Below are 52,507 nucleotides of genomic sequence, written 5' to 3'. Positions count from 1 at the left end.
TTCCAAAAACGACTAAACCATCGTGCTCCGATTGAGTATCGAATCACGATGGCTGCATAGTCTTTTTTAGAGCTGTCTACTTGACGGGGTTAAGTCCAAAATTAGGTCTTATTAAATATATCATGGGTAATTCCTCCAATATTACAAGTAAATATTCCCAATAGATTAGCACAGAAAGACCGGCAATGAATTGCGGCCCATTACCAGTCTTATTCCTTTTTATTTATTTTTCTCCATTAAAAAATTACATGTATTTATTGACACTATATCTTCCAGGACCTTTAAACACTTCTTTAACATGCCAATTTACAAAAGAAATTTCTGGATAGTAGGTAGGATTAATAGGCTTTCGAATAAATTGACCATGGTACCTCATAAGCCATTCATCAAAACCCCTGTTTCCGTTTGCAGCTTCAGCTACAATAAATTCTAAATTATCGGTTAGTGTGAACACACCTCTATCAAATAATTTATGGTGCAGGGAGCAAAGGGCTATCCCGTTTTCCTCATTGTCAGGTCCACCTGCTTGATGCCATTTAATATGAGCTGCTTCTATACCAACAGGATTGTTGTCAAGCCTGACATTAAAACCACAAACCGCACAACTATACTCATATGCTCTTAAAATCTTTTCCCTGAATTTCGGATCTCTTGATTTTGATTTTTTACTCTCAATATCTAATCCAACTGCAGATAGTAGATCCTCATGCAAAGTATCTGGAAAATGCTCTTCTAATAGTATTTGTGCTACTTCTTTAATTAGAAGATTGTTATCCTTTAGCATATTGTATACTTCGTAAGTGAAACCTCCATGAACATTATTGTCACGTAAGGCCTTTTCCTTCACTGGTGATTCTTTATCTAAAACCCAAATGCCATCTTTAGTTAACCGAATAAATGGGTCAACGGTTGTGTGGCTTTTTCTTGAAGGTCCAAATTCCTGAAGAAGTTTTCTAAGATGTTCTCTAATCATTTCATAAGGAATCATATGAAGATGAGATTGCTGGAGTTGTCCCAAGGCATATAGAATTAACAAAGGTTTATGAGGTGCACGCTGATCCCCTTTTTTCCAAATGCTTAGGTTGTGAATTTTAGATTTTAACTCCTTCTCATTCATATTTGATCCCCCCGAATTTAAATATTATCGAAAACTTCTTCCAAAAAAATTCTCTTTTGGAAACCTCCACGTGTTTCAGCTTTCATTTTTCGAACCTCTTCTAAATCAGTAATCGATGCACCATGACAAGCTGCTAAGGAGTTAATAATCTCTAGTAAATCTGCAAGCTCTTCCAATGCATCTTTATCATTTTCAGTAGATGTGTACTCTTTTATTTCCTCGTAACATTTAGCTTTGAGTTCCTTTACATATTCTACTTCATTAAGAACCTTGAAGCTGAATTGTTTACCTGATGAAGCAATAATCTCAGGAATTAAATCTCGTACTAATTTATTGTAGATTGGCATGAATCCCCATCCTACTTTCATACTTATTATAGTAAACTTAACATTCCAAGTATCTCCGTATTTTTTTCCTCATTAAAAAGCTTCTGCATTGTTTCTAAAACTTCTATTTCATTGTTCCAGTTAACTATCACTTTCGATTTTGAATACACTCTTGTATATCTAGCTGAAGGAAGTTTTGATTTAGATGAAACATTTAAACCAAGAGATTCTAAATCTTCTAGTATTTTCAATCGATTTTCGATTTCCAATGGTCCTAACTCCAATGTTAGTTTTAAGCGATCATCAGCTAACCGTTCGAACCAATATATGAATACACCGTTATGCCACCACCATTTTTCTCTAGTTTTACCATACTTCTGTTCAAGATCGTTAAATAAAGGTAAAACAAATGAATAGTCTCGATTTCGAAGTTGGAAGTCATCTGATTTTATATGATTTTTTTCAACGAACTTTAAGAATGCATCTTTAGGAATTCTATCCACACTTTGAATTGACTTGTATTCCACTTGGCTATCTTCTTCCAATTCAGCTTCATGTAATTGCATAGATTCAATTGCAGAAGCAATGTTTTTGATGGTGTCCTTAAAGCTTGTATCGTAATAAAGTCTTTCCATCCCTGCTACTATACCATCTTTATTGGCCCAATCACTTATATCGATCGTTTTCACATATATTTTTGTATATTTTTTCCCTTCTTCTTTTGCAGAGGGACGAATTGAAATACCCTGTTTTTCAAGAGCCTTTAATAAGGACACTCTGTTCTCAAATGGAATCGGGCCTACCTCAATGTTAAGCTTTAACCTTTCATCCCAGGTTCTTTCAAACCATATAATTAATCCATGCCCTAGCCAGTACCCCTTTTCTGGTTCTCCAATAGTTTCAATGAAGTCTATCCAATCTGGCAAAATAAAGTTGGGTACACGTACATGCGCTTGATAGACTTCTTCGGGAAACTCCACTTTCTGCACAAATGATAAAAATGCCTCTCGCAATACATTGCTCCCTACACGATAGATATAATCAAGGGTTTGTTTCTTTTTTTGGTAAATTCGACTAATTAACTGCTTTTCACTACTAGTCAATGTATCAATTTGTTGAAAGGCTAGCTTATTTCTGTGCTGATTGCGAAACTCATCATGTTGACTTAAGTACAGTAAATCTACGGCAGCACGATTTGATTGATACACATTTAAAGCAAGCTGTATCATTTCATCATCAGGTACAAGTTCTTCCTGCAATATAGCAGTATAATGTTTTAAAAATTCATACACGCTGTCAGGAATAGATTCATAGTGTAACTCTAAATGTAAAGTGATGATTTCTAGCACATCACTGTAATCAAGAATCCAATAATCTATATGAGTAGGAGTATCACTGTTAAGCGTTAGGAAAACTGGGACTATTGTATAATCCTTGTATTTACTCCTAGCAAAAGTTATGTAATTATCTAGCTGCCCAACTGATTCGGAAGAATGGAATTTATTTTCAATCACTAACACTAACTTATGTCTCGGTGCAACAAGTAATAAATCAATAAATCTTCCTGTCTCAGTTTTTACCTCACGATATACTTCCACATCCGAGAACGATGTGTAAATATATTGAAGGAAGTCAAATTGTGCTAATTTCTCTTCATTCTCGCTCCTTGTTAATAACCTTGAAAGCAATTTTTTAATAAAGAAATCCCCTAATTGATGATTCTCACCGGAATCCAACAACCAAGCCAATACATTGGAATGACGAATCTCGAAATGGTCCACTCTTAGTACTTTTAAAGGATTAAACCTATTAAACTTTTGATGTAGTTTTGCAAAATCTATGGCATGATCTAGAAATGCGATAGATTCTAGTGAATAGGTCATAAATATCTCCAATCTCTATTAATACTTTTTTTATTTCATTAAGCTCATACTTAATACAGTTTTCTATATTTTATCAACATATTTCTGAATACACTATCAATGTCCATTCAAAACAATTCCATCATATACTCGTCAATAAAATAAGCACCAATTCCTTGGATAAGAATTGGTGCTATAGTTAACTTTTTTGTCTGATACAGTATATACTAGGAATCAAATGAATATTGTGGTACAAACTATTTTCCTATTCAAGGCTGCATTACTCTTTCAAATAAAATTTTTTTCATCAAAATTTATTTTCTAAAAACGTAGATTTACGATTTAATATAGATTCTAGTTCTTCAAAATTAGAATTTTAAGTATTCCTCATCCTTATTAAATGCTAAAAATTGATTTATGTTTGGACGAGCGTGGAATTCTACTAAATTTTCTTCAATATCTATCTTTCTGTACAATAATCAAGATTCAAAAGGAAGCTGTTCTATTAAACAGCTACTTTACCAAAATTTAACCATCAGAAACGGCTCCAGTCATTCAAGACACAGGGGCTCCAACATGATAGAGTAATAGTAAGAATAGTCGTTTAGGTGGTGGATCATCATGAAGCATCTGCTTCCTCTTTTAAAGACCTTAATTCAAACGGATTTTGTATTGCTTTCCGAATTAGATAAAAGAATAGAATGTGAAGCTGCATTTGTGTTTAAACAGCATCGAAATACTGTATGGATGTTAAGGAAAAGCGAATACCTTTCTCATAAAAGCGAAAATATCGAGAATTTTCATTGGAAGGAAGCGATTGTTTTTAAGAGCAATGCTTCTATCCAGGACGTGATTCAGCGATTGCAAACGTCCGATATAATAGTCATTACGGATGATGAAGGTTCAATCATGGGCTATGTAGATGCCCCTAATTTACTTAATAGAGTTTTTGATTCTTATCAGTATTTACATGCTTATTTTAATACGATGATAGATACAATGGATGGATCTGTCACGATTGTGGATGAAGCCGGGAAAACGGTGGTGTGGACTCCTGGGGCAGAACGGATTTTTTCTATTGCAAAAGAGGAGATTATTGGAAAAGAGATGGAACAGTTTTTTCCTAGGGAGATGCTGTTAAATAAAGTTACGATGGAAACTGGAGAATCGTTTCGGCACAAGCAGCATAAGCCACGCGAAGACCTATTTGTTATGATTAATAGTAGTCCTATCATTATCGAAGATCGAATTGTTGGTGCAGTAGCTGCAGAAACGGATATTACAAGTCAAGTGTTAATGAATCAAGAGCTTATGTATGCTTCCTCCAAAATCCTTCAACTTCAGAAGGAGGTTTCAAGGCTTCAATCGTCACAGGACTCCTTTCAACAAATTAGAGGTTCGAGCCAACTTATTAAAGAAACGATTTTGTTATCCAAGAAAATGTCTGAGACTAGTGCAAACATTTTATTGCTTGGTGAAACAGGAGTTGGAAAAGAAGTCTTTGCAAAAGCAATTCATTATTACAAAGAATCAGACTCTCCATTTATCGCTGTAAACTGTGGTGCGATCACTCCGTCGTTGTTTGAGAGTGAATTTTTCGGCTATGAAAAAGGAGCATTTTCAGGGGCAGATGCTAAGGGTAAGCCAGGAAAACTTGAGTTAGCAAATGGCGGTACCCTTTTTCTCGATGAAATTGGTGACTTACCATTGGATATGCAAGTAAAGCTACTTCGTGTGCTTCAAGATAAAACGTATTATCGTGTCGGGGGTACAGAGCAACTATTAGCCAACTGTAGAATCATCGCTGCTACAAATAAGGATTTAGAAAGAATGGTAGAAGCGAACGCCTTCCGAGAAGACCTATATTATCGACTGAACATTTTATCCATAACGATTCCTCCATTGAGAGAACGAAAAGAAGACATCATGGAGCTCATTCATCTTTTTATCAATGAATTTTCAATACTGTACCATCGGAACATAGAAGTCGTAGATCCCCAGGTCACTTCCATCATATTAAAATACGATTGGCCTGGAAATGTTAGAGAACTTCGAAATGTCATTGAACGATTGGTGTTATTATCAGGAGACGGTAGCATCTCGGTCGGTGCTTTACCACATAAACTGATGCAGGCTACCTCTTCGTCTTTATATACTGATGATTCTTTGCAGATAGATCTAAATGAATTTGAGAGAAATAAAATTATGGAAGCCATTCAAATGGAGAATGGAAATAAACTCTCCGCCGCTAAAAAACTAGGAATTTCTCGAGCTACTTTATACAATAAAATGAAAAAATTAAATATTAAGCATTAATGCTAGAAAACAGTGCCTCTCATTTGCTGATGCACTGTTTTTTTATTGTCTAAAAACCTAGACAGTATACACCTATTATTGTCTATTAATCTTTACACTCCATTTGACATTTACTTTAGGTATTAAGCTTTCTTGATGGCACAATACTTGCATCAATTCTTCAAGAGCAGATTTATCATTATATTAAAGGAGAATGGGGCATGAATGACCGATTGCAAGCATTGCAAAATTATTTGAAAGAAGAAAGCATTTCAGGCGGCTTAGTAACATCGCGCCATAATATTTTTTATTTATCGAATTTCGATTACAATCCACACGAACGGTTTGTTGGAATTTTCGTCTTTGAAAATGGAGAACCCATCTTTGTTACACCTGCTATGGAAGTTCCCATGCTGAAGGATGCAGGATGGAACTATCCGATTATCAGTTATACAGACTCAGATCATCCGTGGGTACTTGTTCGCAATGTTATTGAATCTAGACAAGAATTAACGAGATTTGCAGTTGAGAAGCATGAAATTTCTTATTCTTATATCGAAAACCTGCAACAAATTTTGGGTGATATAGAATTTAGATCCCTAGATCGAAAGCTAACGGAGATGCGACTAGTAAAAGATGACAATGAACTTGAAATTTTACGAGAAGCAGCCTCTTTTGCTGATTTAGGAGTATACGTGGGGATAGAAGCCTTAACAGAAGGAATCACTGAACTTGAAGTACTAGGAAAGATTGAATATGAATTAAAGAAAAAAGGAATAAGAGAAATGTCGTTCCCTCCAATCGTTTTGTTTGGGGAAAATGCAAGTAACCCGCATGGCGTGTCAGGTGATAATACATTAAAAAAAGGAGATACTGTCCTTTTTGATTTAGGTGTGAAATATAAAGGATATTGTTCAGATATTACAAGAACCGTCCTGTTTGGTAATATCACTCATGAACTACAGGCGATTTATAATACGGTTTTGCAATCAAATGTAGCTGGAATAAATGCATGTAAGTCAGGGACTAGAATTGGTAATGTTGACCTAGCTGCAAGAGAAGTAATTCAAACGGCTGGCTATGGTGATTATTTCCCGCATCGAATCGGACATGGCTTAGGAATTGATGTTCATGAGGCACCTTCTATGAACGAAGCGAATGATGACGTTTTAAAACGAGGCATGGTGGTTACCATTGAACCAGGTATATATGTCCCTGGGCTTGGTGGTGTTCGAATTGAAGACGATGTTGTCATTACGGACAGTGGCTATGAAGTATTAACAAAATTCCCGAAAAACATGATGATTGTACAAGGAGAGAAAAAATGATGAACAGAATCGAAAAAATACAGAAGCAGCTTATTGAAAATGAAGTTGATGCAATCTTAATAACTAAAAGTGAAAATCGTCGATATGCAACAGGTTTTACAGGGTCAGCTGGAATGGTTCTGGTTTCAAAGAATAGCGCAACGTTTATCACAGACTTCCGCTATGGTGAACAGGCTCAAGACGAAGTGAAACATGCAAATACTATCATTCATGATGGAAATATTGAAAAAGAGGTTGCAAATGAAATCGAGCGTCAAGGCATTCAAATAGTCGCTGTTGAAGCAAATGCTATGACATTAAAAACTTTCTCCTCACTTCAAAAATATACAAATGTACAATTTATCCAATTGGAAAATATTATTGAAAAGGTTCGCGAAATCAAGGATGAAGTAGAATTAGAGACTATGAGAACGGCAGCCACAATTGCCGATAAAGCATTTGATAATGTTTTGAATATGATTAAACCTGGCGTAACGGAAATTGATATTCGTGATGAACTCGAATTTTTCATGCGCAGACAAGGTGCTTCTTCTTCGTCCTTTAATATCATTGTTGCTTCCGGGAAGAGGGCTGCCTTACCTCATGGAGTAGCTTCTGAAAAAGTGATTGAGCACGGAGACATGGTGACTCTTGATTTTGGTGCTTTGTATAGGGGATATTGCTCCGACATCACGAGAACAATAGCTGTTGGGAAGTGTTCAGATGAGTTTCGCAATATTTATCATACCGTTTTAGAAGCGTTAAAACGTGGGACTGAGGCGATTCGATCAGGTGAAAAAGCGAAAAGGATTGACGATTTCACGAGAGACTATATTACTGAAAAAGGCTATGGTCAACGTTTTGGGCATTCAACAGGTCACGGGCTAGGATTAGAAGTGCATGAACCGCTCCGTCTTTCTGACAAAAGTGAAGAAGTTCTTAAATCAGGTATGGTAGTTACCGTCGAGCCTGGAATTTATATCCCAGGATGGGGTGGGTGCAGAATTGAGGATGATGTGGTCGTAACAGACAAAGGCTATGAAATCATTACCCATTCAACCAAGGATTTGCTGATTTTGTAAGCATTTAAAAAAGAAAGGTCATACTAAATCTAAGCTGACCTTTTACATGAATGGTGGTCGTGTTCGAGTGAATGAAATCATAATTATTATCATGACAGGATTTATGGTCTTAGGGGCAGTGGATTATCTGCTAGGCAATCGGTTTGGAGTCGGTCAAAAATTCAAAGACGCCTTTCAAGCTATGGGGCCTTTAGCGCTTTCAATGGTCGGGATGATTTCATTATCACCTGTATTAGCTCAATTATTGACCCCGATTGTATCACCAGTCTACCAATTTCTTGGGGCTGATCCAGCGATGTTTTCATCCACGTTTTTAGCACTAGATATGGGTGGATACTCTTTAGCAAATGAAATGGCACTGTCCAGTGATGCTGCATTATTTTCTTGGGTGTTTTTAGGTACGATGATGGGTCCTACCATTGTATTTACCATTCCAGTCGCCCTAAGTATCGTTCAAAAAAAGGATCACCCCTTCTTTGCTAAAGGGATTTTGATTGGACTAATGACGGTTCCATTCGGCTGTTTAGCAGGAGGATTTGTAGCAGGATTTGAATTTGTATGGATGTTAAAAAATTTGCTGCCTTCCATACTCATTTCCGTCTTAATCGCCATCGGTATGTTAAGCTTTCAAACCATGATGATTCGTGGATTTACATGGTTTGGAAAAGGAATTGAAGTGATCATTATTATTGGCCTTGTTTCAATTATCATTGAAACTTTAACAGGATTTGTTTTAATCCCAGGGATGATGCCGCTATCAGAAGGATTTGTAACGGTCGGTAAAATTACCATGATGCTTGCCGGCGCCTTTCCGTTTGTATTTGTTTTAGTTAAAGTTTTACAGAAGCCTTTTGTATTACTTGGTAAAAAGCTAGGCATGAATCAACAAGCATTAGGTGGTTTTATTGCATCCTTCGCACATCACATTCCGATGTTTGCCACTTTACACGAAATGGATCAACGCGGTAAAGTCGTTAACACTGCATTTGCCGTCAGTGGCGCATTTGTATTTGGCAGTCATTTAGGATTTGTAGCTGGCTTGGAGAAAACCTTTGTCATTCCACTAATTGTCGGTAAACTAACCGCGGGATTTTTAGCAGTAGTATTGGCCTTGATTGCAACAAAAAGAAGTGAAAAAATCTAACTAGAAAAAGCCGATTCCCCGTGCTAGGAAGAATCGGCTTTTCATTTTCCATGTTAAATAAACATCATGGATTTTGAATCCTTTCGGATGAAGCTTCAACTACATTCATAATATGAGATGTAAGAATAGCCCGGTAGAATCCAGGCTGTATTATTTTCTACATGATAAATTATTTTATTTTCCCAACCACTTATATTTTAAAACTTTTTATTAACAGGTTAATAAAATATTCGAGGCGTATTAAAAAGCAAATCAGAAGTTAAAAAGGCACCAACTGGAGGGACGGAAGTGCTGTTTATAGGTGTTCCAGTAAGTATGGTATTCGTTGTAGCAATCCAATTTCCATACTGCCCTGCCTGTAAAGAAGGAGGCTTCATTACAAAACGTCCACTTAAAATCAAATGACGAATTCTGATGGTTACATCATCAAAAATTTGTAATTGACCTGAATAGGATGCATAAGGTGTATCAAACCTTATCTGTTTAGTATTTTCATCCCAATATCCACTGATTGGGATCGGTGAACCTCGAAAATTGGCAGTTCCTATTACCATATTCCCAGAGACAGAGTTGATGGTTAATACAGCTCTTACAATTGCTCTTCCTCCGATTTCAGTGCTAAGCCCCCAGCGAGATGGATGGGGCAAACTTAAAGAAAAGTTTTGAGTAGTATCCACATGCGTTCTCTCCTTATTAAAGTGCATAGGCTAATAAAAAGTATATGCAGCTTAATACACATTGGGGATTAACTTAGCAATTATAATCTATAAATATGAATCTGCTGAACACGACTACTTCCTTTTGGCACTTTTCCTTTGAAAAATAACATATTAAGTACCAATTTTTTCTGAAGTAAGTTCAATGTTTAACTTAGTCGAGGAACGTATATTGAATAGAAGGAATAGCATTCCACCTGCAATAGGCATGATATAAGATGGAATAAAGTTTAACAGAACTCCTGAAGTCAGCATCGCCACAGGAAGCATCGTTTTCCCTATACTAATACCAATGCTGATTACTCTGCCCCTATATTCATCTGAAATCTCCTTTTGCATGAAAAAAGAAATAGGTATATCAATCAACGCTACGATGGCCCCAATAAAGAACAAGACAGCGCTGTAAAAAACGATATAAAAGATAGGATCCAATGGAAAAACTCCCAGCATGACTGGGAATCCTGTGATGATCATAAAAATCGATAAGGAAAAACTTAAATACTTTAAGAGAGAGGAATAGGATATTCTTTTAGTGATTTTTTTTACCAATACAGCCCCTAAGATCATACCTACTGGGAAAGCCCCTTGGATAATACCAAATTCCTTTGAACCTAGCTCAAGAACTGTATTAATGATATATGGTAATGGAATAGTCACAGCAAAACCGAGAAAGAAATTTAAGGAAATTAAGAGGATAAACAAATTCATGATACTCTTTCTTTCTAACAAATAGTGAAATCCATCCTTTATATCTCTAATAATATGAATTTTCCCACCAGAAGAATTTTCATTTGAATGATGATTGAAAAGCTTGAAATTAATCATCATCATCGATAATCCGGAAAGGATGAAGGATATTCCATTTATGATAATAAAAATTCTGATATCAAAGATCGCAAACACAATTCCCCCTAGCATTGGACCCATAATAGAGGCGACTGAATCAATAATTTTACTAATGGAATTAATATTCATCAACATTTTTTCAGACACAATGTTAGGCTTTGCTGCTTCCAGCCCTACCCCAAAGAAGGTAGTAAACAATGTCATCAGAAAGGTAGTAGCATAAATAAGAAATAGATTTAATCCAAATATATTACTTAACACATAAACAGAAACTAACAACACTCCGTTAGCCAAGTCCATCGAAACAACTATTGTCTTCTTATTGAATTTATCAGCAATCACTCCGGCAAACGGATTAATAATAATCATTGGAATAATTCCTAAAATGAGGGTAACTGCAAAACTTAACGCCGACCCTGTTAGCTTTAATACATATAAACCTAACGCAAAATTATAAATAGCTGTACCAAATATCGAAACGGTCTTCCCTGTAGAATAGAGGAATAGGTTTTTTATTTCGTTTCGGTCCTTTTCCCCACTTATACTCATTTGTAATGCGTTCATGAATCATCCACCTCGCTTCACTTCTTTAAAATAAAGTTTAAGGCGTAGGGTGAACCCAATATCAATATATAGATTCAATGAAATTTTTAGAGGAAAAATACAAAAGATAGGGTTAACCCTACCTTTTTCCAAAACACGTATAGGTACATATCACTTCACCCTGTACAAAGAAATCTTCGTACCTTCCGCCTTTATCAATAGATTCAGAAGTCCTGTCCTCCAGGATAATATACTTTAACTCTCTAATGTTTTTCTTAATTTTATTTATTGAAAAGTTATTTCTATATTTGGGTTCGATTTTGCTTTTGTGACTGAAATTTTCAAAACCAAAATAGGACCCCAATAAATATCCGTCGGGTTTAACTAGGGAATCCACTTGAAGAAGCAAAAACTCCTCATGAGAAAAGCTATAATTGCTTGTCCCCGATTGATCGATTACCATATCGACAGAATGATTCTGTATAGGAATGTCTAGAAAGTCTGCACAAATAAAAAGAATTCTTCTTTTGATATCAATCTTTTCAAGCACACTTTTTAAAAATCGATGCCGCTCCAAGTTGCGATCAACAGCAATATATAGGCAATCCTCTGGCAATTCTTGATAAATATTTCGCAGAAAGAATCCAGCTCCTGTTCCTAACTCAAGTAGTACTTTATTGTGCAAATCAACTTGACCAAGCTTTCTTTTTGCCCAGTGAAGTCCTATATGAAGATTTTCTAAAAAACCTGGGTCTGTTTCATGAATATATTCGGGAATATTATTTTCAAAAGAAATTCCAGCGATAGACTTGAACGGTTTACCGATAATTAATATACCCGATTCAATAGAATACTCTTCTCCACAATCGCAGGTTAGTTTCCCTTCCAGAATCTGATTCCTACTGATCATCCCATCTTGAAGAGAGAGTGATTCACTACATTTTAAGCATTTCAGCATATCAAGTACTTTTAAATCAATCCCCATCATTGAGCTAGATTCCGCAGATTTCACTGATATATCTTCCAATTTCTGCTTTAGTTTGTCTTTACTTTTTACTAAATTATTTATTTCCTGTTCCAACTTCTCGTATTTATCCAAAAACAGAGATTGATAGTAGGTATCTTTTTCATAATCCGTAAATTTCCCAATTTTTTTATAAAGAAAGATCATTTTAATCTCATTTAAACTAAAACCCATCCCTTTATATTCCAAAATAAGCTCTAAATCATTTTGACATCGCTCATCAAAATAGTACTGCCCACCCTTCTTTTCGGGCACGATTAATCCTAAATCCATATAGTGTCTAATGGTATCAATACTTAATTTATTCGCTTCACCAAATTTACCGATTCTCATCGTATCATCACCAGTACAAATTATTTATAAGGAGTAGTTCTTTTTCCGAGTTAAAAAATCCTACAAAAATGAGAAATATTAATTAAATAACAACAAGTGCCAGGCACCATCCATTAAATTTGGAAGGTACCTGGCACTTGTTATTGTGGTTGTATGTGCGATGAAAGGTAGAAACCGTAAAAATCATATTACCGATTTTCACTAATAAATGTTAATAGCAACAAAGTTTACGAAAAGAGCCATAAAATAATATCAAGTTGATAATGTTTCCATTTGAATAGATTTTGCTTTGCCATACTGAACATCACTTCCTTTTTTAGAGTAATAGTATCAGTATGTTCAAGTTTGGGAGATTATTTGCAGATATTTTGAAGTTTTTGCACCAGAACCCTTAAAAGACTTCCTATCCCATCGAGATTCGATTCTCCGACTACAGATCGATCTTGATCTTTTGAAACAAGTTCCTTTAATCAAACTTACATTAAATGAAAGATATGTAAGCACTTACTCAAATAAAAAGGGCTAGAATAGATCTTTTGTTTTATGTTGGTGTAGAACTAATAGTATATATAATTTACTCCTTATGTTTAATTTCCAGAAAAATAAGAATATGTGATGATATGGATAGAATTCCAATTTACTAGATTTATTTGTGATTCGTTAAAATTATCGATTAGGAGAGGATGTAATCAGAAAGATTTAAACATAACAAGAGAGTATAAAAACGCCATCAACGTTGTAGTGATGACGCTGCCTCGCGTGGCAGTGCAAGATTTGCTGCAATCAGGAGTAGTTAATCGTATTTTTATAGATTACGAGGTAAAAGTGGAACCATCGGTAAAAACAAAGGAAGCCATTGATCCGAAAATGGCAGACAGCGTTCCGCAAATAGGCGTGGACAAGATGCATGCCGAGAATATTTCCGGTAAAGGGATTAAAGTCGGTGTTCGTGATACTGGCGTTGACTGCAATCATAGAATCTCTAATTGGCCTAGGAGTTGTTTTCTTTCTACGTATACGATTAACTCCCCAATTTGTTTCTAACAATGAATTCCCTGCAACAAGACAATATCTCATTAGATGCTCTTATTTTATTAATCGGTTTTTTAGGAGGAAGTACAGTGAATTATTTGAACATGAAAAGGATTATGGCAACCTCTTTATCTGCGTTTTTGCTTGCATCAACCTTTCATAGTGTAAAAGCAATCGATAAAACAACAAATGAAAAGACACCACCTGAGCATTCTGCCATTGTAAACAGTATTAATGGTGCTGATGAACAAAAAATCACGCTGATCACAGGTGATGTCGTTACCATTCAAAAGATTGCAGGCGGCAAGAATGTTATTAACGTAGAGCCTGTTGACCCAAATGGTGAAGGTGCTCAGATACTAGATATTGGTGAAGAGACGTATGTTATTCCAAATTCAGCTATGCCTTACTTAGCAGCTGATAAGTTGGATATGGATCTGTTTAATATAACGGAATTGATTAAAAATGGCTATGATGACAAAAGTCTTTCTTCTCTACCCATAATCGTGGAGTACACTGAATCAAAAGGTAAAGCTGTTCAACCAAAAGCTGAGCCAAAAGGTGCAAAAAAGGTTCGAGTGTTAGAGAGTATTAACGCTGCTGCCTTCTCTGCTTTCAAAATGGAAGCGGATACATTCTGGAAAGATGTCACACCTGAGGCTGCAACAACAAACAATGCTTTGTTCGACAAGGGCATTGAAAAGATCTGGCTGGATGGCCGAGTGGAAGCCACATTAGATCAAAGTGTACCTCAGATTGGTGCGCCAGCCGCTTGGGAGTCAGGTTACACAGGTAAGGGCGTTAAGGTAGCTGTACTTGACACAGGAATCGACCCAAATCATCCTGATCTTGCGGATCAAATTGACGAGGCAAAAAGTTTTGTACCGGGAGAAACAGTTGATGATGGTCATGGTCACGGTACTCATGTCGCTTCAACAGTACTAGGAACAGGGGCTGCTTCTGAGGGCAAGAATAAAGGAGTTGCTCCTGAAGCTCGATTGCTCGTAGGTAAAGTGTTAAGCAACGAAGGAAGTGGTTTGGATTCTTGGATTATAGACGGCATGGAATGGGCTGCAGACAACGCTAAGATTGTAAGCATGAGTTTGGGAGGCGGGCCAAGTGACGGAACAGACCCGATGGCTCAAGCCGTAAATAGACTAAGTGAAGAAACAGGTGCACTCTTTGTAATTGCTGCTGGAAACTCAGGAGCTGAAGGATCCATTGGTTCACCAGGATCTGCTGAAGCTGCTTTAACGATCGGTGCTGTGGATAAAACAGACAGGATTGCTCCTTTCACATCAAAAGGACCTCGTTATGGAGATATGGGATTGAAACCTGACCTGTCTGCACCAGGTGTTGGGATTGTTGCTGCTCGATCTGGACTATCATCAGGAAGCGGATCTTACAAGAGTCTGAGTGGTACATCCATGGCAACACCGCATGTAGCAGGTGCAGCTGCGATTCTGCTGCAGAAAAATCCTAATTGGAATGGTACACAGCTAAAAGAAGCGTTGATGAGTACATCCAAGAAATTAAATTATTCGCCTTATCATATTGGATCAGGTCGATTAGATGTCCCAGCAGCGGCATTTAGTACAGTGAGAGCAACTGGTTCAATATCGTTTGGGTTCATTAAATGGCCAAATGATAATGCGCAATCTGTACAAAAAACAGTTACTTACACAAACGACAGCGACTCAGCTGTAACCTTAGATCTTCATGCTGATTTTAAGAATGGAAAAGGTAATGCCGCACCAAATGGTATGCTAACGGTTTCTGAGAGTCAAATTACCATTCCGGCTAACGGGGCTAAAGACGTAACCGTTGCATTGAATCCACAACTTGGAGACTTAGGCACGCGTTATGAAGGACATCTAACAGCAACTGATTCTGAAGGCAAGCAAGTGGCTCATACTTCAATGGGCATGGTGAAAGAAGAAGAAAAATATCCGCTAACGTTTAACGCTACGGACCGTAATGGAAATCCTACCCTTACTGGTGTCGCGCTCGTTAACAAAGACCTGGGAAAACCTGAATTCATTGTTGTAAACGGATCAACAGAATTACGATTACCCCCTGGCACGTATTCAGCCATGTCTTATATGTCAGTGGATACTGAAACAGATCATAGTGGTGTAGCATTAGTCGGTAATCCTGAAATCAAGCTAGACGGTCCTCAAACTGTGGAACTTGATGCTCGAAAAGCAAAAGAAATTACAGTAGAAGTACAGAAGAATACAGAACCAAGCTATCAGCGCATGCAATACTACCGTTCCCTTGGTGGCAAACCATTTACTCATTCTAATACCATGCTTCCATGGATCGATAAAATGTATGCTGTCCCAACAACGGAAGTTAAAACAGGAGACTTCGAATATTTGACTCGCTGGCGTTTAACGAAGCCATTACTTGAGATTAACTTTAAAGGAAAAGAATTGGATGACGTTCCATTTGCAGGAAGTACAATGCTCGATGGAAAATATAACTTATCAACGGTTTATGCAGGAAAAGGGACTTCAGCAGATTATGAGCGTCTAAAAGCAAAAGGAAAAGCAGTTGTTGTAGATCGTAACAGTGAAGTTACGCCTTCTGAGCAGGCCGCTGCTGCACATGAAGCGGGTGCAAAGCTGTTGATCATCGTAAACAATGAAGATAAGGAATTCAATGCGTTTGCAGGAAATCCGGATAAAACGGACATCCCTCTTGCAGTTGTTGGAATCAGTAAAGGTGAAGGAGATAAAGTGATCACAGCAGCACGTTCTGGCAACCTGAACCTGTTTGTTGAAGGTGAAACAAATTCACCATATGTATATGATTTGATGGATGTTCATCAAGACCAGATTCCAAATAATTTAAAATATGCACCATCTAACGAGGAACTCGTTCAGATCGACACGCGTTACAAATCAGACCGTGAAGCACCTGGAGGAGAGTTCCGTTTTGATATGCGTCCATATTCAAATGCTGTAGGGGAATTACAAAAATTACAGTTGCCTTCTGTTCGAACAGAGTGGGTTTCAGCAGTAAAAGATACTAGATGGTATCACAAAGCAGCGGTATTAGACAGTCCATGGGAAGTTCGCCAGCCTTCAGTTACGTATGAAAAAGGACAAAGACTTCAGGAAGAATGGTTCTCTCCAGTAGTGCGTCCGCGTTTGGGTCAAGGCTATTTCCCACCTACCCGCCAAAGGAACTATTTACACTTTAATATTCCTGCTTTGGCCGATTCAGGGAATGGCTCTACAGGCGGTGAAGTATATAACGAATCCTTAAAAAATCAAACACTTAAATTGTTCCAAGGAGATACCCTTCTTAGTGAAAAAAAAGGACAAGCTATGAACTTAAATACTCCATTCCCAGAAGAAAAAACACAATACAGGTTAGTAAGTGATGCTAAGCGTGATCCGAATCGCTGGAAAACATCAATAAGTACGCATACAGAATGGACATTCTGGTCTCAAAAAAGCGAAGAATTCGAAACTTTACTCCCATTCTATTCACTAGATTATAAGGTTGAGACCGATATGAACGGTAACGCACTTGCGGCACCATCTACTGCACTCGAGCTATCTGTTGCAAAACTTGATTGGGAGGGCTTTAGTAAATTAGAGTATGGTAAATTAGAGGGTGCTACATTAGAGGTTTCCTTTAATGAAGGAGAGTCGTGGGAGACTGTGAATCTCGAGCGTACGGCGAATGATCGTTGGACAGCTAAAATTAACAATCCTAACTCAAACAAATATGTTTCCCTCCGTGCAACCGCTTGGGATGATCAAGGAAATAAAATTTCTCAGGAAGTAATTAAGGCATATGGTTTAAGGTAATATCGATTAGATTAATAGCATACCCCTCAGCTAGTGAAGGGTATGCTATTATATTTATTAGCGCGTTAAATAGTTCTTGTGCAAAAAATACTGGATAGAATACAAAGATAAACAGCAAATAAATTCGAACAGAATTTTTTTAAAGACAATGTGCAATGAATGTGTAGTCTACAATTTTAAACAACAGGTAACCAAATGCAGTACAAAATAAAAAAAGCCTCAATCCCTTTATTTAATAAGAGATAGAAGCCTAGTTTCTATATGATTCCGACTGGGATCGAACCAGCGACCTCTACCCTGTCAAGGTAGCGCTCTCCCAGCTGAGCTACGGAATCGGGTTATGTAAGACACTTACTAATATAATATTAATATGCATTTTTGTCAATCAATTTTCCTGAAATCTAATCTTCCAGTCTATATTCCTAAAAGAGAACACTTTGAGTTTCAATCTTTTTGATTTTGTTTTATTTCCTCCAACCATTCCTCTACCTTTTCATTCATCTCATGTTCTACTTCATCCAAATTCCCAGAATTAGAAAGGGCCATTTCTGCGAATCGCTTGGGGAACATGCGTTTAATGGATGATGCATAGTCACTTCCATCCTTTGCTTCCTTATACTCCACAACCTTATACTCATTTCCATCTTTCTTCATTGTAATTAACGCTGGCAAGGAATGACCTGAAAGACCTTGTGCTCCAGTTGCTATATTAAAGCCTTGATAAAATGATCGGATAAACACCTTTGTCATCCCATTTTTCTCTTCTGTTCCATACACTAAATGCACTTCAATTTGTTTGTCTGATTTAGGATAAACATTCTTGTAGTGATCGATGATGTAGTTTGAAATGGTATCATCCATTTTCTTTGTAATGAATTGGTCTCCATTAGTAAGATTCGTATTTGAACAGCCGACCAACAGAATCAGGAGAATAAACATAGTCATTTTTTTCATCACATTCACCTCAAATAGATAGACGGAAGATTTATTTATTTGTTACTGGATACCCCTATCCCAATTACCGAATATCATACTCTATCCAAACATCAAGGAACATATCATTCATTTTGCAGGAAATAATAATAAGATAGATATGATAGAAGAACAAACTTTAGAAGTATATTTCTAAAACTAATAAATCCAATAATAAAAATGTCCATTAAAACACCCCTTAAGTATCAGCACTTAAGGGGTGTTTCAATTAAAGTTGTCTATCGAATCTTCTAGATGCTTGTCCCGCTTCACTATTTTCATTTAACACTTGCTCCAAATTAGTTGTTTCAGGTTGCCGTTTCTTTTGTAATTGTTTCTCATATACCTTTTCACGATCCAGTGACTGGAGTTCTTCAAGATTAGGTTGTTGTTTGGCTTTGTTAAGGTTTTCATTGTTTTCCATCTTTTATCCACTCCTTAAAGTTTATGGTCGTGCACTTTTTAATACCCCACATGACAATCCATTAAACTTTTTTATGTAGAAAAATTTAATACTGGAACCCACATCATCCTAAAAAAGTATTTGAATAACGTAATTCACCCGATACTCTTTCCAGTTCACCATCTAGTAATTCGTACACCATAAATACATCCTCTGGAACCTGGAATTGCTTTAATTGAAATCCGAAATGACCGGCTGGCTTAAAACCGAATCTAGGATAATAGGTCGGATGTCCAATTAAGAACACTAATCTGAACCCCATTTCCTTACTTCTCCGCAAACCTTCCTTAATTAATAAACCTCCAATGCCTTTCTTTTGACAATCGGGGCTTACTGCCACAGGACCAAGCGCGATCACTTCAGTTTCTTCATGACCATTTATTATTTTGGCATTACTGAACATGATATGCCCTACGATTTCCCCATGGTCTTCAGCTACTAGGGTCAACTCAGGGATAAAATCTTCTGATTCCCTAATCCTTTCAATCAGTTTTGATTCATCTTCTCGGTTTTCAAATGCTAAATAATTTAGATGAAAGACTTCCTTGTAATCATTAGGTGTTTCAGTTCGAATGTTCATTTTTGATCCTCTATTCATTGAATGAATTATTAATACTCGTGGAAAGATATTGTAAAAAAACTGAGGTTTTATATGAAGAAAAAATTTTTCCATTTGGGAGAATTCAATAAAAAGAAATTAATTTTCTACTTCATTCTCAATATATTAGCGTTTGCTTTATTAGTGGTTTTCTCATTTATTAAAGTAAAACACGGAATTGGTGTATATATACTAGTAATCGTTTTTCTAATGTTTTACATAATTTGTTTGTATCTGCTCTATGAATTCATAATCTCCATCCCTAAAACGAAAGCACGTTTACGGAATATTGTCATTGGATCCGCATTATTATTGGGCTTGATTTTGTTAACCTATGCTAATTTGTATCTACAAGTGTATAGAATAAAAGGTGATAAAGCCTTTAATTTTTCGGGAAAAAGTCTTTCTGGAAATGATTTCTTATATTATAGCATCACAACTTTTACAACAACAGGGTATGGGGATATAACATCAATTGGTATAACTTCCAATGCCATAGCTGCATCAGAAATGATTTTAGGTATGGTTACTAATACTGTACTAATGGCGATTATTGCAGCTAAGCTTATTACGAAGTTGAATAATAATTAATACTCTATGTGGACATTTCCAACTTACATAGTAATTAGTGGACGGAACATTCCTTTTTTAATAGATCTCACTTCTAAAAGAGTGGAGTTTTTAGTTTTCAATTATCAGTGACTTGTCTCTCTATTTCCTTCATGTCTTTTATTACTAGAGAGACTAGACTCTGTATAAGCAAACATTATCTTTGTATGTTAAAATGGGCTGTGGGAAAACCCTATTAGAAAACTTGGCTAGCGTCAGCCTAAACGCTGGCAATTGCCTAGTTGCACTTTTACTTTAATCATAAAATTGGCCACTACTTCGGCATTCATCTTTGCTGCCAATTTATACTTACTTAAAGTACAAAAATTCACGTGTTACAGGAGGGTACATCATGAGCGTACCAAAAGGGTCAATTAAAGAAATCACGTTTACCAGCCAGGCTTTGCAGGAAGAAATTCCATTATTGGTTTATTTGCCTGCTACGTTTTCGCCTTTATACAAATATACGGTGTTAATAGCACAAGACGGCAAAGATTATTTCCAGCTAGGTCGAATAGGACGAGCTGCTGATGAATTGCTTCACAATCGTGAAATGGAAAATGTCATCATCGTCGGCATTCCTTATAAAGACGTCCAAGACCGTAGAAGCAAGTATCATCCGAGCGGAGAGAAGCACGAAGCCTACATCCGTTTCCTTGCACACGAGCTCGTGAAGTTCATAGATCAAGAATTCCCTACTTATCAAATTGGAATGGGACGTGCATTAATTGGTGATTCACTTGGAGCTACCATATCTCTATTAACGGCATTACGTTACCCACACACATTCGGACGATTGATTCTGCAGTCCCCTTTTGTGAATAGCTACGTTATGGATGAGGTAGAAAAATTCCAAAGCCCTCACCTACTGTCAATTTATCACGTAATTGGCACAGAAGAAACGAATGTACCAACGACAGACGGCCAACATAAAAACTTCATTGAGCCAAACCGAGAGCTACATGAACTGTTCAAGCAAAAAGGTTTTGTCATGCATTACGAGGAATTCGAAGGCGAACATACGTGGAAATATTGGCAAAAAGACCTTCCAAAAGCGTTAAAGCACTCTTTTTGATGAATGACTTGGAAAAACTTAACACATACTATATGAAGAAATTAGACTATGGAGCGGGTAGGACTTAATGCACCCGCTCTTTCTTACTATCATTAGTCTTCATAAAGTAACATAAATATAACAAACGTTTCATTACCTTAAATTCCGAATTTTTTGTTATAATATTGAAAAAAGCTAATCTCGTTATTTTATTACTTTTTATAAACAGGAGGTTTTCACATGAAATATGGAGTTGTTATATTCCCATCTAAGAAGCTACAAGATCTCGTCAATTCATACCGAAAGCGCTATGACCCACATTATGCTTTAATCACACCACATTTAACATTAAAAGCTGCGTTTGAAGCAGATGACGAGCGTATTAAGGACATTGCCTCCGAGCTAAGTAATATCGCGAAAAAACATCAATCATTCAATATAAACGTTCTTAAAGTAAGCTCATTTTCTCCAGTAAATAATGTCATCTATCTAAAAGTGGATGGAAATGAGACACTGACAGCTCTTCATGATGATATGCATAATGAATTCCTTGGTGAAAAGCCTGAATACTCATTCGTACCTCATATTACTCTTGCTCAAAAACTATCCAATGACGAGCATTCAGATGTATATGGTCAGCTTCGTATGTTGGATTTCAGCCACGAAGAAACTATCGACCGCTTCCATTTATTATATCAATTAGAAAATGGCTCTTGGACTGTATATGAAACATTCCGTCTTGGAAAGGAACAATAAGAGTGAACGTAATAACTGTTGAAAACGAACAACAACTTGAAGATGCATATTCTGTTAGAAGAACCGTATTTGTCGATGAGCAAAACGTACCAGAAGAAGAGGAAATTGATGCGTTTGAGGATGAAGCTAAGCACTTCGTTTTATACGATGGTGAAACTCCAGTAGGTGCAGGGAGATTTCGAGTGCTAGATGGCATCGGCAAAGTCGAACGCATCTGCGTCCTTTCTTCCCAGCGTGGTAAAGGAGCAGGAAATTTGATTATGGATGCCATAGAATCCTATGCATATGAGAAAGGTATCCACAAATTAAAATTAAATGCACAAACGCAAGCCATTCCATTCTATGAAAAGCTTGGATACGAAGCAGTCTCTGAAATATTCATGGATGCGGGCATTCCTCATAAAACTATGTTGAAAAGTAAGTAATACATAAATGTGAAGAGCGTTACTTCCTTAGAAGTGAACGCTCTTTTTAATTGGGGATATTGCTTTGGAACAATTACTAAAAAAATGCACTAATTGATTATCCCGGTACCGTTCATCATTTCCGTACCTGCTAGATTTGAAAATATTAAACTAAAATAGAAACAGCACTGTAAATTAATAACAAAGCCATAACTATATTAAATCGGCTTCTATATTTTGACAATAATCTTTGAAAAAGTGAACCAAATATACTCCAGCTGAACGTACTCATAAAACCAATAACAGCCAAAAATAATGAAAACATAATTAAACTAGAATTCGATGAATGATAGGGAATGATGAAAGTAGATATGACCGTTATGCCGTATAATATCGCTTTCGGATTAACAAACTGTAGTATCATCCCTGCAAAAAAAGTGTTATTCTTGTCTTCACTTTTATTTTGATCATTAGGTTTGCTCTTAATGATCTTAAAAGCTAAATACAACATATAGAAAGAACCTACGATTGACATGAGTAGTTCAATTTTAGGAATTACATTTTTTAGGAAAAGGTTAAAGTAGCTACATATGACCATGATCACAAAAAAACCAACACTGACTCCAAAGCAAAACTTAACCGTCCTTTTCAAGCCGTATTGATTGGCAAATACCATTGCCATAATATTATTAGGACCTGGAGTAAAGGAAGTAACAAAAACGTAAAGCAAAAATGAAAATAACGGCATAACGAGCTCCCCCTTCTTGAATATATGTTATAATGCCTAAAACAGACGATATAACGACCTTTTACATAATATTGTACAATACAGACGTTATATCGCACAATAAAAATAGGAGTAAAGTGTATGGAGGAATTAAATCTTATCATTGCAAAAAATTTAAAAACGCTTAGAGAACAGAAAAAACTTAGTCTTGAAAGAGTAGCAGAACTTACAGGAGTAAGTAAAACGATGATTGGTCAAATTGAAAGAGGCGAATCCAGTCCTACCATTACAACTCTTTGGAAAATTGCCCATGGTTTAAAAATCTCATTTACTTCATTGATCAATAATCCGCAACCAGATACTAAAATAGTTTTAAAATGTGAAGTACAAGAACTTTCTGAAGATGAAGGAAAGTACCGAGTATATCCTTATTTTCCTTTCGAAGATAACAGACGATTTGAAGTTTTTTCAGTTGAGATTGAAAAAGGTGGACACCTACAATCTAGTTCACATGGAGAAGGAACAGAAGAATTTATCACGGTTTTTGAAGGAGAACTCACGGTTAATGTGAATAATCATGAATATATAGTAAGGACTGGCGATTCGATTCGATTCAAAGTTGACAGATCTCATACTTACCATAATTCTGGAAATACATTGACTCGTTTGAGTATGGTAATTTACTATCCTGCATAATTCAGGAATACAATTGTAAATAAAAAAGGCATTGGAAATCATTAGAATCCAATGCCTTTTTTATTGAAGTTTTACTACTAGCCATCTATTCATCATTATTATCCTTAATTTCATATTATTTATTTGTTTTTAATTTCGATTTTTATGGTAACACTTGTTAAAAAAGATATTGGGAGAAGAACATGCATTACACACAAATTGTAACGGAATTAACTACGGGTTACATTGCACTCTTTTTATTAACTAAAGTACTTGGAAAAACGCAGATTACACAAATTACAGCTTTCGACTTTATCTCGGCTATGATACTTGGGGAGCTTGTAGGAAATGCGTTATATGATGATCATGTCGGTGTTCTAGAGGTTTTATTTACGGTTGCCTTTTGGGGGCTACTCGTATATATAACAGAAATCACGACACAAAAAGTCCAGCGATTCCGCGGATTTTTAGAAGGACATCCTTCCATCGTCATACATAAAGGACAAATCGTTTATAAAGCTCTAAAGAAAAATCATCTAGATTTAAATCAACTCCAACTGCTGTTGCGAAAAAAAGATATCTTCTCTATTCGTGAGTGCGAGTTTGCAATTTTAGAAACAGATGGAAGTGTAAGTGTTGTGAAGAAACCAGAGTACTCTACGATTATTACTCAGGACCTGAATATTGTAAAAAACCCAAGTACGCTCCCAGTCAGCGTTGTCCTCGATGGAGAAATTATTCGTGACAATCTTCAACTCATTCATAAAGATGAAAAATGGCTCCATGAACAGCTTAGACTTTTAGGAAAAGGGCGAGTAAAAGACGTCCTGTTCGCTGAGTGGATGGAAGGAGAAAGCTTATTTGTTCAAGGGTATGAAAGTAAATCGGAGGGTGCCTCTTGAGTGAAGGGCATCCTTTTTTTATTGTGGAGTTCTGTTGTGTATATAGCTTGTTGTTTTGAAGTCCAGTGTATTGTCGAGGGTAATGAGGTGATTTAGTTTTATTACGATGACTTGTAGTTTATCGTGAAACTCGAGACTCACGTCCAATTGCAATGTCGGTGTGGGAAAACCATCAGGCACGATCATTAGGTGGTCTATTAGAACAAATTTGATGTTACCCAAGTGCACAATCAGACATTCATGATACATAAAACAAAAAAAACAAACCCATTTTCCATGACAACAGGTTTGTTTTTAAGATGATGTCGTTTCAAAATCCCGAAACGGTGCCGTTATTTGATACCCCATTAAATACACCCATTCCTTCAGAAAGAACGGAAGCTGTGTTTTCCATGATTTATAAGCGGAGTTTGGAGTAGGTGAGGAATATACATCCATTCCAAGTTCCTTCGCCATGAATATTGATCTGCTCATATGCAGTGGATCACTGACTAGGACAAAGGTATTCAAACCTTTCCCCTCTACCAAATCTGCTGTATAAATCAAGTTTTCCTCAGTGATTCGGGATTTATTCTCGATTAAGATGTCCTCTTCCTTCACGCCTTGTGAAACAGCGTAAACTTCTGAAGCTTCCGATTCAGCCAGTTTTTCCCCTTCCGCTTTCCCACCTGTGAAAATGATTTTATCAACCATGCCTTCTTTATAGAGTGAAATGGCGTGGTCGATTCGTCCTTTTAAGACAGGAGATGGCTTTCCGTTCCAAGCTGCCGCTCCGAGTACAATCGCAGCGTCGACTTGTTCTTGATCATGCTTGATGCTGTAATATAGGATGCTTAAACCGCTGTATGCTATGAAAATTGCAATCGCAAATAATAGTAATTTTCTGATTTTTTTCATCAAAATTATTCTTCCTTCACTAACCAAAGTGCGTTATTTTCAATAATTAAGCAAGCTTCTCCTGATTTTTGTAAGCCTTGTCATTATGGTTGTGACGGCCGTATGATACAAAGACCAGAAAAACATGCAGAATGCATAATGCAGTCATCGCATGCTGAAACTCTATTTTACCATGAGAATCACATAAAATGGTTCGTAAATTGATAGGAATTTGTTCATGTTTCTGTAAATTCATCCATATAATCCCTTGGAAATTTCTTTAAAAAATCCTGTGGCCTGGAATTGAGTCCATGAAAAAGATCAATCGGTTCAAGTATGGTATTTTCAGCTAGGGACACTTCCAGTTTCTTTTTACTAAACGTTACGATACGTTTAGACTGGCAAAAAGCCGTTCCCCCATCTGATCTTGACATGAGCCAAGATCAGATGGGGGAACGGAAATACTTTAAGCCATGCCTTTATAGAAATCCTTCTTTTTCAGAATGAACATATCCAACTTTAATTTCCTAAGTAATAGTATATTTTCTTGCAGGCTCTGTTAACTTAAACAATTCACTACCCTCTCATATCATTTCGTTAAAGAGCCTACCTTTTCCTGTTATTTCAGCAGCCGTTTTTTGGATGGTTTTTGCTTCTACCTGTTTTTTGTATTTGTTTTGAATATAGAATGGAAATTTACGTTTTGGTTCTTCTTGTGGTGTTTCATCACGAGGCTGATCTACCCATTCATCTATTTGTGTATAGAATTTGACTGGTATAATAGCGTTGATTCCTTGAACAAAAGGAGACGATTTTTTATTTTCACTTTCTGTTCGATTCGCATACTGTAAATAGTTGTAATGAGTTACTGGTGCAATATACCCCATGATTCCGCCCCTTCTTTATTATTTTGAATGTTAGATACACTTTGTATTTTCATTATAGGGTTCGATGATAGTTATCGGTTTTGTACCCCTTTTAAGAAAAATGAAACTTTAGTCTGTTTGTCCTAACATATTCTGACTATGAATATAGTCTTTAGCTTTAGTCTATGTTCTGCTATCATGGGGATTGACTATTTTTTTGGATAAGCATTAGAATTTTTTATTTTTCGTAGGGGGTTCTGCATGAAGAAAGCGTTGTTCCAACAAGAAAATATTGCATTGTCTTATCTTTCCCCAGATGCCCTTCAGCTTACATATGAGCGTGGCAAACGGGGATTATTAAGCTGCCCTATCTGTCATGAAGCAGTACGATTGAACATCGGAATTAACATAGAGCCTTACTTTTTTCATGTTCAAAGACCGGACGAGCCATGTATGGATGATCGTATTGAAGAAATCCAGCCGACTGAATCAAACACTCTTTATATAGAACGAAATGGTTTCCGTTTACCCGTATCTCGAAGCATTGGAACTCCAACGTCTACAACAACTGAACTTGAATTCTTTAAAGCTAGTAAACCGATTAGCCCTTTGCTCCCAGCTTATAGTAAAAATGAGCGCCCCCCTGTTTCAATTGAAGATGAATATTTAGATAAGTTGGCTACCTGTGGAGTTATGCTAGATTATCAACAGCTTCAAGCAGTGACTCATATTGAAGGACCATTACTCGTTCTTTCAGGGGCAGGAAGTGGAAAAACTAGAGTCCTAACATCACGAACGGCCTATATGTTGTCCAAAGGCATTTCACCTAAGGAAATCATGCTGGTTACCTTCACAGCGAAAGCCGCTCAGGAAATGAAAGACCGTCTACAATCGTATCCTGGCATTACACCAGCTGTACTGAATGGCCTTGTCACGGGTACCTTCCACAGCATTTTCTATAAGATTCTTATGTTCCATGAACGTGAACGCTGGCAAAAAGAAAGTTTGATAAAGTGGGATTGGGAAAAAGAAGTCATACTGAAAAAAGCAGGATGGGATAAGGGTCTGGATGATAAGGAATTCGCTTATGACCAGGCGATCCAGCAAATTGGATTATGGAAAAATTCATTACTGTTTCCATCTGATATTAAGACAGATTCTGAATTTGAAGAGTCATGCCTTTACCTATATGAGAGATATGAAAAGGAAAAACGGATGAGCGGACGCTATGACTTTGATGATATGTTGATTGGTTGCTACGAGCTGTTCATTGAACAACCTGACATTCTATCAAGGTATCAGCAACGCTTCCGCTATTTTCTAGTGGATGAGTTCCAAGATATTAATAGAGTTCAATATGAATTAATCAAACTCCTTTCTGCAGAAAATAAAAATGTGTGTGCAGTCGGAGATGATGACCAGGCGATTTATTCATTCCGAGGTAGCGATCCTTCTTATATCTTACATTTTGAGAATGACTTTCCTAGAGCCACTATTGTGACTTTAAACGAAAATTACCGCTCTTCACACGGCATTGTATCTACAGCGAACCGAATAATTTCTAAAAATAAAAACCGGCGCTTAAAGAACATGCTTGCTCAATATGATGATAGCAAGATACCTACTGTCTGCTTCCCTTACGATGAGGAACTGGAAGCGACCATGATTGTTGCTGATATGGCAGAGAAAATAGAAAAGCGAGGATATAATCCAGAGGATTTTGCTATTCTTTATCGGACAAACTCCATGAGCCGTGCTATTTTTGAACGATTGGCTTCATCGAATTTACCATTTGCGATTGAACGTGACGCGGAATCCTTTTATGAGCGTCGAATCGTCAAAGCTATGTTGGCATTTCTACGATTAAGCAAAAATCCACATGACAGTAAAGCAGTCAGTGACGTCTTTCCGGCCCTTTTCTTAAAGCAAAATGTCCTCCAGGAAATAAAGGCACAATCGATTTTACAGGATTGCGATTATGTTTCGGCTTTTTCATTCGTTAAAACCGGCCATAGCTTCCAAGAAAGGAAGCTTCGTATGCTCCCTTCCCTTGTTAGGAACCTGAAGGATATGAAACCTAGCATTGCGCTAGAAATCATTGAAAAGGATCTTGGTTTTTCTGATTATGTGAAGAAACGTGGCAACGAAGGTAGTATGCAGGACAAAGGTTCCGATGATGTACGCGATTTAAAAGTGGCGGCAAAGCGGTTTGTGTCAGTTGATGAATTCCTCGATCATTGCGACCATATGATTGCGATGAACAAGGAAGTGAAACAGCTTTCAAAACATTTCCGACAAGCCATCCAACTATCCACCATCCATCGCTCCAAAGGGTTAGAGTATAAATGCGTCTATATTTTAAGTGCAGTTGAAGGTGGAATTCCGCATGATTTCGCCCTGGAAGCACATCGTCAAGGAGATCCCCTTGCGCTGGAAGAGGAACGAAGATTAATGTATGTAGCCTGTACCCGAGCCAAACAAGAACTTGTGATTTCCGTTCCTCAAACCCGAAGAGGAAAAAAAGCACATCCATCAAGATTTTTGAAAATATAGTTTGAGAGAGGTCGCTCATAAATTAGAGCGACCTCTTTTTTATGTAGTCATGGATATATTTATAATCTTACGGATAAATAGTTGAATGTCACGGATATAATAGTGTTTCTTACGGATATCCGAAACCAATGCAACCTAGTTATTGGTAATATGTATATATTTATTTAAAAGTAGTAGATAAGCCCATCACCCTAATGACGGTTAGACCATAAAATATCCTAATCAGAAAAGAAAGCGGTGAAATTACATGCCAAAACATCATCATAAAGGTAAACATGGTGGCCATAAAAAGCATAAAGGTAAACATGATGGCCATAAAAAGCATAAATGTGACCATGATGACCGTAAAAAGAATCAGTGTGAAAGCTCTGACCATAGAAACGATCATTGCGATCATGATGACCATAAAAAGAATCATTGTGAAAGCTCTGACCATAGAAACGATCATTGCGGCCATGATGACCATAAAAAGAATCGTTGTGAAAGCTCTGACCATAGAAACGATCATTGCGACCATGATGACCATAAAAAGAATCGTTGTGAAAGCTCTGACCATAGAAACGATCATTGCAAACATAATGATCATAAGAAGCATCAATGTGAAAGCTCTGACCATAGAAACGATCATTGCGACCATGATGACCATAAAAAGAATCATTGTGAAAGCTCTGACCATAGAAACGATCATTGCGACCATAAAAAGAATCATTGTGAAAGCTCTGACCATAGAAACGATCATTGCGACCATAAAAAGAATCATTGTGAAAGCTCTGACCATAATAAGGATCATTGCGATCATGATGACCATAAAAAGAAATGTTGTGAAAGCTCTGACCATAATAAGGACCATTGCGACCATGATGACCATAAAAAGAAATGTTGTGAAAGCTCTGACCATAAGAAGGACCATTGCGATCATGATAGCCACAACAAAAAAGATAGATGTTGGAAAAAAGATAGTTGTTGCAAAAATGATAGTTGTTGCAAAAAAGATAGTTGCCGCAAAAATGATAGATGCCGCAAAAATGATAGTTGTCGCAAAAATGATAGTTGTTGCAAAAAAGATAGTTGTTGCAAAAATGATAGTTGTTGCAAAAATGATAGTTGTTGCAAAAATGATAGTTGTTGCAACAAAGATAGATGTTGGAAAAAAGATAAATGCAGACATGATGGCCATAGGAACAAAAGATGTAGTTTATTTAGTAGGTGGTAACACTATTACTGGATTTTTTCGCGGAAATGATTAGGGTCCTACCTCAATAATAGATGCTTTTGAATTTGATTATCTCTAAAACTAGTTTCCTCTCATGATATATGATTAGGAAGAGGTCACTACGAAAAGTGGGGCCTCTTTCAGTGCATAGTTAAAAGATTAAAATAGAAAAAATAGAATTTGATAAATTAAACGTGAAGGCCCAAACATTGTCTGGGCCTACCCTTTTGAATGAATTGATAGATCTGTTTAAGGTTTTCCCCTAAATAAACTATTACTTGAAATTTCCACTACTAAACACAATTACAACTTTTTATTGTTAATCATATTAGCAATTGTTCCAAAATCAATTTGCTTCCCGTCAGCTACAATTGATTGGACGATTTTGTCTTCCATTTCCTGATTTACAGGCTTATTGGCCATTTTAGATACTTGTTTGATAAGGTTACGGATTGTCGTTTCATCTCTGAGATTAGCACCTTGCAGAGAGTTAGCAAGATTTAAAACATCACCCATGTTGACTCCCGTTTTCTTTTCCATGTTCTTGAAGAAATTTGAATCCATTTTCATGCCCTCCTTCTCTGTCTTTCTATCGTATGTTGGGCTTTAAAAATGGTGCAGGAATATATCGTAAATTTTGATGATGAGTGAAATTTTTCGTAATACCAAAACCAACAGTATGATACTCATCCATACGCTTGCTATATTTTCCTCATATATTATGTTGAGTCTATAAGATGTGATAATGAAAAGACATGCATCTGTAAACTCATTCCATAGGTGAAGGAGGGAAAGAACATGTCTAGCAACCATAAAGACCAGGATAAACAATGCGATAATGATTGTTTTGAAGGCACACTCGTCGGAGTCGGGAGAGATTATATAGTATTAAAAAATGGTGTTTTACGTACTAAAATCCATTTTCGTGATATCACCGATTTGAAGTACTGTTGTAAAAATGATGAAGTCCATCATGATCATGACTGCAAAAAAGATGAAGATTGTAAAAAGAAACATAAGAAAAAACCTAAACCACCTAAACCGAAGAAACATAAGAAAGATGATTGCATGCATGGCGATCATAAACAAGATAAGTGTAAAGACCGTAATTGTGATTGCAATCATAAACATGATAAGGGCAAAGACCATGATTGTGATTGTGATTGCGATCATAAACATGATAAGGGTAAAGACCATGATTGTAATGGATGCTCATCAAGAAGTAAATGCTGCAACTGGAGAGAATTCGATTGGGACAAATGCTCAAAACATGAACACCATAATAGAATGCCATACAGGGAAACTTCTAATGGTGACGATTTTGATGACGATGACGATGACGATAACTATGATAGATGCAAGTGCTCAAATAATAGCTGTATGAGAAAGCTACAAAAACTGATTGGCTGTGAAGTGAAAGTTTTTTTAAACTGCTAACAATAGTCCACCTCCGGGTTCGCTCGGAGGTTTGGGTACATAAAAGTATCCCTAGACCTATCTGTTTTATTAGCTAGAAGCAAATAAAAGTAAAACGGAATGGTTTCCCATTCCGTTTTCGTTTTTCTTATTAGCAGAAAGAAGCACCTACGATAATTAACAGGATGAATAATACTACAATCAATACGAAAGTAGAACCGTATCCACCGCCGTACCCAGGGCAACATCCGCCTCCGAAACCGCCGTAACCGTATCCGTACATTTAATTCACCACGCTTTCGCTTAGTTCACTCATAACATATGTAAAAAAAGCAAAAGGTGTATGGGCTCATGCCCAGGAAACATTAGAATATTCAGGATATAAAATTAGAGAAATCCTTTTGTTTCAATGGTTTTGAGCTCTTTTTAGGTCATTGACCATTTTTAGTGTCCCGGAAATTTTTTGGGCGAGATTCCCATAGAGTCTTCTTGTTTCGGAATCCTTCGAGCTAACAGAAAGGAAGTTTAAATCTGCACTAAGCTTTTGAAATGCAGATATTAGTAGCTCTTTATCCTTATTTTGTGGCACGTTCAATTCATCATCGTATGTGTCGATGAACAAATCCCCATTTGGATCCACTTGGGCGAGGAAAACATTTTCTACTGTAAGATTTCTTTTCCCAAGTTCTCCTTGAAGCCATTTCCGGTTCAAACCAGCACACGCTAATCCATCGTCAAATATTTCTCCATCTTCGATAAGTGTCTGTGTCACACCTGTTTTTCGTTTCTCAGGAAAAATATCACCGTAAAGTATAGGTTGCTTTTCTGATTTTAACAATACACTTATCTCACCATTCGTCTCCAACGCTGCAAATTCTACATCCGCGACTCTAAAAATATCCTTCTTCCTTAATTGCTCCAACAGTCCCTCAGCCGTATATTGTTCTTTTCTAAGATTTTTCTCTAATAACTTCCCGTCTTTTATCAGAGTGGTAGGCTTTCCTTCCACAAAATCACGGAAGAACCGATTTTTAATGGAAAAATACGAGACAATAATTGGAAATAATGACCAAATCAAGATACTAGTAATTCCGTTCGCCAAATTCAATTCTGCATCCATTGATAATGTTCCTGCAATATCACCGATGGTTATTCCAGCTATATATTCAAAGAAAGATAGTTTAGATAGTTGTTTTTTTCCTAAAAACTTGGTAACAAAGAAAAGTCCGATTATTATGCAGACAGATCGAATCGCGACTTCTACATATGGAGGCATAATTTCACCTTACTTCCCCTGACGTTCTAAATCAGCCATTCGTTTTTGCAAAGCATCGCCGACAGAACTGACTTCAAGCATGCAAGAATGAAGCTGCTGTGCCTCTTGCTGGGATCCCATAAGAATTGCCCAGTTACTAAGCTCAGATTCCATATAATCAGTCATCGCTTTCAATTCAGTCAGCACTTCGATTGATTCCCTATTCATATTCTTACCCCTTTGGTTTGAAAATCAGCGATGCTAGGAATCCGAAGACGATCGCTGCCGATATACCTGAGCTAGTGACTTCGAACATTCCAGTCAAAACTCCAACTAGACCATGCATTTCCGCATGATGCATAGCACCATGTGTTAGGGCATTACCAAAACTTGTGATAGGGACAGTCGCTCCTGCCCCTGCAAAATCGATAAGTGGTTCATATAAACCAAGTCCATCCATAACTGAGCCTATTACAACAAGTAAGCTTAAAGTATGGCCTGGAGTAAGCTTTGCAACGTCAAACAAAAGCTGTCCAATCACACAAATGGCCCCTCCTACAACAAACGCCCAAAAAAACATTGGTAACACAAATATCCCTCCTTAACTAGCTTCCATATTCAATAGCGACCGCATGGGCAATACATGGAATGGTTTCACCTTGTTGAAATGATAGTGGAGACAACAATGCCCCAGTTGCTACAACTAAAATCTTTTTATACGTCCCTTTTTTCATTTCATTCAATAAATGTCCGTAAAGGACTGTTGCAGAACAGCCAGCACCGCTTCCCCCAGCCATGACGGGTTGATCATCCTTATAAATTAACAAACCGCAATCCTTGAACTGTTCTTTATTCACTGATAAACCTTTTGTAGTAAGCAAATCATATGCCGTTTCATTTCCAACTTGACCAAGGTCACCAGTCACGATTAAATCATAATGATTAGGGGTCAATCCGGTATCACGAAAATGTGCCATAATCGTATCCACGGCTGCAGGAGCCATTGCCCCACCCATGTTAAAAGGATCTGTTAGACCCATATCAATGACTTTTCCGATGGTTGCCGCTGTTATATAAGGCAGTGGTTCTGGATGATCTGCTTTTTGAGCAAGCAAGGCTACACCCGCTCCTGTAATGGTCCATTGGGCGGTTGGTGGTTTTTGTCCGCCGTATTCAGTTGGATATCGAAATTGCTTTTCAACTGCTGCATTATGACTTGATGCACCAGTCAGCACTTTTTTTGCCCCTCCATAATTTACAATGAAAGCCGATAATGCTAACCCTTCCATCGAGGTAGAACATGCTCCAAACAAACCGAAGTATGGAATAGCCGCTGTTCTTGCAGCAAATGAGGTAGGAGTAATTTGGTTAATTAAGTCACCTGCAAGAAGGAATTGAATATCTTTTTCTTTCGTTGCCCCCTTCTTTAACGCGGTTTCAATCGCCTCTTCCAATAAAACACGATGAGCCTTTTCGTATGTATCCTCTTCCAGCCATAAATCTTCGTGGAGGATATCAAAATCTTCGGCTAAGTTTCCTCTTGCCTCGAAAGGTCCTCCCGTTACACCGGTAGAAACAATGACGGGACGATTTGCAAATTGCCATGATTGTGAACCTACTAGCATTATTTATCCCCCCAGTTTCAAAAAAATCGTTTTTATAAGAGCAACTACAAAGGCAGAGAACACTCCAAAAATAATTACTGAACCGGCGAGCTTAAAAATATTCCCACCAACACCCAGAACATAACCTTCTGTTCGGTGCTCTATTGCTGCTGAAATGACCGCATTGCCGAAACCTGTTACTGGAACGGCACTTCCTGCTCCACCAATCTGTCCTAAATGGTCATAAATACCAAAACCAGTCAAAAGCATCGAGAAGAAAATCATTGTCGCTACTGTAGGATTCCCCGCACTTTGCTCAGTAAAATTAAAGAAATAAATATACATATAGGTAACAGCCTGTCCTATTAAGCATATCGTCCCTCCAACTAAAAAGGCCTTTACACAATTCATGAAAACTGGCCTTTTAATTTCATGCTTAGACTGAAGCTTTTGATATTTCTGCTGTTGAGGAGTTAAGTTTTCCTGTTTGCTCATGTTGTTCCTTCTTCCTATATTTGTTCTTTCTTCAGTTCTAAAATATCTTTAAACTTTTTGTTTGCTTTTTTCCTTGAATAATTTGGGTCCTTCAAATGATCATTTAATTCGACCACTTCCATGAAAATCTTGTAATCACTAGAGACAACAAATTTATGGTTTGGATACTTTTTTTCTAGTTTTTTCGTCAAATCTTTTTCAATCTTTTTCATACGGAACCTTTGTAAATGTTTGACCTTGTATGCGACTAAGATTTTTTTCTCTCCGGTCACAATAGCAGCATCATAGATTTCAGGGAAAGACAACACATATTTCTGCATACCCTCTGCAAAGTCAAACTCTTTCTTCGTCTCCTTCAATACGGCTGGATGAGGATTTGTTGTCTTCATAAGGGCCAATCTTGTATCCTTTGACTTATCAGTTGCAGAGCAGCCTGTTAATGAAAATAAAGCTAAAACCACTATAATGATTAGAGCTTTCCCTAATTTTGTCCGCATATTTCCACCCCCTTTTAACCCAATTATTTTTTGTTATTTTTTACAATCAGGCAGAAATTATGTTAATTAATTGAGGGAAACAAAGGAAATTGCAGTTTTGATTTGCAAAAAAAATAGAAATGTAGGAGCCCTACATTTCTACCTGATGTATTTATCGAGGTCTTTTTTTACTTCCGCAGCCACAGCCGCCTTTTTTTATTGGTTGTTGAACTGGTTGGGCTTGAACTTGAGGCCTTGGCGTTGGATAAATTTTTGGTTGATTTTGCATCATACTCATGCGCCTCCAATCTAAAAAATACCTTCTTCCATTACATTATATGAGGTTGGACAAAGGTGGTTTCTGTCAAAGGCCTATTACAACCATGTTTTTTTAATCCATCCATTTTTGAGCCAGCGTTTCAATTAAAGCAGCCAGACCAGCAACTGCTAAAATGACGATGACCATACCAAACCAGTTTGGACCAAATCGATAAGCCAGAACTAAAAAGATCGCAGACCAAACTCCAGTACACCAATGGCAGCTAAGTAAAGCTCCAATCCATCCTCGTATCCCTGATGTTTTTGGTACAATAAATAACTCCTTTTCTCCTTTTTCATTGGTTTCTTCTATTTCATCAAAAAAAGGCTTCCGAATGAATTCAGTAATTTTGTCGAAAACAATGAGGCGAGTTAGACGAAAACTTGCGAGCGCTAAGAGGAAAAAATGGAAGCTATTTTCGAACATGGTACACATCCCTACCCTTTAGATTAGTAATTTGTATACTTGTCATGATTTTCTATGTAATTTAGGCAACTAGCTCATGCCTTTTAGTACATTCCTTCATATTCTGTAAGTGACAAATGTCAATATATTATTAGGAGGAAATATTAATGGGTTGTGGAAATCACAGAATTTCAGATTCAAACGATTGCATAGTTGACACACTAGCCGCAATTGCTGATGCACAAGATCGTGTAGATGACCGTGATGATAAATGTAGAACGAGCTGTGATATGTCTATCGATGAACTAGTTAGTCCTACTAGATCAAGACGGAATCCGTTTGACACTATTCCAGTGTTGTTAACTGTCGAGGGTCAACCTTTCGAAGGCGTAGGTGCAAGAAGAGATCGTAATGGCTGCGGTATCTTTGACGTAGTGAGAAGCTTTCTTTTCCGCGTAAATGACGTAGACGAAAAAAACGGCTGTGCACAACTAGAGCTTCTCGAACTTGACCCTTGTGACAATGGTTCAGATGACGATGATGATGATAGGCTTGGAGGAAGAAGATGGGCAATTCCAGTAGACATCGTTACAGATTTTGACAGATTCCTTTTCAGATTGGATAATGCTGAACGTGTAATCCGTTCTGGAGTTTGCATCACAGTTGACCTAGACGACTTCACATCCGTTTCTTGCTTGCCACCAGTAAGGACATTCCGTAACTAAACGGAAGGCTACTGCCCCGCAGTAGCCTTTCTTTTATATTATAGTTTTTTCTAAAATTTAAGTACCACAATCGACTCAAAATCCTCTAGCTTGCATTCTAAAGGTTTTTGACTAAAACCAATCCGTACATAATAAGTATCGCCTTTCTTCTTATCGATATGGCCCCTTACCATCTTGCCCTTAATTTTCATATCACAGGTAGGCTTAGGTACAACTAACGGAATCCGAGCTAGGAAATTAATAAGCTCTTCTTTCGTCATTTCACTGAATTTTTTTCGTTCTTCCCCTTTCATGATCGTGTCGTCGGATAGTTTTACCTCAACCTCGGTTTCCTTACTCTGCACAGTTTCAGTGGCGACACTTGTACCTAATTCAACAATCACGTTCTCTTCTGTATCTACATGAATTTGCCTGACAACTTTTACCTCTGCTTTTTCCAGATTGAACGATTCATTTTCAGGGTTGCCATCATCTATTTCCACAACTTCTGGTTCATGTTTGGATATCCTATAAACGTCCTGCATATTTTGTTCGGGAGGAGAAATGTCTGGTTGAACGATATACATAAACGGCTTCACTTTTTTATCGTCACTGTTCTTACTCATAATCTCACCTTCCAAGTAATACCTCGGAATTTTACTCCCGTAGGCAGTATTTTATCTATATATATTCTGAATTCACTAAATTATGATGGTAAGGGTAAATTTACCAATTATTCCTTTATAACGAGAGTTTCACTTTCTTCATCATAATTTTCCCAGCCCAAAAAGGGTGGGAAAAGGTATCGAGAGTAATCTCTCTCGATACCTTTTTTTCATTTTTGATATGTATTGTAGGAGAAAAGGTTGATTTCCGCTCCAGACGCTTGCTTTCCGGGGGGCGTTCGCCGAGCCTCCTCGTCGCTACCGATCCTGCGGGGTCTCGCCTGTAACGCTATTCCCCCAGGAGTCAAGCGCCTTCCGCTCCAATCAACCAGTGTCCTTGAAAAATCAAGTCAAAAACCTGTTAATTAAGCTTTATGAATCTTACTCGAGCAACTTTCCATGTCCAAGTTGCTCTATACTAGAACGTCCTAAATTTGAATAGAAATGTTCAACTAACGGATAGATGAAGGTAAAATCAATCGCTGCATCGAGTTTTAGGACTAAGTGGTCCTGTGAAACAAGTTGTTCAATGGCCAGCATTTCTAATTGTTCACGTTCATTGATTTGATTTTTAGTCATCATCGTTTATCACACTCAAAAATATTTACGAGTTGGAGAGGAGGGCGACGACTCCTGCGGGAAAAGCGTGAGACTTGAGACCCCGGACGAAGCGTAGCGAAGGAGGAGGCTCAAGCCACGCCCGCGGAAAGCGTTCGCCCGGATCGGAAATCAACTTCTAGTTCTTAACTCTCGTTTTTCAATGTAAAAGAAAAAAGACTGTAGGCAAACTTGAAAATCTTCGAGTTTGCCTACAGTCTGAAAGGTTGGCATCCCGCCACCCTTTTCATTTTATTATTTCTTATAATACATGGTATCCAGAATCCACGTGAATGTTCTCTCCTGTAATTCCACGAGACATATCGCTGAATAGGAATGCTGCTGTATCTCCCACTTCTTCTGGCGTTGTTGTACGACGAAGTGGAGCAGTTTCTTCGATTTCTTTTAAGATGGAATTGAAATCGCTAACCCCTTTTGCTGATAGTGTACGGATTGGACCAGCAGAAATCGAGTTCACACGGATTCCTTTTTTGCCTAAATCATTCGCTAAATATTTAACGCTTGCGTCTAATGAAGCTTTTGCAACACCCATTACGTTATAGTTAGGAACTACACGTTCTCCACCTAAATAAGTTAATGTCACAATGCTTCCGCCTTCTGTCATTAAACCTTCAGCTACTTTAGCAACAGCTGTTAAGCTGTAAGAGCTGATGTTATGAGCTAACAAGAATCCTTCTCTTGTCGTATTCATATAGTCGCCTTCTAATTCTTCCTTGTTAGCGAAAGCGATACAATGTGCCAATCCATGGATTGCCCCTACTTCTTCCTTAATCTCTGCAAAGCACTTTTCAATATCTTGATCATTCGTAACATCACATGGTAGAACTAGACTGTTCGCACCAAGAGACTCTGCAAGTTCACGAACACTTTTCTCCAACCTTTCTCCTGCGTAAGTAAAGATCAGTTTAGCCCCTGCAGTGTGCAATGATCTAGCAATTCCCCAAGCGATGCTTCGTTTGTTGGCTACACCCATTACCACATATGTTTTTCCATCTAAAGAAAGAGTCATTTCTATATGTCCTCCTATTTTATACAAGTTATTAGTACCTACTACTAATAATAACACAAAAAGATTACGACTAGAAAGTTTTTTATGGAGATTTTTGATACGTATTACACATATTTCAGTAAATTGGTTCAAAATATCACTCTTTAAATTTCCCAATAGGAATAGCATACGTTATTTATCCGTAAATTTTGGTCATTTATCCGTGAGAAATATTTGATTATAAAATCTCTACTAATGTATCAATCTCACCTTCTTTAACAGTGAACTCACTAAACGATCCAAATTTACTTTTAGTTTTATCCCCTTATAATCATAGTATCACTCCAGAAAATTCCCCTCTTAGCACTTCTTTTTCATTCTGATTCCAACATATAAAGGATGCAGTAATTAACGTTCTATCCTCTTGCTTTTCAAATTGTTCTATCTTTACTTCACAAAGAATTGTATCTGTTGTAAATACTGGTCTTATAAACTCGAATGTCATTTTGCGAGCGAGGACATTGTAATCTCCTCCTATTTTAGTTGGCAAGGTTGCAGTTAGTAATCCCTGAATTACAAGCCTTCCCTGTTCGTCCGGATTAATATGGTGAGTCCCTTCATCCCCAGAGATTTTAGTGAACAGTTCTACATCTTGTATCGTAAAAGTCCGCTCAAATTGAATAACATCCCCAACTTTTAATGGCACTTGGATTCCCCCTGTATTAAAAAAATGCTACGTACCATTCTTATTCTTTTTTAAGCTTCAACAATCCTTCCAAATAGAGTAGTGTAAGAGCTAATTTCTCTAAGGCTCTTTTCATATAGATTGTTGTTATTAGACTATAATGTTTATCCGTTGATTGCAGCGAGAGGCACTTGCTTTTTCCTGGGAGGGTGGGAGCCTCCTTTCGCGTTATCCGCCTGTGGGGTCTCCCACTTCCCTCTTTTTCCCGCAGGACTTTGAATAAGCTTCCTCGATTAAACACCGCACGAAGGAAATGCGAATGCATTTTCGAGGAGCAAGTGCCCTCCACTACAATCAACTCAGATAGTTAAAATTTAAATTGCACTAAAAGCAACAAATTTTGCGAAAACAGCATTCTCCAAATAAAAAAACCTGCGAATCCGCAGGTTTTCATTTTAAATAACTCATAAATAATGTCGCCATACCAAAATAGATTAAAATACTGATTAAGTCATTAATTGTGGTTATAAATGGTCCAGAAGCAACAGCCGGATCGATTTTCATACGGTGCATTAATAGAGGTACTAGTGAACCAGCTAATGTTGCAACAATTAAGGTAGAAAAAATCGATAACCCTACTAGGAAACCTAAAAACCAATCTCCATGCCAAAAATATACCACAAACGTCACTAACACTCCGCAAGTTGCACCAGTAATGACTCCAGTTCCCGCTTCACGAAGGATTAGTTTCCACTTACTTTCTTGTTCCAGATCACCAGTGGCAATACCACGTACTGCTACTGCAAGTGCCTGTGTTCCTGTATTTCCTGCCATTCCAGCAATTAAAGGAATAAATACAGCCAAAATCGCTTTTTGGTTTAATGTCTCTTCAAACCTTCCAATCAAACTCGCTGTCATCATACCAAGGAATAATAAAATTACGAGCCATGGAAGACGTTTTCGAGCAGCTCCCACTGGATTTCTGTCCATTCGATCGAGGTCTGATACCCCCGCAAGCTTAGAATAGTCGTCCGAAGCCTCTTCATCCATAACATCGATAATGTCATCGACAGTAATGATACCTAATAAATGGTTCTGGAAATCCACAACTGGTACGGCCAAGAAATTGTAATCCCTCATTTTCCTAGCGACTTCTTCCTGGTCCTCACTTACTGAAACCGATACGACACGATCGCTCATCACTTCTGAAATCATCGTATCATCATCTGAAACAATCAAGTCACGCAGGGAAATAACCCCAGCAAGTTTTTTATCTTCATCTACAACATACACATAATAAATGGTTTCCGCACGAGGAGCTTCATTTTTCAAAATATACATTGCTGATCGGACCGTCTGATTCTTGGAGATGGCAATGAACTCCGTCGTCATGATACTACCAGCTGTATACTCCTCATAATGAAGAAGCTCTTTAATTTCTTGTGCCGCCTCATCATCCATGATGGTCAGATAGCTAACTACCTGATCTTTATCCAATTCGTTCAATACGTCAACCGCGTCATCTGCATACATTTGAGCTAGCATATCGGCAACATAAGTTGGATTCATTTCGGAAAGAAGCTCTTCGTATTCGTCTTCTTCTATTTCAAGATTTTCAAATAACCCAGCCATTTCCTCAGGGGATAAGTAATGATAGATTTTCGACCTGATTTCCTTGTCTAGCTTCATATAAAGCTTCGCTTGATCATATGGATGTAATTCAGTAAACTCGTCTCGAAAAGCATCTAAATTATCTTCTTCGAGCGCATTTTTTATCAGGTCTTCGTTCATTTTCTCTATTTCACGCTCGCGTTCCTGCTGTTCACTCATTACCTTCCCCCCTCTCAACCTAATGGCCATTCTATTGATACATCGTAATTTATATCTTTTTACCCTCCATTATACTAGCAAAACTAAAAGGCTTTGTCGCTACTAAAATGAAGGAAATTGATTTCTTTACATGTATTATTCATCAGTTCAATCTGTATTAGAACCATCCTATCCAAATATATTATTCAAGCTCCCATCAAAACGAAACACCCTTCTGGCAATACCTTCCTTTATAATGCCTAAACTATGGTAAGATACTACAAATGGAAGCAACAAATTGAGGATAGGGTGTTGATACATGAAGCTAGATATTATTGGTGATATTCATGGATGTTTTGAAGAACTTCATGCTTTAACAGAAAAAATAGGGTACCAGTGGCAGGATGACATACCAGTCCATCCTGATGGAAGGAAATTAGCGTTTGTGGGGGATTTGGCTGATCGTGGGCCACAGTCACTAAAAGTGATTGAAGTGGTTTGGAGGTTAGCCGTTGAAAAACAAGACGCTTACTATACACCAGGAAACCATTGCAACAAGCTTTACCGATTTTTCAAAGGAAACAAAGTCCAAGTCTCACACGGATTGGAGACAACAGTTGCAGAGTATGAAGCTCTCTCTAAGGAGGAGCAAAAAGAAATACGAACTAAGTTCATGGAGCTTTATGAGAAGGCCCCATTATATCAAACGCTAGATGATAAGCAGCTTATCATAGCTCATGCTGGCATATCAGAAAAATATATCGGTCGCACTGACGAAAAAGTACGAACCTTTGTATTTTATGGGGATATCACTGGCGAAAAACACCCAGACGGTTCCCCTGTTAGACGTGATTGGGCACTTCACTATCGAGGAAAACCGTTGATTGTTTATGGACATACCCCTGTAAAAGAAGCACGTAAGATACAAAACACTTACAATATCGACACTGGTTGCGTGTTTGGAGGTAAGTTGACGGCATTACGATACCCAGAACTGGAAGTAGTCGATGTACCCTCAAGCATGCCGTTTGTTCCGGAGAAATTCAGGTCGTTTGATTAAGATTCACTAAAGACGGGGAACTATTTTTAGTTCTTCTTATACTTTTTGAACAAATACCCACTAAGAAACAAACCACACACTCCACTTCCAATGGAGCTGAATAGGGAAATCCACACCATAATATGTACCTTGCCTTCCCCAATCGGACCTATTCTGGGTTGATAGATATTGTAAATCACATGGAAGGAAAAAATAATTAAATTGGTAGACATTAATAATACAAAATACTTTCTCACTTCCACACCTTCTTCCCTATTCATTTCCGCGGAAATAATCGAATTTTAGCGGATAAAAACAGCTTTTTACGATTGAAATCGAATGTTCGCACTAATGCTGTTATCGTTAGCCCATTTATACAAAAGACAAAAAGCTGGACCTATTTTTTTGTGCGGTCCAGCTCTTTTATTCTCTTCATATCATCAGGCAGTTCGATACTAAAAGATAGCTCTTTCTCTAAAAAAGGATGATAAAAAGTTACGCTTTGACAGTGTAGCGCTTGCCGATTTATCATATCCCTTTTCCCTCCATATAAATCGTCCCCTAACAACGGATTGCCGATATAGCTCATATGTACTCGGATTTGGTGAGTGCGACCTGTCATCAATCTTAGACGTACATGAGAAAACCCATCGTATTGGCCCAGTACTTCATAAAAAGTGCATGCGTATTGTCCATCTTCCCTTACTTCCCGTTCAATGATACTTGTCGGTCTTCGTCCAATGGGAGCCTCTATTTTTTTCGTTCCATTCTCCAAATCCCCATGAACGAATGCTTCGTAAAGACGCTTCACTCCGCCACTCTTTTGCTGTTCGCTCATCAAATGGTGGACGTGACGATGTTTGGCAATTAACACCAAACCGGATGTGTCCCGATCCAAACGGGTCACAACATGGATAGTGGACCCGATGCCTTTTTCTTTGTAATAACCAGCCAATCCGTTCGCAAGACTGCCTGTAGGATGCTCACGGGATGGGATAGTATTCATAAAGGGGGGCTTATTGACAATCAGTACGAAATCATCCTCGTATAGGATTTCGAGCGGGAAAATTTCTGCAATCAAGCCCTCGCTTGGCGCCTCTAGTGGAAAATAAATAACTACCTCATCGCCTTCTGCAAGATGTCGACGAACAGTCGCTTCTTCACCATTAACGAGAATCGTTCCGCCATCAAATTTTATGTCAGTCAAGGCTGATTTTGAAATATGTTTAATTTTTAGGAACTCCCGCAATACAAATCCACTCTCACCACTGACAACCTGCCAGCTTAAACAAAAACGTTTTTCCATATTAACCTTCCGAAATAAATGAATCGTGTACTCTCTTCCAGAATGGGAATGGCCTGAATCGTGCAAAACGCACTCTCTCATCTGCTACTCTAAACTGAATGGATTTCACTTCTTTATGAAGAATTTGCAAATGATCGACTGTAACTATAAAATCGACCTGTTTAACCGCCTTCAGCATACACGTATGGTGACTCGGCAAAATCAATGGGGAGCCTACCGTTCTAAATACGCGATTGTTGATGGATGCCATTTCAGCTAACTGAATCGCATTAATGGAAGGATGGAGAATCGCCCCACCTAGAGCTTTGTTATACGCCGTACTTCCTGATGGAGTCGATACGCACAATCCATCTCCACGGAAAGTCTCGAAATGCTGCCCCTTGATTTCTACATCCATAACCAGTGTACCTTCGACACTTTTTACTGTAGACTCATTCAAAGCCAAATATTTTTTCTCACGCGTGCCGTTTGAGAAGCGGACAATGACCTCAAGTAGGGGGTATTCAATAATTTGATACGGTGTTTTTGCAATTGCAATAACCAACTTCTCAATTTCATCAGGAGTCCAATCGGCATAAAATCCAAGATGTCCTGTATGTACCCCAACAAAAGCTGTTTTATCCAGTCTACTTCTATAACGGTGAAACGCATACAATAACGTACCATCTCCACCAACTGAGATTACGATATCTGGCTGTTCTTCATCATATTCCAATTGGAAATCGATCAGATACGATTTCATTTTATGCATTAATGTATTCGACTTTTGATCACCTTTTGAGGTTATAGCAAACTTCATGACTTCCCTCCTCCATCCATTATTTTAGCCTTCTTGCGATTCCTTTTTCCTTGAAAACACACGTTGTGCCTCTTGTATCTCCAAGCGAATTTGTGACATTTCTTCATCTAGTCTGAAGGCTGCTTCTGCCGCCCGTTGCAGCCTGTCTCGGATATCCTCCGGAAATTGACCTTTATATTTATAATTCAAAGAATGCTCAATGGTCGCCCAAAAATTCATAGCAAGTGTACGAATTTGGATTTCAATTAAGATTTTCTTTTCACCATGAATCGTTTGGACCGGGTACCTAATCACCACATGGTACGACCTGTAACCGCTCACTTTTTTATGAGAAATATAATTTCGTTCCTCCACGATTTCAAGGTCATTTCGCTTTCGTAAAATCTCTACTACCACTCTAATGTCATCCACAAACTGACACATCATCCTCAGGCCAGCAATGTCCTGCATTTCATGTTCTAGCTTATTCAATGGAATGCCTTTGCTATTGGCTTTATCCAGAATACTAGCGATAGGCTTTACCCGACCTGTCACAAATTCAATCGGTGAATGTATTCCCTCTCGCTCAAATTGATTTCTCATCCCTTTTAATTTAACCTTAAGCTCCTCGACCGCTTGTTTATAAGGAGCTAAAAAATCATCCCAATGCTTCACAATCCCACCACCTTAACAAGACTTACTTGAAGATTCTCTCAACTTCGGCAACCATTTCTTCCCCATAGTTGCTATTGCCTTCAATATTATCAATCAAGTATTTCAATTCATCTTGAAAATTGGTCAATTCTAAATTTCCTTCACCATACAGATAAACAGGTAAATTTTGTTCTAAGCCTACTTTAAGCTCTTCCCAAATACATTTCGTAAGCTCTATGTACTGATACTCTTCATTTTCTTCTATGATATAAATGAATGCTAGGTTATCCGAATCCACCAACATTTGTTCTCTTGCCACCGCATTATTTAAAACAACATTCTTACCGCAATGCAACTGCACTTGTTGATCAGATATTTTTGCATCTTCAATTGTAATTTTCTTTCTCATGACTGTTCCTCCTGCACTACCCGTTCATTTTTTGTTCTCAAAAAGACTCTTATATTTTACCATAAGACTTACTTCTTTCCTAAGAATCAAGTATGATTATCCTTAGAAAAGCTGTACGAAAGGAATGAATGGTCCTGTCTACCCATCTGGAAATCGAATTCAAGAACCTGCTTACAAATGAAGAGTTCCGTCGCTTATGCGATTTTTTTCATATCAAAGAAGCATCATTCATTAGTCAAACGAATCATTATTTTGATACGGAAGGTTTTGCCTTAAAGGATGCTGGAAGTGCTTTACGTTTACGTGAGAAAAAAGGCAAATGGGAAATGACATTGAAGCAACCAGCCGAAGTAGGTTTGCTTGAAACGAACCAAGACTTAGATGAATCAATGGCTAAAGCATTTATTGAAAACAATGCTTTTCCTGTTGGGGAGGTTAAATCGACCGTCCAATCAATCATTGATGGAATAGAAGGACTTCACCATTTTGGATCTTTGACCACTTCACGAGTGGAGATCCCCTATGAAGGTGGCCTTCTTGTATTCGACCATAGTTCCTATCTTTCAACAGAAGATTTCGAGATAGAATATGAAGTACAAAACTTCGAAGCTGGCAAGGAGATATTTTACAATTTACTAAATGAGCTTCACATTCCGGTCCGTAAAACCGAAAATAAAATTAAGCGATTCTATAATCAGAAGCTACTCCAAAAAAAGAGTAACCTTATATGAGGTGAAGATAGTGAAAATAGATGAATTAAAGGCTTTATTTGAAGTACAAGCACTTAATAACTTAGACCGTACTTCCGATAATACTTCTAGAAATGGTCAAAACGATATGTTCCAGCAGCTGCTCTCGCAGTTCATAAATGAAGAGTCGAATACTAATCCGAATCTTTCATCTCTTGGAAGTGTTGATAATATCCTTGAAATGGTGGAGGAAAATAAAGATAACCTGCTTTCTTTTGCATCAATGCTACCATTACAAGCAAGTTCTTCTTTCTCACCCATCATTTCAGAAACTTTTGAAAAAGTATCTGAAAAAGTGGACTCTGTATCATCAATGGGTTTCCATGATGTCATAGAATTAGCCGCTGAACGATTTAATTTGCCGGTAAAATTAATTCAATCCGTCATTCAACATGAATCGAGTTTCAATCCAAACGCTCAAAGCCACGCGGGTGCATCGGGCCTTATGCAATTAATGCCCTCCACTGCTAAATGGCTAGGTGTTAAAAACGTATTCGATCCGCTCGAAAATATCATGGGTGGCAGTAAGTACTTAAGACAGATGCTGGATAAATATGATGGCAATACCGAATTGGCATTAGCCGCTTATAATGCTGGTCCTGGAAACGTTGATAAATACAACGGTATCCCACCATTTAGAGAAACACAAAATTACGTGAAAAAAATCATGAAATCCTATCTTGGTTAAAACGTCCCTCCCTTTGGATGGATGTTTTTTTGTGGAAAACGACTCTTTAACAGGCCCGAGCTAGATGTTTGAGATATTTGCCATCAGTTGATAAAATAAATGAAGAAATGGAAAGACAACTTTTTTCTTACTTTAAAGGAGAATTATTTATGAGTGAACGATCCACCACCCCTTTTGAAGCAATTGGTGAGGACAAACTGTATGAACTAATTGAACTATTTTACGAAAAGGTTAGCAATAATTCTGTTCTAAAGCCCATCTTTCCAGACGATTTGTCAGAGACTGCAAGAAAACAAAAGCAATTTATGACCCAGTATTTAGGTGGGCCATCACTATATACCGACGAACATGGACATCCTATGTTAAGAGCTCGCCACATGCCATTTGAAGTGACTCCAAAAAGAGCAGAAGCATGGCTCGCATGTATGCGGGAAGCAATGGATGAGGTTGGGCTTTCCGGTCCAATACGCGAGTTTTTCTACCAACGATTGGAGTTAACCGCAAATCATATGATTAATACACCCGAAAATTGAAAACCAGGCAAAAATTAGTTAATGGTCAAATGACATCATGTAAATCACTGGTTAATGATCTTATTAACCGCGAAAGGAGAATGCAGTTGAGTTCTCAAAAGCCCGTTTTCAAGATTTCTGAATGGTTTAATTCACAGCATTGTGTGGGGACCGGAAAAAAGCCGGTTGAAATATATGTATTCATTGATCCATTATGTCCTGAATGCTGGGCAATGGAACCAAACCTGAAGAAACTCCTTGTGGAATACGGTCAATTCTTTAGTATCAAACATATCCTTACAGGAAAATTAACTGATTTGAATTTTTGCAGTAAAGTATCCGAAACCATGGCCCAAGTATGGGAACGGACAGCAAGTCGTACTGGCATGTCATGTGATGGAAGCCTTTGGTTTCAAAACCCTATCTCATCACCTTATAACATATCGATTGCCATAAAGGCTGCTGAGTTACAAGGAAGAAGAGTTGGCACCAAATTCCTTCGTAAATTACGAGAGCTACTGTTCTTGGAAAAACAAAATATTTCCGATATGAACGTACTGACTGATTGTGCCCGTAGTATTGGTCTGGATGTAGAAGAATTTATGAACGATATCACATCAGAAGCCGCAGCAAAGGCTTTCCAATGTGACTTAAAAATTTCTATTGAAATGGAAGTCACAGAAAGTCCAACAGTCGTATTTTTTAATCAAAATATTGAAGAAGAAGGCATCAAAGTATCAGGTGCTTACCTATATGAAGTGTACGTTACCATTTTGGAGGAAATGCTCGGAGAACTCCCTCCTCCTGCCGAACTGCCACCCATCGAAACATTCATTCATTACTTTGGACTTGTTGCTACAAAAGAAATCGCTGTCGTATACAACATGAAGGATTCAGACGTGGAACGGGAAATGAAAAAACTAATCCTACAACAAAAAGTAGAAAAAATGCCAGTTAAGTACGGTACCTTCTGGAAATACATCGGAAGAGATAGATCTGAATGTAAATAATGAAAAAACCCTGCAGGGATGGGCAGGGTTTTTTGCTATATATACGAACAAAGGGGATGGGAGAGTTTTTCACGGTCAAACAAAGGGGTATATGTTTGTTAGTGATTAACTTCACACCCCTACTATAACAAGGAAACATATCCTTTTCAATTCGTTTGTTAGTTATTTCACAATATTGTCAAATTCTTAGAATATTGCGAGACAACCCTCAATAAAAATAATAACAATGACAACTTTACATAGGAGGAAATTATGAAAACCTATCTTATATGGATCATCCCTTGCCTTATCCTAGCCTCATTTTTATTACACATCCTCGCATTAATGAACCTATTCCCTATCCTTATCAGTGCACCTCTACTATTTTTCAGCATCTTACTTTTAATACTCGTTATCAATGACCGGAAAAGATTTAAGGGATTTTAAATGGTAGATAATATTTTAAGAATACGAAACCAACCCCCTCTCTCAAATCAACAGAACAAATTCGTCTATCCTCAAAAATCATAAAACGGCCAAGTGCTCAAGCACTTGGCCGTCGATGATTATTTTAGTAACTCTTCCATCTCAGCTAGCTTTTCTTCGAAAACTTTCAAGGCTTCGCGGATTGGATCTGCAGTTGTCATATCGACACCTGCTTTTTTCAATACTTCGATCGGATAATCAGAGCTTCCCGCTTTTAAGAATTCCAAGTAGCGGTCAACTGCTGGTTGGCCTTCTTCTAGTATTTGTTTGCTTAAGGCAGTTGCTGCACTGAAGCCAGTAGCATATTGGTATACATAATAGTTGTAATAGAAGTGAGGAATTCTTGCCCACTCTAGACCGATTTCTTCATCGATAGTGATTTCTTCACCGAAGTACTTCTTATTCAATGCGTAGTATTCTTTAGTCAATAGCTCAGCTGTTAATGCTTCACCTTCTTGAGCCTTTTTGTGAATCAAATGCTCGAATTCAGCAAACATCGTTTGACGGAATACTGTTCCGCGGAAACCTTCTAGGTAATGGTTCAGTAAGTACAAGCGCTTTTTCTCATCATCGATAGTCTTTAATAGATAATCGTTCAACAAGTTTTCGTTACATGTTGATGCAACCTCTGCCACGAAAATTGAGTAGTTTCCATACGGATAAGGTTGAGTCTTACGTGTGTAATAGCTGTGAACAGAATGACCGAATTCGTGCGCAAGAGTGAATAGGTTGTTCACGTTGTCTTGCCAGTTCATCAAGATATATGGATTAGTCCCATATGATCCAGAGGAGTATGCTCCGCTACGCTTCCCTTTATTTTCATGAACATCCACCCAACGGTTCTCAAATCCCTCTTTTAACACGTTTGCGTAATCTTCACCAAGAGGAGCAAGACCCTTTAGGATATAGTCCTTCGCTTCTTCGTAGGACACTTCCATTTTTACTTCTTTCACAAGTGGGGTGAACAAGTCATACATATGTAAATCATCCAGCCCTAGTACCTTTTTGCGTAAATCCACATATTTGTGAAGCAAATGAAGATTTTCATTTACCGTGTTGACTAAATTTTCATATACGGATTCTGGGATATTATTGTTGCTTAATGCAGCATGGCGTGCAGATTCGTAGTTACGGACTTTAGCATTGAAATTATCCTTTTTCACCGTGCCGGACAATGTGCTCGAAAATGTATTTTGATATTTGCCATACGTAGCGTAAACCGCTTTGAACGCATCTTCGCGTACTTGGCGATTTTCGCTTTCAAGGAATCGAATATAACGCCCATGTGTGATCTGTACTTCCTCTCCGTCCTCACCTTTGATAGATGGGAATTCCAAATCAGCATTATTCAACATACCGAAAGTATTGCTTGATGCACTCATTACCTCGGAGGCCTGGGCCAAAAGTGCCTCTGCTTCGGCTGAAAGCACGTGCGGTCTTTGCAGGTTAATTTCATCCAATGCATGCTTATAAAGCTTAAGTTCTTCCTTTTCGTTCAGGAATTGTTCAATTTTGCTTTCATCAACACTTAGAACTTCAGGAACTATGTATGATAAGGCGCTTGCTGCTTGTGTATAAAGTGTTTTTGCGCGGTCATCCATACCTTGATAAAGTGAGTTCGTTGTATCTTGATCATATCTCATATGTGAATAAGCATAAAGCTTACCTAATCTTTCAGTCAGTGCATCTTGGAATTGAAGTGCAGAGTATAGCGTGTCTGCACTATCCCCAAGTGTATCCTTAAAGGAACCAGCTTTCTTGATTTCTTCCTTTAATTCCTTTAACTCCTGTTCCCAGTTTTCATCGGATGCAAAGATATCCTCTAGTCTCCAGGTATCTTCGACAGCAATGTCTTTTCTAGATGGCAAAGTTTTTACAGCAGTTTCTTGTGCCATGATTTTCCTCCAATCTCCATAAAAAAATATACTCCATTTACTACTATTTCTTCTTTTTGAAAAAAAATCCTGCTTTTTTATCTTTCGGTTTCCTTAATTATTTTGGATTGAGTTGCTTCCATGCCTTCCCCAACCATGCATCGTCTTCCGGAGATTGTTTACCGGTGCACCATTCAAAGCTACCATCCATGTTTTTCATGACACCAATGATCACCAGTAATTCAAGATAGTTTGATAGCGCTTTTGAAGGATTAGGCTCAATGAGTGGAAATTTCCGCGGCACGATGTTTCCTTTCCTAATCCGGTTTACAAAATGACTGTTGATAAAAGCATATGTGATTCGTTCCCCAGGCTTTCTATGTCGAAAACAGTCAAACCAAATCCAAAATTGCCATTCGACCGCTGGCGTTAGTATGTACTGCAAACCTTTAACAGGCAGACCAATTTCAATAGGCAATGTCGCTGTTCTTATACCACTACGATAGAGGGCTTGCCAAAAAGCACTTTTTGGATTTAGATATCGGTAGGCATTCTCCTTCCAGTTATTCCTTTTTCTTCTCCAGCAATTGAGTATATGTAAAGAAGAGGTTTGGAATGACAGATCAATGAGTTGAGAGAAAGATAATATGTGGGAAGACTTTTTCGTAAGTGTGGCAAAAACGGTTTGAGAAGTAAACGGATATAGTTCGTGGAGAATATAGAAAGATTGTTCAGTAGTAGAATAAAACAATAAAAACGAAGATTGAAAAAACGACCAAATCATTGGGGAAATTCTAAATTCATGAGGGGATGTCTGAAGGAGCCAGGAGGAGGATAAAATCCATACAGGGGAAATACCTGAATTTTTATAGGCTGTCGTTCTCTTTTCTAAAGAGTCAAATGCTAGAGATGAGCATTGAAACTCCAGTGCGAATTTCCTCCCCTTCTCATCTTCGAAGTAAACATCCGCTCTTTGGGAGATGGCAGGTAAATATTTTTCTAATACAGGATTTAAACCTTGCAGTTGTAACCAAGAATACATTTGCAGCTTTCCTTCTATATGCTCTTTTGATTCGTTTTCAGAATCCACATTACATATATTATCGCGGAAATGCGCGAAATGCGGAATCTTCACAGCCCCACTTTTTAACAAGACTTTTTCCTTACAACCGGGACAAAAAAATTCTTCCCGCTTTAGTGCTTTTGTCTTTTCATCGGACAATATCTTAGGCAATGATATGGGCACCCCATGTTTATTTAAAGCGACTAACATCCATGCACCTCCTGAAGGGACATATTCAACATCACATTCGAAAATCCTTCAATAATAAACAAAATAAAATGGAGTGCAAAATTGCACTCCATCCAGATTGTCGACAAAAGGTATCGAGAGTACGCTCTCTCGATACCTTTTGTCATTTTTGATATGTATGGTAGGCGAAAAGGTTGATTTCCGCTCCAGGCG

53 protein-coding genes, 1 tRNA gene and 2 pseudogenes are annotated in these 52,507 nt (G+C 37.7%); 21 read left to right on the top strand and 35 right to left on the bottom strand.

Features of this window, described 5'->3' with window-relative positions; translation table 11 throughout:
* Positions 1 to 244 precede the first annotated feature (244 nt).
* Genes G3O09_RS19060 through G3O09_RS19050 form a run of 3 tightly spaced genes read right to left on the bottom strand, consistent with a single transcriptional unit; the run spans position 245 to position 3,326 of the window.
* A complete protein-coding gene (locus G3O09_RS19060; protein ID WP_163103031.1) occupies positions 245 to 1,117 on the bottom strand; it encodes a phosphorothioated DNA-binding restriction endonuclease in 873 nt (290 codons plus the stop codon).
* A gap of 17 nt (positions 1,118 to 1,134) precedes the next feature.
* Entirely contained in the window at positions 1,135 to 1,464 is a 330-nt protein-coding gene (locus tag G3O09_RS19055; RefSeq protein WP_163103030.1) for a nucleoside triphosphate pyrophosphohydrolase, read from the bottom strand.
* 26 nt (positions 1,465 to 1,490) lie between these two features.
* Positions 1,491 to 3,326 carry a PDDEXK-like family protein gene (locus G3O09_RS19050; RefSeq protein ID WP_163103029.1) on the bottom strand — a complete coding sequence of 612 codons (1,836 nt, stop codon included), beginning with the start codon at positions 3,324 to 3,326 and terminating at the stop codon, positions 1,491 to 1,493.
* A 600-nt stretch (positions 3,327 to 3,926) separates the two neighbouring features.
* Here G3O09_RS19050 and G3O09_RS19045 point away from each other — a divergent pair.
* The 4 genes from G3O09_RS19045 to eutH all read left to right on the top strand — a co-directional run bounded on the left by G3O09_RS19045 (position 3,927) and on the right by eutH (position 9,133).
* A complete protein-coding gene (locus G3O09_RS19045) occupies positions 3,927 to 5,621 on the top strand; it encodes a sigma-54 interaction domain-containing protein (RefSeq protein WP_163103028.1) in 1,695 nt (564 codons plus the stop codon).
* 200 nt (positions 5,622 to 5,821) lie between these two features.
* Positions 5,822 to 6,928, top strand: coding sequence for a M24 family metallopeptidase (locus G3O09_RS19040; protein WP_163103027.1), 1,107 nt, complete (start codon positions 5,822 to 5,824; stop codon positions 6,926 to 6,928).
* Positions 6,925 to 7,989 carry a M24 family metallopeptidase gene (locus G3O09_RS19035; protein ID WP_163103026.1) on the top strand — a complete coding sequence of 355 codons (1,065 nt, stop codon included), beginning with the start codon at positions 6,925 to 6,927 and terminating at the stop codon, positions 7,987 to 7,989. The genes G3O09_RS19040 and G3O09_RS19035 overlap by 4 nt, the downstream gene beginning before the upstream one ends.
* A gap of 46 nt (positions 7,990 to 8,035) precedes the next feature.
* Positions 8,036 to 9,133, top strand: coding sequence for an ethanolamine utilization protein EutH (gene eutH, locus G3O09_RS19030; RefSeq protein ID WP_163103025.1), 1,098 nt, complete (start codon positions 8,036 to 8,038; stop codon positions 9,131 to 9,133).
* 218 nt (positions 9,134 to 9,351) lie between these two features.
* On the opposite strand, the gene G3O09_RS19025 is transcribed toward eutH, so the two are convergent.
* From G3O09_RS19025 to G3O09_RS19015, 3 genes are all read right to left on the bottom strand, one after another.
* Complete coding sequence (locus G3O09_RS19025) at positions 9,352 to 9,810, bottom strand: hypothetical protein (RefSeq protein WP_240338493.1); 459 nt, start codon at positions 9,808 to 9,810, stop codon at positions 9,352 to 9,354.
* Between the two features lie 153 nt (positions 9,811 to 9,963).
* Positions 9,964 to 11,259 (bottom strand): MFS transporter, encoded by a 1,296-nt coding sequence (locus G3O09_RS19020; RefSeq protein WP_163103023.1) that lies wholly within the window; start codon positions 11,257 to 11,259, stop codon positions 9,964 to 9,966.
* Positions 11,260 to 11,377: 118 nt separating this feature from the next.
* On the bottom strand, positions 11,378 to 12,595 hold the full coding sequence (locus G3O09_RS19015) for a methyltransferase domain-containing protein (protein ID WP_163103022.1): 1,218 nt from the start codon (positions 12,593 to 12,595) through the stop codon (positions 11,378 to 11,380).
* 693 nt (positions 12,596 to 13,288) lie between these two features.
* Between G3O09_RS19015 and G3O09_RS19010 the strand changes: the two are divergent.
* Together G3O09_RS19010 and G3O09_RS19005 are read left to right on the top strand one after the other, a co-directional pair.
* Positions 13,289 to 13,570 (top strand): annotated as a pseudogene (locus G3O09_RS19010) (hypothetical protein); the annotation flags it as partial.
* A gap of 146 nt (positions 13,571 to 13,716) precedes the next feature.
* Positions 13,717 to 17,451, top strand: coding sequence for a S8 family peptidase (locus tag G3O09_RS19005; RefSeq protein WP_338048422.1), 3,735 nt, complete (start codon positions 13,717 to 13,719; stop codon positions 17,449 to 17,451).
* Positions 17,452 to 17,713: 262 nt separating this feature from the next.
* On the opposite strand, the gene G3O09_RS19000 is transcribed toward G3O09_RS19005, so the two are convergent.
* The 4 genes from G3O09_RS19000 to G3O09_RS18985 all read right to left on the bottom strand — a co-directional run bounded on the left by G3O09_RS19000 (position 17,714) and on the right by G3O09_RS18985 (position 19,466).
* Positions 17,714 to 17,786 (bottom strand) — tRNA-Val (locus G3O09_RS19000).
* Positions 17,787 to 17,895: 109 nt separating this feature from the next.
* The gene (locus G3O09_RS18995; protein WP_163103020.1) at positions 17,896 to 18,405 is read right to left on the bottom strand and encodes a hypothetical protein; all 510 of its coding nucleotides are present in this window, start codon (positions 18,403 to 18,405) and stop codon (positions 17,896 to 17,898) included.
* A gap of 247 nt (positions 18,406 to 18,652) precedes the next feature.
* Positions 18,653 to 18,847: a hypothetical protein gene (locus G3O09_RS18990; RefSeq protein ID WP_163103019.1), complete on the bottom strand. Its 195-nt coding sequence runs from the start codon at positions 18,845 to 18,847 to the stop codon at positions 18,653 to 18,655.
* A gap of 103 nt (positions 18,848 to 18,950) precedes the next feature.
* Positions 18,951 to 19,466 carry a GNAT family N-acetyltransferase gene (locus G3O09_RS18985; protein ID WP_163103018.1) on the bottom strand — a complete coding sequence of 172 codons (516 nt, stop codon included), beginning with the start codon at positions 19,464 to 19,466 and terminating at the stop codon, positions 18,951 to 18,953.
* 72 nt (positions 19,467 to 19,538) lie between these two features.
* Between G3O09_RS18985 and G3O09_RS18980 the strand changes: the two genes are divergently transcribed.
* From G3O09_RS18980 to G3O09_RS18965, 4 genes are all read left to right on the top strand, one after another.
* Positions 19,539 to 20,075 carry an ion channel gene (locus G3O09_RS18980; RefSeq protein ID WP_163103017.1) on the top strand — a complete coding sequence of 179 codons (537 nt, stop codon included), beginning with the start codon at positions 19,539 to 19,541 and terminating at the stop codon, positions 20,073 to 20,075.
* A gap of 370 nt (positions 20,076 to 20,445) precedes the next feature.
* Positions 20,446 to 21,168, top strand: a complete 723-nt coding sequence (locus G3O09_RS18975; RefSeq protein ID WP_205439682.1) for an alpha/beta hydrolase — start codon at positions 20,446 to 20,448, stop codon at positions 21,166 to 21,168.
* Between the two features lie 219 nt (positions 21,169 to 21,387).
* Positions 21,388 to 21,903, top strand: coding sequence for a YjcG family protein (locus tag G3O09_RS18970; protein WP_163103016.1), 516 nt, complete (start codon positions 21,388 to 21,390; stop codon positions 21,901 to 21,903).
* 2 nt (positions 21,904 to 21,905) lie between these two features.
* Positions 21,906 to 22,328, top strand: a complete 423-nt coding sequence (locus G3O09_RS18965; RefSeq protein WP_163103015.1) for a GNAT family N-acetyltransferase — start codon at positions 21,906 to 21,908, stop codon at positions 22,326 to 22,328.
* Positions 22,329 to 22,473: 145 nt separating this feature from the next.
* Here the strand turns inward: G3O09_RS18965 and G3O09_RS18960 are convergent, their stop codons facing one another.
* Positions 22,474 to 23,055, bottom strand: a complete 582-nt coding sequence (locus G3O09_RS18960; RefSeq protein WP_163103014.1) for a LysE family transporter — start codon at positions 23,053 to 23,055, stop codon at positions 22,474 to 22,476.
* Between the two features lie 120 nt (positions 23,056 to 23,175).
* Here G3O09_RS18960 and G3O09_RS18955 point away from each other — a divergent pair, with 120 nt between their 5' ends.
* Together G3O09_RS18955 and G3O09_RS18950 are read left to right on the top strand one after the other, a co-directional pair.
* On the top strand, positions 23,176 to 23,730 hold the full coding sequence (locus G3O09_RS18955) for a helix-turn-helix domain-containing protein (protein ID WP_163103013.1): 555 nt from the start codon (positions 23,176 to 23,178) through the stop codon (positions 23,728 to 23,730).
* A 182-nt stretch (positions 23,731 to 23,912) separates the two neighbouring features.
* Complete coding sequence (locus G3O09_RS18950) at positions 23,913 to 24,611, top strand: DUF421 domain-containing protein (protein WP_163103012.1); 699 nt, start codon at positions 23,913 to 23,915, stop codon at positions 24,609 to 24,611.
* A 294-nt stretch (positions 24,612 to 24,905) separates the two neighbouring features.
* Here G3O09_RS18950 and G3O09_RS18945 read toward each other — a convergent pair whose 3' ends face one another.
* The 3 genes from G3O09_RS18945 to G3O09_RS18935 all read right to left on the bottom strand — a co-directional run bounded on the left by G3O09_RS18945 (position 24,906) and on the right by G3O09_RS18935 (position 26,374).
* Positions 24,906 to 25,508 (bottom strand): YdcF family protein, encoded by a 603-nt coding sequence (locus tag G3O09_RS18945; RefSeq protein WP_163103011.1) that lies wholly within the window; start codon positions 25,506 to 25,508, stop codon positions 24,906 to 24,908.
* Between the two features lie 46 nt (positions 25,509 to 25,554).
* Positions 25,555 to 25,743, bottom strand: a complete 189-nt coding sequence (locus tag G3O09_RS18940) for a hypothetical protein (RefSeq protein WP_163103010.1) — start codon at positions 25,741 to 25,743, stop codon at positions 25,555 to 25,557.
* Between the two features lie 328 nt (positions 25,744 to 26,071).
* Complete coding sequence (locus tag G3O09_RS18935; protein WP_163103009.1) at positions 26,072 to 26,374, bottom strand: hypothetical protein; 303 nt, start codon at positions 26,372 to 26,374, stop codon at positions 26,072 to 26,074.
* A 240-nt stretch (positions 26,375 to 26,614) separates the two neighbouring features.
* Here G3O09_RS18935 and G3O09_RS18930 point away from each other — a divergent pair, with 240 nt between their 5' ends.
* Complete coding sequence (locus tag G3O09_RS18930) at positions 26,615 to 28,906, top strand: UvrD-helicase domain-containing protein (protein WP_163103008.1); 2,292 nt, start codon at positions 26,615 to 26,617, stop codon at positions 28,904 to 28,906.
* Between the two features lie 160 nt (positions 28,907 to 29,066).
* On the opposite strand, the gene G3O09_RS18925 is transcribed toward G3O09_RS18930, so the two are convergent.
* Positions 29,067 to 29,825: a hypothetical protein gene (locus G3O09_RS18925; protein WP_163103007.1), complete on the bottom strand. Its 759-nt coding sequence runs from the start codon at positions 29,823 to 29,825 to the stop codon at positions 29,067 to 29,069.
* On the opposite strand from G3O09_RS18925, the gene G3O09_RS18920 reads away from it, so the two are divergent.
* Positions 29,824 to 30,153 (top strand): hypothetical protein, encoded by a 330-nt coding sequence (locus tag G3O09_RS18920; protein ID WP_163103006.1) that lies wholly within the window; start codon positions 29,824 to 29,826, stop codon positions 30,151 to 30,153. The two genes, G3O09_RS18925 and G3O09_RS18920, sit on opposite strands and share 2 nt — an antisense overlap.
* 269 nt (positions 30,154 to 30,422) lie before the next feature.
* Here the strand turns inward: G3O09_RS18920 and spoVIF are convergent, their stop codons facing one another.
* Positions 30,423 to 30,683 (bottom strand): sporulation-specific transcription regulator SpoVIF, encoded by a 261-nt coding sequence (spoVIF, locus tag G3O09_RS18915; protein ID WP_163103005.1) that lies wholly within the window; start codon positions 30,681 to 30,683, stop codon positions 30,423 to 30,425.
* Positions 30,684 to 31,191: 508 nt separating this feature from the next.
* Between spoVIF and G3O09_RS18910 the strand changes: the two genes are divergently transcribed.
* On the top strand, positions 31,192 to 31,503 hold the full coding sequence (locus G3O09_RS18910; protein WP_163103004.1) for a hypothetical protein: 312 nt from the start codon (positions 31,192 to 31,194) through the stop codon (positions 31,501 to 31,503).
* 183 nt (positions 31,504 to 31,686) lie between these two features.
* On the opposite strand, the gene G3O09_RS18905 is transcribed toward G3O09_RS18910, so the two are convergent.
* The 8 genes from G3O09_RS18905 to G3O09_RS18870 all read right to left on the bottom strand — a co-directional run bounded on the left by G3O09_RS18905 (position 31,687) and on the right by G3O09_RS18870 (position 36,110).
* Positions 31,687 to 31,818, bottom strand: coding sequence for a YjcZ family sporulation protein (locus G3O09_RS18905; RefSeq protein WP_163103003.1), 132 nt, complete (start codon positions 31,816 to 31,818; stop codon positions 31,687 to 31,689).
* A gap of 123 nt (positions 31,819 to 31,941) precedes the next feature.
* Complete coding sequence (locus G3O09_RS18900) at positions 31,942 to 32,811, bottom strand: DUF421 domain-containing protein (protein WP_163103002.1); 870 nt, start codon at positions 32,809 to 32,811, stop codon at positions 31,942 to 31,944.
* A 9-nt stretch (positions 32,812 to 32,820) separates the two neighbouring features.
* Positions 32,821 to 33,018, bottom strand: a complete 198-nt coding sequence (locus G3O09_RS18895) for a hypothetical protein (RefSeq protein ID WP_163103001.1) — start codon at positions 33,016 to 33,018, stop codon at positions 32,821 to 32,823.
* Between the two features lie 4 nt (positions 33,019 to 33,022).
* The gene (gene spoVAE / locus G3O09_RS18890) at positions 33,023 to 33,379 is read right to left on the bottom strand and encodes a stage V sporulation protein AE (protein ID WP_163103000.1); all 357 of its coding nucleotides are present in this window, start codon (positions 33,377 to 33,379) and stop codon (positions 33,023 to 33,025) included.
* A 16-nt stretch (positions 33,380 to 33,395) separates the two neighbouring features.
* Positions 33,396 to 34,415 (bottom strand): stage V sporulation protein AD, encoded by a 1,020-nt coding sequence (gene spoVAD, locus G3O09_RS18885; RefSeq protein WP_163102999.1) that lies wholly within the window; start codon positions 34,413 to 34,415, stop codon positions 33,396 to 33,398.
* 3 nt (positions 34,416 to 34,418) lie between these two features.
* A complete protein-coding gene (spoVAC, locus tag G3O09_RS18880) occupies positions 34,419 to 34,889 on the bottom strand; it encodes a stage V sporulation protein AC (RefSeq protein WP_163102998.1) in 471 nt (156 codons plus the stop codon).
* Positions 34,890 to 34,903: 14 nt separating this feature from the next.
* Positions 34,904 to 35,386 carry a YhcN/YlaJ family sporulation lipoprotein gene (locus G3O09_RS18875; protein WP_163102997.1) on the bottom strand — a complete coding sequence of 161 codons (483 nt, stop codon included), beginning with the start codon at positions 35,384 to 35,386 and terminating at the stop codon, positions 34,904 to 34,906.
* Between the two features lie 370 nt (positions 35,387 to 35,756).
* Positions 35,757 to 36,110 (bottom strand): DUF1360 domain-containing protein, encoded by a 354-nt coding sequence (locus G3O09_RS18870; RefSeq protein ID WP_163102996.1) that lies wholly within the window; start codon positions 36,108 to 36,110, stop codon positions 35,757 to 35,759.
* A 146-nt stretch (positions 36,111 to 36,256) separates the two neighbouring features.
* Between G3O09_RS18870 and G3O09_RS18865 the strand changes: the two genes are divergently transcribed.
* Positions 36,257 to 36,814: a CotY/CotZ family spore coat protein gene (locus G3O09_RS18865; protein ID WP_163102995.1), complete on the top strand. Its 558-nt coding sequence runs from the start codon at positions 36,257 to 36,259 to the stop codon at positions 36,812 to 36,814.
* Between the two features lie 50 nt (positions 36,815 to 36,864).
* Here the strand turns inward: G3O09_RS18865 and G3O09_RS18860 are convergent, their stop codons facing one another.
* The 5 genes and pseudogenes from G3O09_RS18860 to mgtE form a co-directional block, all read right to left on the bottom strand.
* The gene (locus G3O09_RS18860) at positions 36,865 to 37,419 is read right to left on the bottom strand and encodes a CotO family spore coat protein (protein WP_163102994.1); all 555 of its coding nucleotides are present in this window, start codon (positions 37,417 to 37,419) and stop codon (positions 36,865 to 36,867) included.
* Positions 37,420 to 37,869: 450 nt separating this feature from the next.
* A pseudogene (locus G3O09_RS18855) lies at positions 37,870 to 38,040 on the bottom strand (transposase); the annotation flags it as partial.
* A gap of 277 nt (positions 38,041 to 38,317) precedes the next feature.
* Positions 38,318 to 39,085, bottom strand: a complete 768-nt coding sequence (gene fabI, locus G3O09_RS18850; protein WP_163102993.1) for an enoyl-ACP reductase FabI — start codon at positions 39,083 to 39,085, stop codon at positions 38,318 to 38,320.
* A gap of 310 nt (positions 39,086 to 39,395) precedes the next feature.
* Positions 39,396 to 39,770, bottom strand: a complete 375-nt coding sequence (locus G3O09_RS18845) for a hotdog family protein (protein WP_163102992.1) — start codon at positions 39,768 to 39,770, stop codon at positions 39,396 to 39,398.
* 429 nt (positions 39,771 to 40,199) lie between these two features.
* A complete protein-coding gene (gene mgtE, locus G3O09_RS18840) occupies positions 40,200 to 41,540 on the bottom strand; it encodes a magnesium transporter (protein ID WP_420850360.1) in 1,341 nt (446 codons plus the stop codon).
* Positions 41,541 to 41,877: 337 nt separating this feature from the next.
* On the opposite strand from mgtE, the gene prpE reads away from it, so the two are divergent.
* Complete coding sequence (prpE, locus tag G3O09_RS18835; protein ID WP_163102990.1) at positions 41,878 to 42,618, top strand: bis(5'-nucleosyl)-tetraphosphatase PrpE; 741 nt, start codon at positions 41,878 to 41,880, stop codon at positions 42,616 to 42,618.
* Between the two features lie 376 nt (positions 42,619 to 42,994).
* Here the strand turns inward: prpE and G3O09_RS18830 are convergent, their stop codons facing one another.
* The 4 genes from G3O09_RS18830 to G3O09_RS18815 are packed head-to-tail and all read right to left on the bottom strand — an operon-like array spanning position 42,995 to position 45,744.
* The gene (locus G3O09_RS18830; protein WP_163102989.1) at positions 42,995 to 43,903 is read right to left on the bottom strand and encodes an RluA family pseudouridine synthase; all 909 of its coding nucleotides are present in this window, start codon (positions 43,901 to 43,903) and stop codon (positions 42,995 to 42,997) included.
* A 1-nt stretch (position 43,904) separates the two neighbouring features.
* Entirely contained in the window at positions 43,905 to 44,702 is a 798-nt protein-coding gene (locus G3O09_RS18825) for an NAD kinase (protein WP_163102988.1), read from the bottom strand.
* Between the two features lie 24 nt (positions 44,703 to 44,726).
* Entirely contained in the window at positions 44,727 to 45,356 is a 630-nt protein-coding gene (gene yjbM, locus G3O09_RS18820; protein ID WP_163102987.1) for a GTP diphosphokinase, read from the bottom strand.
* 22 nt (positions 45,357 to 45,378) lie between these two features.
* Positions 45,379 to 45,744, bottom strand: coding sequence for a UPF0738 family protein (locus G3O09_RS18815; RefSeq protein ID WP_163102986.1), 366 nt, complete (start codon positions 45,742 to 45,744; stop codon positions 45,379 to 45,381).
* Between the two features lie 134 nt (positions 45,745 to 45,878).
* Between G3O09_RS18815 and G3O09_RS18810 the strand changes: the two genes are divergently transcribed.
* From G3O09_RS18810 to G3O09_RS18795, 4 genes are all read left to right on the top strand, one after another.
* Positions 45,879 to 46,475, top strand: a complete 597-nt coding sequence (locus tag G3O09_RS18810) for a CYTH domain-containing protein (RefSeq protein WP_205439683.1) — start codon at positions 45,879 to 45,881, stop codon at positions 46,473 to 46,475.
* Between the two features lie 10 nt (positions 46,476 to 46,485).
* Entirely contained in the window at positions 46,486 to 47,181 is a 696-nt protein-coding gene (locus G3O09_RS18805) for a lytic transglycosylase domain-containing protein (RefSeq protein WP_240338492.1), read from the top strand.
* 149 nt (positions 47,182 to 47,330) lie between these two features.
* Entirely contained in the window at positions 47,331 to 47,714 is a 384-nt protein-coding gene (locus G3O09_RS18800; protein ID WP_163102983.1) for a globin domain-containing protein, read from the top strand.
* A gap of 80 nt (positions 47,715 to 47,794) precedes the next feature.
* Complete coding sequence (locus G3O09_RS18795) at positions 47,795 to 48,703, top strand: ClpXP adapter SpxH family protein (RefSeq protein WP_163102982.1); 909 nt, start codon at positions 47,795 to 47,797, stop codon at positions 48,701 to 48,703.
* Between the two features lie 545 nt (positions 48,704 to 49,248).
* Here G3O09_RS18795 and pepF read toward each other — a convergent pair.
* Together pepF and G3O09_RS18785 are read right to left on the bottom strand one after the other, a co-directional pair.
* Entirely contained in the window at positions 49,249 to 51,063 is a 1,815-nt protein-coding gene (gene pepF, locus G3O09_RS18790) for an oligoendopeptidase F (protein ID WP_163102981.1), read from the bottom strand.
* A 97-nt stretch (positions 51,064 to 51,160) separates the two neighbouring features.
* The gene (locus G3O09_RS18785; RefSeq protein ID WP_163102980.1) at positions 51,161 to 52,315 is read right to left on the bottom strand and encodes a competence protein CoiA; all 1,155 of its coding nucleotides are present in this window, start codon (positions 52,313 to 52,315) and stop codon (positions 51,161 to 51,163) included.
* Positions 52,316 to 52,507: the final 192 nt, after the last annotated feature.

It is taken from the genome of Peribacillus alkalitolerans (assembly GCF_010882125.1).
Classification (GTDB): domain Bacteria; phylum Bacillota; class Bacilli; order Bacillales; family DSM-1321; genus Bacillus_BN; species Bacillus_BN alkalitolerans.
The sequence above is the reverse complement of the archived record's forward strand: the minus strand, read 5'-3'. Positions and strand labels throughout refer to the sequence as shown.

What these genes read in the sequence shown, in the direction of transcription:
- G3O09_RS19060 (WP_163103031.1), bottom strand. Translation starts at nt 1,117, where the DNA reads ATGAATGAGAAGGAGTTAAAATCTAAAATTCACAACCTAAGCATTTGG.
- G3O09_RS19055 (WP_163103030.1), bottom strand. Translation starts at nt 1,464, where the DNA reads ATGCCAATCTACAATAAATTAGTACGAGATTTAATTCCTGAGATTATT.
- G3O09_RS19050 (WP_163103029.1), bottom strand. Translation starts at nt 3,326, where the DNA reads ATGACCTATTCACTAGAATCTATCGCATTTCTAGATCATGCCATAGAT.
- G3O09_RS19045 (WP_163103028.1), top strand. Translation starts at nt 3,927, where the DNA reads ATGAAGCATCTGCTTCCTCTTTTAAAGACCTTAATTCAAACGGATTTT.
- G3O09_RS19040 (WP_163103027.1), top strand. Translation starts at nt 5,822, where the DNA reads ATGAATGACCGATTGCAAGCATTGCAAAATTATTTGAAAGAAGAAAGC.
- G3O09_RS19035 (WP_163103026.1), top strand. Translation starts at nt 6,925, where the DNA reads ATGATGAACAGAATCGAAAAAATACAGAAGCAGCTTATTGAAAATGAA.
- eutH (WP_163103025.1), top strand. Translation starts at nt 8,036, where the DNA reads ATGAATGGTGGTCGTGTTCGAGTGAATGAAATCATAATTATTATCATG.
- G3O09_RS19020 (WP_163103023.1), bottom strand. Translation starts at nt 11,259, where the DNA reads ATGAACGCATTACAAATGAGTATAAGTGGGGAAAAGGACCGAAACGAA.
- G3O09_RS19015 (WP_163103022.1), bottom strand. Translation starts at nt 12,595, where the DNA reads ATGAGAATCGGTAAATTTGGTGAAGCGAATAAATTAAGTATTGATACC.
- G3O09_RS18995 (WP_163103020.1), bottom strand. Translation starts at nt 18,405, where the DNA reads ATGAAAAAAATGACTATGTTTATTCTCCTGATTCTGTTGGTCGGCTGT.
- G3O09_RS18990 (WP_163103019.1), bottom strand. Translation starts at nt 18,847, where the DNA reads ATGGAAAACAATGAAAACCTTAACAAAGCCAAACAACAACCTAATCTT.
- G3O09_RS18985 (WP_163103018.1), bottom strand. Translation starts at nt 19,466, where the DNA reads ATGAACATTCGAACTGAAACACCTAATGATTACAAGGAAGTCTTTCAT.
- G3O09_RS18980 (WP_163103017.1), top strand. Translation starts at nt 19,539, where the DNA reads ATGAAGAAAAAATTTTTCCATTTGGGAGAATTCAATAAAAAGAAATTA.
- G3O09_RS18975 (WP_205439682.1), top strand. Translation starts at nt 20,446, where the DNA reads ATGAGCGTACCAAAAGGGTCAATTAAAGAAATCACGTTTACCAGCCAG.
- G3O09_RS18970 (WP_163103016.1), top strand. Translation starts at nt 21,388, where the DNA reads ATGAAATATGGAGTTGTTATATTCCCATCTAAGAAGCTACAAGATCTC.
- G3O09_RS18960 (WP_163103014.1), bottom strand. Translation starts at nt 23,055, where the DNA reads ATGCCGTTATTTTCATTTTTGCTTTACGTTTTTGTTACTTCCTTTACT.
- G3O09_RS18955 (WP_163103013.1), top strand. Translation starts at nt 23,176, where the DNA reads ATGGAGGAATTAAATCTTATCATTGCAAAAAATTTAAAAACGCTTAGA.
- G3O09_RS18950 (WP_163103012.1), top strand. Translation starts at nt 23,913, where the DNA reads ATGCATTACACACAAATTGTAACGGAATTAACTACGGGTTACATTGCA.
- G3O09_RS18945 (WP_163103011.1), bottom strand. Translation starts at nt 25,508, where the DNA reads ATGAAAAAAATCAGAAAATTACTATTATTTGCGATTGCAATTTTCATA.
- G3O09_RS18940 (WP_163103010.1), bottom strand. Translation starts at nt 25,743, where the DNA reads ATGAATTTACAGAAACATGAACAAATTCCTATCAATTTACGAACCATT.
- G3O09_RS18935 (WP_163103009.1), bottom strand. Translation starts at nt 26,374, where the DNA reads ATGGGGTATATTGCACCAGTAACTCATTACAACTATTTACAGTATGCG.
- G3O09_RS18930 (WP_163103008.1), top strand. Translation starts at nt 26,615, where the DNA reads ATGAAGAAAGCGTTGTTCCAACAAGAAAATATTGCATTGTCTTATCTT.
- G3O09_RS18920 (WP_163103006.1), top strand. Translation starts at nt 29,824, where the DNA reads ATGATAGCCACAACAAAAAAGATAGATGTTGGAAAAAAGATAGTTGTT.
- G3O09_RS18925 (WP_163103007.1), bottom strand. Translation starts at nt 29,825, where the DNA reads ATGATCGCAATGGTCCTTCTTATGGTCAGAGCTTTCACAACATTTCTT.
- spoVIF (WP_163103005.1), bottom strand. Translation starts at nt 30,683, where the DNA reads ATGGATTCAAATTTCTTCAAGAACATGGAAAAGAAAACGGGAGTCAAC.
- G3O09_RS18910 (WP_163103004.1), top strand. Translation starts at nt 31,192, where the DNA reads ATGGCGATCATAAACAAGATAAGTGTAAAGACCGTAATTGTGATTGCA.
- G3O09_RS18905 (WP_163103003.1), bottom strand. Translation starts at nt 31,818, where the DNA reads ATGTACGGATACGGTTACGGCGGTTTCGGAGGCGGATGTTGCCCTGGG.
- G3O09_RS18900 (WP_163103002.1), bottom strand. Translation starts at nt 32,811, where the DNA reads ATGCCTCCATATGTAGAAGTCGCGATTCGATCTGTCTGCATAATAATC.
- G3O09_RS18895 (WP_163103001.1), bottom strand. Translation starts at nt 33,018, where the DNA reads ATGAATAGGGAATCAATCGAAGTGCTGACTGAATTGAAAGCGATGACT.
- spoVAD (WP_163102999.1), bottom strand. Translation starts at nt 34,415, where the DNA reads ATGCTAGTAGGTTCACAATCATGGCAATTTGCAAATCGTCCCGTCATT.
- spoVAC (WP_163102998.1), bottom strand. Translation starts at nt 34,889, where the DNA reads ATGAGCAAACAGGAAAACTTAACTCCTCAACAGCAGAAATATCAAAAG.
- G3O09_RS18875 (WP_163102997.1), bottom strand. Translation starts at nt 35,386, where the DNA reads ATGCGGACAAAATTAGGGAAAGCTCTAATCATTATAGTGGTTTTAGCT.
- G3O09_RS18870 (WP_163102996.1), bottom strand. Translation starts at nt 36,110, where the DNA reads ATGTTCGAAAATAGCTTCCATTTTTTCCTCTTAGCGCTCGCAAGTTTT.
- G3O09_RS18865 (WP_163102995.1), top strand. Translation starts at nt 36,257, where the DNA reads ATGGGTTGTGGAAATCACAGAATTTCAGATTCAAACGATTGCATAGTT.
- G3O09_RS18860 (WP_163102994.1), bottom strand. Translation starts at nt 37,419, where the DNA reads ATGAGTAAGAACAGTGACGATAAAAAAGTGAAGCCGTTTATGTATATC.
- fabI (WP_163102993.1), bottom strand. Translation starts at nt 39,085, where the DNA reads ATGACTCTTTCTTTAGATGGAAAAACATATGTGGTAATGGGTGTAGCC.
- mgtE (WP_420850360.1), bottom strand. Translation starts at nt 41,540, where the DNA reads ATGAACGAAGACCTGATAAAAAATGCGCTCGAAGAAGATAATTTAGAT.
- prpE (WP_163102990.1), top strand. Translation starts at nt 41,878, where the DNA reads ATGAAGCTAGATATTATTGGTGATATTCATGGATGTTTTGAAGAACTT.
- G3O09_RS18830 (WP_163102989.1), bottom strand. Translation starts at nt 43,903, where the DNA reads ATGGAAAAACGTTTTTGTTTAAGCTGGCAGGTTGTCAGTGGTGAGAGT.
- G3O09_RS18825 (WP_163102988.1), bottom strand. Translation starts at nt 44,702, where the DNA reads ATGAAGTTTGCTATAACCTCAAAAGGTGATCAAAAGTCGAATACATTA.
- G3O09_RS18815 (WP_163102986.1), bottom strand. Translation starts at nt 45,744, where the DNA reads ATGAGAAAGAAAATTACAATTGAAGATGCAAAAATATCTGATCAACAA.
- G3O09_RS18800 (WP_163102983.1), top strand. Translation starts at nt 47,331, where the DNA reads ATGAGTGAACGATCCACCACCCCTTTTGAAGCAATTGGTGAGGACAAA.
- G3O09_RS18795 (WP_163102982.1), top strand. Translation starts at nt 47,795, where the DNA reads ATGCAGTTGAGTTCTCAAAAGCCCGTTTTCAAGATTTCTGAATGGTTT.
- pepF (WP_163102981.1), bottom strand. Translation starts at nt 51,063, where the DNA reads ATGGCACAAGAAACTGCTGTAAAAACTTTGCCATCTAGAAAAGACATT.
- G3O09_RS18785 (WP_163102980.1), bottom strand. Translation starts at nt 52,315, where the DNA reads ATGTTAGTCGCTTTAAATAAACATGGGGTGCCCATATCATTGCCTAAG.